Origin of the sequence: Bacillus cereus (genome assembly GCF_002567495.1) — a bacterium.
GTDB lineage: Bacteria > Bacillota > Bacilli > Bacillales > Bacillaceae_G > Bacillus_A > Bacillus_A cereus_AQ.
In genome coordinates this window covers 1-57,671 of record NZ_NVAP01000044.1, presented here as the reverse complement: position 1 = coordinate 57,671, position 57,671 = coordinate 1, and the positions used below count along the sequence as shown (strand labels likewise).

Below are 57,671 nucleotides of genomic sequence, written 5' to 3'. Positions count from 1 at the left end.
GAACGTTTCAACTTACCAAACAAACGAATTCGTAGTTATTCAAAAGGAATGAAAGCACTGCTTGCCATCATTTTAGCTGTTTCTGCAAAAGCTGAATATATCATTTTAGATGAACCGACAAACGGTCTGGATCCTATCGTTAAAAGACAAATCCTCCAATTTCTCGTTGGAGAAGTTGCAGAAAAAGAAATTACCATTTTCATCTCTACCCATCATTTAGATGAAGTTGAACAAATTGCAGATACAATCATTATATTAAAAGGCCATACTATATCTTCTATTACATCACTAGACGATGCAAAATCACAATTCGCTAAAATCCAAGTTGCTTATGAACGATCATTACCTCAAAAACTAGAAAACTTAAGCAATATTAAAATATTAAACCAGACGGGAAAAGTATATACGATTTTAATAGAAGGAAATGTAGCTGTAACGCTTGAGAAGTTTTATAAAGAGCAACCTATACTCATTGAAGAATTAACAATGTCACTTGAAGATGTCTTCGTTACGACACTGGAGGAGGATGGGTATGTTTCATAAAGCGTTGTGGATGTGGAATTGGAATCGTGGGAAATATGCTGTATTAATAATGTTTTTAGTAAGTATATATATTTTCCCTTATAAATACTATAAGGCATCCCAAACTCAGATGAATTTTTTCTATAAATATAACCCGACAGGAGAGTTTTATTACGACTATTACTTCTCAGATTACAATTCCATTATTATTCTCTCAATCATTGCACTAGCTTGCTTAATGATTGGATGGGAACGTAGCAATTTGAAGTTGAGTGATTCTTTAATGGTAATGCCTTTTAGACGTAGCACCATCTTTTTTTCGAAATGGTTATTTGGCATTATTCACATTGTTGCATGTCTTTTACTATGCTGGGCTCTAATGTACCTTGTATATAGAACGACAATTCACTTTGAATTTCAATCATTCAACTTTTTCCATAGATATTTTTTCTATGCAATAATTACTTATATTGCACTCTATACTACAGCTTTGTGTATCGGAACTTTTACAGGAAGTATCATTTCTCAAGGTACCTTCTGTACTTTATATTTAATTAAAGGGTTTGGAATTCTTTCTTTGCTCTTCTCTTTTTATAATGCACATTTAAACATGGATACAGAACATTCTTCAAATAAATATGAAGCAATCTTTCATTTAAACCAGCAAACAGAAATTCTTGCTCCCATAAAAAATTTTCATATTCGATATAATTATGATATGAGGAACCAACCAACTAAAAAGGAAGGACCTGTATTCTATGACTATAGTTCTCCTAAAATATTACTAGTACCCATTCTATATACAATATGTTCCTTAATATTGGGGGGGATTTTATATAAGCATTCACCTAATGAAAATAATAAAAAAGTATTTTCATTTCAAAAGAAACAAAAACTATGGATTGTTGGGACAACTTTCTATTTTGCTTTAATAGGTGGGAGCATGTTACACTATTCTGATTTAATATTCAGCTATTATTTTGGGCTAATTTTATTTGGAACCCTCAGCTATTTTTCACTTTCACGCCTTACAAATTATAAAGTTCTATAAAGGAGAGATCCTATGTTTCAAAAAGCATTATGGTTACACAGCTATAAACAAGGAAAATATTTCATTTGGCTTTTTTGGATTACTAGCTTCTATACACTATCTTATAAATATTATGTAGATGCCGCAAAATCCTTTCATTTTTCACAAACTATCACAGAAAAAGTTAATTATCATTATCAATATTTCCTTAGTCCTGAAGACCATTTATTTATACAGGGAATTGTAATCATTGCGTTAGCATGTGTGCTGATTGGTTGGGAACGCCATAATAAAATCATGGACTCTTTATGGTCGCTTCCTTTTAAGCGAAGATATATATATCTTACAAAATGGTTACTAGGGGTACTTAATATTATTGCTGTCTATGCAATAAATTGGGGACTTTTCGCAATTTTAAAAAAGACGACCTTTCATAATAAATACCAGTTATTCTCACCATTTCATTCTTATTTTCTTTATACAGCCATTGTATTAATTGCTATTTATACTTTGACACTATTTATGGGAACAATAACTGCTAATATACTTTCTCAAAGTATATTCACTGGTATTATGCTTATTTTACCATTCGGATTGGCATTACTTTGGGCTGGTTTTATTTCAGTCCACCTGTACGGAACTCACGAGAAAACTTACAAAATTGAAAATCAATATGTATCAGTTTCATCGCATATAAATATACTTTCACCTATTGAGGACTTAGAAGTTAGATTTGATTACGATCCAGAATCAGCTTACACAGATCAAAACGGTAAACGAATAAACGAACCTAATTTTTCGAAAATACCCTCTGCTTGGAACTTATTAAGTCCAATTATGTATATACTTATCTTATTACCTTTAGGTACCTATTTATATACACAATCGCCTAATGAACAAAACGGTAAATTGCTTTTATTCTCAAAACTCCACAAGCCTTTTATAGCATGTACTGTATTTTGTTTCGCCCTATTTGGAGGTCGAATAATAGGAGGAACACAATCAATTATTGGTTATTATATTGGCTTTGGTGTAATTGGTCTAATTTGCTATATCGTGTTATCACGCTTATTAAAGAAAAAGATTTATTGGAGATTAAAATAACAAAATGTAATTTTTTAATAAATAACCTCCTTCAAAAGGAGGTTATTTCACATTCTCTCTCCTATCCCCATACACCATCTCTTCTTTCATCCCAAATCCATCACCGTTTTGCACAATTTGCTCTGTCGGTGCAACGACACTTTCAGCAATTTTCCATTCTCCACGCTCTTTCACGAATACTTGTAAAAAATAGTTCATACCATCTAATTGATATGCATTTTCTTTTTTCACATTATAGTGAATCGCAATGTAGTACACTTGAATGTTTTCTTTTCCTGCTTTTGATACGTATTGCGATACTCTCGGTATATAGAGGGCCGCTTTCTGAAAAGGTAGTTGTTTCGCTTTAACAAGGGATGAACTTGTTACGTTACGTAATGTGTCCTGATTACGAATATTATCACTATGGTGAAATAATATTGCGTTTTGCATAGAACGAACCCATAATTTCGAATATAAGACTGTATTATCGTTTTCAATGTACTTCACTTCTTTTCGCACCACTTGGATAGGCGTATCTGCGTACGTAAATGCTTGAAAACAGAAAAAACTACCAAATAAAATAGTAAGTGCAGCAATATATTTCATAATCTTTCCTCCGATCTTTTAATTAAAGTATCGGAGTTTCAAAATATTTTTATTCAAAAGAAAAAGGATAGGAAAGCTATCGCTTCCTATCCTCATTTATTATAATACGCGGCCAAATAGTTCTAAGACCATTTCTATTTCTTGGTCGCTCCAACCTTTAAATCTCTCTTTATAATATTCTTTACGCACAGCTTCAAGTTTTTCAGTTACTTCTCTTCCGTGCTCTGTAATTTCTAAGTACACGATACGACGATCTGAATTAGAACGTTTTCTTTCTACTAACCCTTTTCGTACGAGACGATCTGTAACAGCTGTAATATGACTGGAGGTTACGTTTACTTCACTCGCAATTTGCGAAGCCATCTGTGGACTGTTTAAAAATAACGCACGTAATACAGAAAATTCATTATATGGCATATGTTCTGCAAAACGTGTATTAATATCATTTTGTAATAAACGTATCATTTTTCGAAATGATGCAGATAAATCTAAAATCAGCGTTTCTCTTTTTTCGTTCAATAGCCTCGTCCCTTTTTTATCATATTTACACATATTATAATCTATAAATACCTATGTTGTATATGCTTTCTTTCCTCAACATTCTCATTTATGTAACTTTTTTCATATAAATTTCTTTTTTGTTCACACATATACATATAAAAAGGATGGTGATGGAAAATGCAGAATGGAATGAATCCTTATTTACACAACGTACGCACAGCTAATACTGGTAAAGAAGCTACTATTACTGTACAAGGCGAAGGTGTTGTCAAAGCAAAACCAAACGTTGTTATATTAACACTTGGCATTCGAACAGATGATAAAAATGTAAAACAGGCTCAAGAAGAAAATGCAGTACAATCCAAACAATTGCTGGATGCACTTAAACAGATTGGGATTGCCGATAAAGATATAGAAACGATTTCTTATACAATTACTCCGCAATACGAATATGTAAATGATAAAGCATTGCTACAAGGATACCGTGTGGAGCATTTGTATGAAATTACCGTTTTAAATGTACAAAAAGCTGGGGAAGTATATGATATAGCCGTTTCAAATGGCGCAAATGTAGCAAAAGGTTTACGTTTTCGAGTATCTCATCCAAATAAATATTATGAGCAAGCTCTCATTCAAGCTCTGCACCAAGCAGTAGAAAAAGCTCGTGCTATTGCGAGTACATATAATTTAAATATTAATCCTGTTCCCCTCTCATTCGTTGAAGAATCTGCCCAATTACCACGGGAAGTTACGTCTTATGCTACTTTACATGCGCAAGCAGCCCCACCCATTCAATCGGGTGAATTAGAAATCATTTCATCTATACGGGCTATTTTTACGTATTTATAACGAATTCTCTTTACAAGTAAACGTTATCATTTTACTTGTTGTAAAAACATGATGTTCTGATATAATAAAGGACGGTGAGCTCTTACAAAAGAGATATCACGGGTGGGAGAGGGATATGAAAAAGAAGGTTTAACATGAAAGGAATACTTGAAAGAACATTTAAATTAGGTTTACACGAAACATCACCAAAACAAGAAGTTTTAGCTGGAGTTACGTCATTTTTCACAATCGTATATATTATGATTGTAAATGCGTCAATCTTATCAGATGCTGGCATTCCTCTTGAAGCTGGAATTTTAGCAACTGTTTTCAGTTCATTTGTCGGATGTCTGCTCATGGCATTTTGGGCAAATGCACCTGCTATTCTTGTCCCTGGTATGGGTGTAAATGCATTCTTCACGTACACAGCTGTGCATACGCTTGGACTAACTTGGCAAGAAGCTTTAGCCGCTGTCTTTATCTCTGGTATTATTTTTGCAATTGCCGCTTTTACACCAATCGCTCGCGTGCTATCAGTATCAATTCCAAAGTCATTAAAGGAAGCTATTACTGTCGGCATTGGATTATTTTTAGCGTTTATCGGATTGCAAAAAGGTGGTTTAGTCGTTTCGAACCCCAATACTGCTGTTGCAATGGGGAAATTAAGTAATCCTGTCGTTCTCGCGACATTACTTACTCTTATCATTGCACTTGTATTATTTATTCGTAACGTACGTGGAAACTTTTTATGGACGATTGCAATAGGAACTGGTATCTCATGGCTATTTGGTCTTGTTGATACGAGTCAAGTGGGAAATAGTTCATTCTCATTCGCTAATTACGGCGATGTATTTGGAGCTATGTCATTTGGAAAACTTTCTTCCTTACCGTTTTTGATTGCCACATTTTCTTTAAGCATGGTGCTTATTTTTGAGAACATGGGACTTCTGCACGGTTTATTAGAAGATGATCGTAAATTCCCACGTGCTTACCAAGCCAATGCAATTTCAGCAATGACATGTGGTCTATTTGGCACAAGCCCTACTGTTTCAACAGTAGAAAGTGCCGCAGGTATTACTGCAGGTGGTAAGACAGGTCTGACGTCTATCGTTACTGGGATGTTATTCTTTGCATCACTGTTTGCTCTTCCGTTTGTCAAATTAATTCCTGATAGTGCCATTGCACCAATCTTAATTATTATTGGCGGTCTGATGATTACAAGCATTCAACAAATTCCTCTGAACGACTTTTCAGAAGGATTTCCAGCATTCTTAATTATCGTTATGATCCCGCTCACATATAGTATCGCTGATGGCATTGCGTTCGGATTTATTGCTTACCCAATCTTAAAAGTTGCTCTTGGAAAGCGTAAAGAAGTCGCACCGTCTATGTATATCATTACATGCTTATTCTTAGCCATGTTTGTATTACATGCTATTGGTTAAGTAAAAAAACACCGAGNNCTCGGTGTTTTTTTACTTAAACCATCCTTTTTTATAAAACCAGGCCATCATTCCGCCGCCAATTAATGCCATTAGAAGGAGACAAATAAAATAACTATATTGCCCACCAAGCTCTGGCATATGCGTAAAGTTCATTCCATATACTCCCGCAATAAATGTTAATGGCATGAAAATAGTCGAGAATACAGTTAATGTTTTCATAATGTTATTCATATGATGTGAATTTAATGAAAAATAGCTATCCCGGATATCTGCCGTTAACTCACGACTTGCCTCAATCATTTCCGTAAGTTTAAGTAAATGATCATGTATATCTTTAAAATAAATCTCATGATCACTTATACCGTAAAAACGAGTGGAATTCAATATACGATACAATAAATCACGCATCGGAATGATTGTACGTCTTAACTTAGATAAATCTGCCCTAATATCGAATACTTCTTCTAGTACCGCTCCCGCTGTCTCACCTGTTAAATTATCATCAATTGCATTTAAATGATCTTCAATGTAATATACAGGTGCGAAATAATCATCTACAATTTGATCAGTAATCGTATGTGCTACATGTAAAGGCCCCTTCTTAATCCACTTCTTCTCACCAATCGTTTTCCATACTCTTTCAATTGCATTATTATGAGAAAAATGGAAAGAAACAATATAGCGATCACTAACAAACAAATCAATTTCATGTGGTTCTAGTCCATCTTCTCCAAACGCATGAAGAACTAAAAAATTATATCCATCATAAAAATCAACTTTTGGCCTCTGTACATATTCTAGACAGTCTTCAATTGCAAGGGGATGGAACTTAAAATGATCTTGCAAAATATATGTATACTCTTCTTTCGTTGGCTTATATAAATCTAGCCAATACCATACAATATGGTCTTTCGTTGTTTCTTCTAGCGAAACATCATATAACACTTCATCTGTTTTTGTTACTGCACAAATTCTAATCATAATTTCACCCATTATTATTATAAACAAAAAATAGTAAAAAAAGCCAAGGAGAAATCTCCTCAGCCTTTTTTTATTACTTCGTTACGATACCGTGTACTAAAGTTGGTGCATCTACGTGTTCTTTAGAGATCTTCATGTTCTCATAAATTTTCGCTTTTACATCTTCAACATTTTCGCGGTTTGCGTAAATTGTAACAAGGGATTCACCTTGCTTCACGCTATCCCCTACTTTTTTGCGAAGCATTAGACCAACTGCTAAATCAATTTCAGACTCTTTCGTTGCACGTCCTGCCCCTAAAAGCATAGCTGCTGTTCCGATTTCGTCTGCAACGATTTCTGATACATATCCGTCTTCTTTCGCTTCTACTTCAATTTTAAATTGTGCTTGTGGCAATTTAGAAGGATCATCAACAACAGATGCGTCGCCGCCTTGCGCTGATAAGAACGTTTTAAATGATTCTAGCGCTTTACCATTGTTCATTACTTCAATTAATTTCTCACGTGCATCTTCTAAAGATGAAGCTTGTCCAGCAAGGTACACCATTTGACTTCCAAGTGTTAAACATAACTCTTCTAAATCTTTCGGCCCTTTACCTTGTAATGTATCAATTGCTTCTTGTACTTCTAATGCGTTACCGATAGCTTCACCGAGCGGTTGACTCATATCAGAAATAACTGCCATCGTATTACGACCAACGTTATTACCGATACGTACCATTGCTTCTGCTAAACGTTTTGCATCTTCATCCGTTTTCATAAATGCACCTGCTCCAGTTTTTACATCAAGAACAATTGCATCTGCACCAGCAGCAATTTTTTTACTCATAATCGAACTTGCAATAAGCGGAATTGAGTTTACTGTTGCTGTTACATCACGAAGTGCATATAACTTTTTATCAGCAGGTGTTAAGTTACCACTTTGGCCGATAACAGCGATTTTGTTTTCATTTACAAGACGCATGAATTCATCGTTTTCAATTTCCACATGGAATCCTGGAACTGCTTCTAATTTATCAATTGTACCACCAGTATGTCCTAAACCGCGTCCAGACATTTTCGCTACTGGTACACCTAAAGCAGCTACTAATGGACCTAATACAAGTGTCGTTGTATCACCAACACCACCTGTTGAATGCTTATCTACTTTTACACCTTCAATAGCTGATAAGTCGATTGTATCACCGCTATTTACCATTGCCATCGTTAAATCAGCACGCTCTTGATCGTTCATATCTTGGAAGAAAATTGCCATTGCAAGTGAACTTACTTGATAATCAGGAATATCACCATTTGTATATCCTTCAACAATAAAGTTAATTTCTTCTGTCGTTAATGCATGTCCGTCACGTTTTTTTGCAATTAGGTCCACCATTCTCATTGTGAAGTCACCCCTTCATTTGTTGTACGATTGCTTTTACTAATGCTAAGAAGTTAGCTTTAACACGTTCTGTCGTTTCAATTACTTCATCATGGTGAAGTGGCTGATCTAAAATACCAGCTGCCATATTTGAAATACAAGAAATACCTAATACTTTCATACCAGCATGACGCGCTACAATTACTTCAGGTACTGTTGACATACCAACTGCATCTCCGCCAAGTGTACGAAGCATACGAATTTCAGCAGGTGTTTCATATACAGGACCTGTCATTCCAACGTATACACCTTCTTGTACTTTAATATTTAAGTCTGCTGCAACCTGTTTCGCCATTTCACGAAGTTCTACTGTATATGATGTAGACATATCAGGGAAACGTACGCCCATTTCAGAATCATTTGGTCCGATTAATGGATTCGTACCCATGAAGTTGATGTGGTCTGAAATTAACATAAGGTCGCCTGGCTCGAATGATGTATTTACACCACCAGCTGCGTTTGTTACAACAACAGTTTCTACACCTAGTTCTTTCATAACACGAACTGGGAATGTTACCTTTTGCATGTCGTATCCTTCATAGAAGTGGAAACGTCCTTGCATTGCTACTACTGTTACACCTTGAAGTGTACCGAATACTAGTTGACCTGCATGACCTTCTACAGTTGATACTGGGAACTCAGGGATTTCACTGTAAGGTACTGTTACTGCGTTCTCAATTTCATCTGCTAATACACCTAGTCCAGATCCAAGGATTAGTCCTACTTGTGGTGTCTCTTGAAATTTCTCTTTTAAGTATGAAGCTGATTTTGTAATAAGTTCACGATTCATTTGTTTATCCCCCTATTTCTTTAGCTCGTTTAAGAAGCTTGTTCCGTATTCTGGCATTTTCACACCGAAGTTTTCTGCTACAGTTGCACCAATATCAGCAAATGTTTGACGAAGTGCTAATTCTTGTCCGCCTTCTTTCATGCTTGGGCTATATGCTAATAACGGTACGTATTCACGTGTATGGTCAGTACCAGGGTGAATTGGATCATTACCATGGTCTGCTGTAATTAATAATAAATCATCTTCTTTTAGTTTTTCGAATACTTCCGGAAGACGCGCATCATATTCTTGCAGAGCTTCTCCATATCCTTGTGGATCACGGCGGTGACCAAATAATGCATCAAAGTCAACTAAGTTTAAGAAGCTAAGACCTGTAAAGTCCATATTTAATGTATCTACAAGTTTGTCCATTCCATCCATATTAGACTTCGTACGAAGTGATTCAGTTACCCCTTCACCATCATATATGTCAGAGATTTTACCGATAGCAATAACATCATAGTCACTATCTTTTAATTCATTCATTACTGTACGACCGAATGGTTTTAGCGCATAGTCATGACGGTTTGGTGTACGTGTAAAGTTTCCAGGTTCACCAACGAATGGACGAGCGATAACACGACCTACCATGTACTTCTCATCTAATGTTAATTCACGTGCAATTTTACAAATTTTATATAACTCTTCAAGTGGTACTACTTCTTCGTGTGCTGCAATTTGCAGTACGCTATCAGCAGAAGTGTAAACGATTAAAGAACCTGTTTCCATTTGTTCTTGACCAAGCTCATCAAGAATCTCAGTTCCAGAAGCTGGCTTATTACCGATAATTTTACGGCCTGTTTTTTCTTCTAACTCATCAAGTAATTCTTTCGGGAATCCTTCTGGGAACACTTGGAACGGTGTATCAATGTAAAGACCCATAATTTCCCAGTGCCCTGTCATTGTATCTTTACCAGTAGATTTTTCTTGCATCTTTGTATAATATCCAAGAGGCTTCTCTACTTTAGAGATCCCTTTCATTTCACGAATGTTACCAAGACCTAATTTCACCATGTTTGGCATTTGTAATCCATTCATATGTTCAGCAATGTGACCAATTGTGTCAGAACCTAAATCACCAAATTGCTCAGCATCCGGTGCTTCACCGATTCCTACAGAGTCCATTACGACTAGGAATATACGTTTATATTTATTCATAACTGCGACCTCCTATAAGTTCAGTTCTACTTCTTGTAGTATGTTCAAAACGCTATAAAGTGAAACTGTTATCCATAAGAATTCTCATTGTCAAACAGTACTTCTTTAAATCATTCTCTAACCTATTTCGTTTACTTAAAACGATTCAAAAACATTTCTAGTTTTTTCTAAGTCAGATGTCAGACATCTGATACTGATATCATAACATGTTTACGCTTTCTTTTTAATACATTTTCGTAGAATTTCTTATTTTCTTCACACTTCTATTGTAATCCATTATGCAACGAAGTGCTAATTATTTTATGATTTATTTCTTCATAACAAAAATAAAAAGCAGCTCTAAAGAGCTACTTTTTATTTTACTTCTACCGTTTCTTCTTTATGTTCATGCAATTCGCCTTTTCTTACATGCACTTTCACTTTGTAAGCACCGTTCTCTTTGAAAGTATGTTTCGTTTCATACTCTCCTTTATTCCCTTCTTTCGCTGGAATAAATTCGTGTTTTTCAACACCATCTTTCCAAATCTCTAGTTGTACTTCAGCACCAGTTAATGCTTCTTCTTTTTGCTTTAAATGAACTTTCATTGTAGATTCAGCATTTGCCTTTATGTCTCCAGCCATAAGATGGATCATTGTGTCACTTTTATGATCTCCATGTCCTGCACTGTGGTCGCTATTTTCTTTTTTCGCATCTTCTACTTTCGCATTCCCTACAACAACTTTGTGTGCTGGCATAACGTGCATATCGCGTGCATTTGTATGAGGAATAATATGATATACTCCATCAGTTTCAAATGTTTTCTCTACAGCATAAACACCTTTACCCTTATGCTTACCATCTAACATTTCATGTTTCTCGTCGCCATCTTTCCAAATTTCAAACTTTACGTCATCAGCATCCGTTACTCTTTCTTTTCCTTGTGTAACAAGTGCTTGTACTTCTGTTTTTTCACCAGGTTTAATTTCTTTCGGATTCGTTTGAAGCGCTACGTTTATACTTTCAAGTTTCTTTTCTTTTTTCGGTTCTTCTTTGTTTGTATTACAGCCAGCCAATGCTAACATCGCGATAAATAATGTCATAATAAGTTTTTTCATCATCATTTCCTCCTTTATACCTTATTTAGTATAGAGGAAATGCATTGTAATATTCCAGTCTTCTGCTGAAAACAATGTACGAAATGTTTGTGAAGTTTCTGTGAAACGGTCTATCCTTCTGAATCTATGAAAAAAGAGCATAGTAACTATGCTCTCGGATGAAACTGTTTATATACATCTTTTAATCTAGCTTTTGAAACATGCGTATAAATTTGCGTCGTCGAAATATCTGCATGTCCAAGCATTTCTTGTACAGCACGTAAATCTGCTCCATTTTCTAATAAATGCGTAGCAAACGAGTGACGTAACGTATGAGGTGTAAGCTCTTTTTCAATATTTGCTTCTTTCGCTAATCGTTTTAATATTTTCCAAAATCCTTGTCTTGATAATCGATTACCATGATGGTTTAAAAAGAGTGCATCTACTACTTTTTTCCCCATCAATTCTCTTCTTCCTTTTTCAATATACTTTTGAATCGCTTCCGTTGCTAAACTTCCTAGTGGAATAATTCTTTCTTTATTCCCTTTCCCTATGCAACGAACAAATCCCATCGTTAAATGTACATCTTCTAAATTGAGTGCAATCAATTCTGAAACACGAAGTCCTGTTGCATACAGTAACTCTAGCATCGCCTTATCACGAATCCCAAAAGCACTTGTCATTTTTGGTGTTTGAAGTAACGCCTCTACTTCATCAACTGATAATACTTTTGGTAATTTCCGTTCCCCTTGCGGCGTTTCAATATGTACGGATGGATCGTGTTCTACCGCTCGTTCACGAAGTAAAAATTGGTGGAACGAACGAATTGATGCAATATGACGCGCCAATGTTTTCGAAGATTTTCCGTTTTCTTTTAAATACTGCAAAAAGTTAACAATGTGTAAACGGGTCACTTCATGAAAAGTTTTTGCCTGTTCCACATTTTGCAAATACTTTACGTAGCTTTTTAAATCCCGTTCATAAGATACTACTGTATTTTTTGCTAATCCTTTTTCGACAACCATATAATGAATAAAATCTTTTAATTGATCTTCCACTCTGCACTACTCCCCATTTTCATAGAAAAACATCATTCTATTTACGAAAGCATCCTTTGCCGGTTCTTCATTCCCTGATACTTTTTCTACAGTCTCTTCTTTAGGCTTTTCATAACGATGATAGCTTTCATATTCTTCATTTATCCATAGTATAGCGAAATAAAACAAAATCGTACAACTTGTAAATAATAAAAATACTTTCATTCCATCAAAAGTTAATTTTAAAGCTCGGCGCATTGTAAATTCCTCCAAAATATAAGTTATTACAACATATGCCAAGCTTTCACCAATTTATACCTTATTCAAATAAAAAACCTCTTCCTAGATAAATAGGAAAAGGTTATTTTTCATCCGTTTCATTTTCTTGACAATTTTTACAAATTCCATGGAATGTTAAACGATGATCTTTCACCTTAAAGCTCCAGTCTCGTTCTACTTTCCTTTCCACTTCACCAAGTAAATCTTCTTGTATTTCTTGTACAGCACCACATTGTGTACAAATCAAATGATGGTGAAAACGCTGCGCACCTTCTTGGCGTAAGTCATAGCGTGAAACACCGTCTCCGAAGTTAATCTTATCGACAACTTTTAACTCAGATAATAGTTCTAAAGTTCGATAGACGGTTGCTAATCCGATCTCTGGCGACTTTTCTTTTACAAGGAGGTAAACATCTTCTGCGCTTAAATGATCTTCTTCATTTTCTAGCAGCACACGAACTGTTGCTTCACGTTGCGGTGTTAATTTATAGCTCGCTGCATGTAATTGCTTCTTAATTCGTTCAATTCTTTCTTCCATTCGGTACTACTCCCTCCTCGCCACTCTTACACCATTATATCAGAAGAAGGGCTTCTGTCAAAAGAAAAAACAATAAAAACAAATTGATAATTATTCTCAAAAAGTATTTATTTTTTATTAATAGCCTCAACGACTTCTTTCATTAAAACTGGTGATGCATAAACCTCCACACTAGAAGCGAACGCTAAAACCACCCCAATTACAAGAAAGAAGCATGTATAACGGATTAATAATGGTAATAGTGGCTCGGTTATTTTTCTAATAAATTGATGCCTAATCATCCGTAAAGAAAAACTTGCAGCAATGGTTGTCATAATGAGAAAGACTGGAATGATAATTAAATTTTGTGGCAAAACAGATACAAATGCTAATAATAGTCCATTCCATCCATGCTGACTTACTAAAAAACCAACTGTAAATCCAACAACAACTCCTTTTACAAATAATAAAATAAAAATAAGTGGTAATCCAATAATTGAAATCCCTAAAATCCAAATAAATCCGATGTATTTTAATTGCGAAAAGTAACTTTCTCGAAACATTTCGCCTGCAATGGCAAATTCTCCTTTAGAGACTTGTCCAAAAAAACGTTGTAAATAAAATGATAAATCTTGTTTTTGATTGATTTGTAAACTATTCACAAGAATGGCTCCAAATATTACTCCCATCAATAATAAAACAGCGTTAAATATATATAATGAAGAGTTTTCCTGTATGTGAGACATTACACGGTCTTGCCAATTTTTTCGCCACATTTTTCTTCCCTCCGTTCGCACTCTTATTAAAAATGTATGAAAGAAAGAAAAAAGTATGACGAATTAACATTGAAATTCCGCTCTACTTTGCTAAACTAAAAAGTAGAGAATAGGAGGGATTTCTCTTGAAACCATTATTATTAGATTTTCCAACATTATTTCAAACTGAACGCTTGCAAGTTCGCAAACCATTTCCAGGTGATGGTGCAGAAGTATACGAAGCAATCCAAGCTTCTCTAGAAGACTTAGTACCGTGGATACCAATTAACGCTGAAACAGAAGAGAGTGCTGAAGAAATTGTTCGTAACGCTCATGGACAGTTTTTACTTCGTGAAACACTTGATTTTCACTTATACGATAAAGTATCTGGTACATTTATCGGAGCGATTACGCTCAAGCCTGAAAACTGGGATATTCCAAAGTTTTCACTTCACTTCTGGTTGCATAGCGCTTATACAAAACAAGGCTATATGACTGAAGCTGTTAAAGGTGCTATCCAATTCGCCTTTGATAAACTAGGCGCTAGAAGAATTGAAATTCGTACTGATGCAACAAATATAAATGCATGTAGCTTAGCAGAACGTTTAGAATTCATTCTAGAAGGTACAATGGAAAATGATTTCCTAGCACCAGATGGTAGCTTACGTGATGCACGTGTATATGCAAAAATCAATTAAAAAACACTCGCCTTTGGCGAGTGTTTATTTTTGTAGTTGTAAATATTGAACTGCAAACATCGTCTTCGCATCATGAATACGAAGATCCTTCATAAGAGTAATCGCGTCTTCTAATGATACTTCCATTAATTCCACAAACTCATCTTCATCTAAATCCGCTTTATTTTCTTTTTTTGTCAAACCTGTCGCTTTATATACATATAAAATTTCATCTGCGAATCCTGGAGATGTATAGAAAGAAGTAATGAGCTCCATATTTTCACACACATACCCTGTTTCCTCTTCTAATTCACGAACTGCTGTCACCTCAGGTTTTTCACCAGGTTCTAACTTGCCCGCTGGAATTTCTATAATCGCCTTTTCAAGCGCTTTACGATACTGCTCAACAAGCACAATTTTCCCCTCATCAGTAATAGCAATAATCGCAACTGCACCAGGGTGATTTACAATTTCACGTTTACTCATTTCTCCATTTGGTAATACTACATCATCAACACGAACTTTTATAACTCTACCATCAAAAATCGGCTCAGTTTTTACTGTTCTCTCTGTAAGATTACTCATACTACTTCATCTCCCTGTTCTATTTCCTATTCTTTCTTCATACATTTTACCACATTGAAAGGAGCGTGATAGAAATGAAAGTTTATATTTTACCAAATCGCATCACGTTAGTCGGAAAAGCATGGCAAATTCGCCATAAGCTAAAACAATATAGTAAGGAATATACAACCGTACAAGAGTGGATTACAGCAAATAAAGTGAAACGTTAATCCGTTAAGCTCATACTAATCAGGATTTTACGGGCAGTTAATGCAAAGCAAAAAGTAAACGTTTGTCAACCTCTTTTTCCTTTCGTACAATAAAGATAAGGAGGTTGACCTATGAAAAAACGTCAATTAGGAAACTCAGATTTATTTGTTACAGAAATGGGCCTTGGCTGTATGTCTCTCGGTACATCTGAAACAGAGGCTATGCGTATTGTCGATGAAGCAATCGATTTAGGAATTAATTTTTTTGATACAGCAGATTTATATGATTACGGATTAAATGAAGAATTTGTTGGAAAAGCCTTGAAGGGGAAACGAGACAAACTTGTTCTTACAACGAAGGTTGGAAATCGTTGGACAGAAGAAAAAAATGGCTGGTCTTGGGATCCTTCTAAAGCTTATATAAAGACTGAAGTAAAAGAAAGTTTACGTAGACTTCAAACTGATTATATTGATCTTTACCAACTTCATGGCGGAACGATTGAAGATTCAATAGATGAAACAATTGAAGCTTTTGAAGAATTGAAAAAAGAAGGTATTATCCGCCATTACGGTATTTCTTCTATACGTCCAAATGTCGTTCGTGAGTATGCAAAACGCTCAAACATCGTTAGTGTACTAATGGAATATAGCCTTTTAAATCGTCGTCCAGAAGAATGGTTCCCGCTTCTGAATGAACACCAAATTAGCGTCATTGCTCGCGGACCACTTGCAAAAGGAATTTTAACTGACAACAATGTAAGAAAAATAGAAAGAGTAAAGGAAAAGGATTATCTCTCTTATTCTTACGATGAATTACATACAACTCTAGCGAGTGTAAAAGAAACGATTGGAGAAAGCTCTTTAACAGGAACAGCTATTCAATATTGCTTATATAATAAGACTGTTGCAGCTGTTATACCTGGTGCAAGTTCTCTTCAACAATTGCAGGAAAATATACGAGCTAGCCAACAGTTACCTTTAACTAAAGAAGAATATGTACAACTTCAAAAAATTGTTAAATATGACACATATGCTTTGCATCGTTAAAAATATCGAATTACCGATAAACATAAGACTGCCTCCTTTATTAGGAGACAGTCTTTTTTACAACGTATCATATTTATCAGGATTCGTTCCTACATGTAACTCACGATTCAACGTGTTAATTTGATTTATCTCTTCTTCAGTTAGTGAGAAATCAAAAATAGCAAAGTTTTCTTTAATACGAGATGGTGTAACAGATTTAGGAATTGTAACAATCCCGCTTTGAATATCCCATTTTAATATAACTTGCGCAGGTGTTTTTTCATATTTGTTAGCAATTCCTTGAATGATTGGGTTCTCGAATACTTCGCCGCCCCTCATTAACGGACTCCACGCTTCCATTTGAATTTGCTCACCTTGACAATAATTACGCAATTCAAATTGCGTTAACATCGGATGAAGTTCTACTTGGTTTACCATCGGCTTCACTTTGCAATTTGGTAATAACAGTTCTAAATGATGTTTATGAAAATTAGAAACACCAATCGCACGCACTTTACCTTCTTCATATAATTTTTCTAAAGCTCGGTACGTATCAACATACTTCCCTCTTACCGGCCAATGTATTAAATATAAATCTACATAGTCCATTTGTAATTTCTTTAAGCTTTTTTCAAACGCCTCAAGTGTCTCCTCGTATCCTTGATCGTCATTCCAAACTTTTGTTGTAATAAATAGGTCTTCTCTTGGAATTCCTGATTCACGAACCGCTTCTCCGACACCGCTTTCATTTTCATACACAGCTGCTGTATCAATCGAACGGTATCCAACTTCTAGTGCTGTTTTTACTGCTTGTTTTACTTCGTCACCTTCTTTTGCTTTATAAACGCCTAGACCAATCATCGGCATTTTCACGCCATTATGAAGTGTAGTTGTTGGAATATGCACAGTCGTCTCCCTTTCATTGTTACATTTTTATAAACCATAACTTTATTTCAACAAGATTCATTCAAAAAGTCAAAACATACGTACAGTTTATATAACACATTTATATAGCTAAAAAAATAACGTGAACTCATTCATTCACGTTATTTTCTCTCCATTCTTTCACTTTTTCATCCACACTACGCACAAACTCATTTTTGCCTTCCGTATATAATGTGCCATCATATGTATACTTTTCGGCTAATTCTTTCTTTAAGGTTGCATATGCCTCTGCTTCTTCACAATGAGCCATCATATAATCACGAAACGCTAAATGCCTTACTATCTCTGGATTTCCTTTTTCAAACACGTGTAAATGATACGAACGTTTTTCCTCCGTTCCATGAATAAAAAATCGGCGTCCTGAAATACCATTTTCCCCTTTTACGATGTAACCAAGCTCTATAAATCGTTCATTCCACCTATCTATCCTTTTGATACTTTCTACTTCCATGATCATATCAATAATAGGTTTAGCTGCCAGTCCTGGCACTGACGTACTTCCAATATGATGAATTTTCACCGTTTCTGGCATCGCTGTTTTTAATCTTTCAGCCTCCATTTGAAATTTTTCACTCCAATGATTTTCATGCGGAACAACTACAATTTTTCTCATACTAACTCCCCTTTTCTTACAAGCTCGTCAAAAAAATGATCAGTGAAGTTTCACTGATCATTTTTTTATTATTTAAAGTCTTTCCAAGTAAGGTTACTTTCACTTAACAGTTCTTCAAATGATTTATTCTTTTCACGTTCTTTTTGTTCTTGACGCTTTCTTTCTAATTCCGCTGCCTCTTTTTTCTCTTCTCTCACTTGCAACTCTTTCTTCTTACTCTTTAATTGTTGCATGAGTGAATCATTTAATTGATCGCCTAATGTAAGTGTTTCTTTCTTCGGTTGATCCACTTGCGATTGTCTTTGTTTCTTTTTCTTCATGCTACTCACCTTTTACTTTTTTCTCCATTATAGTAGATACACCATGAAATCGACAATAAAAAAGGGTCTTTACTCTATTATTCACTTTTTGTAAATATGTTAATTTTTCGAAAAGACTAAATTTTTATGTAGCTATAATCCTATGAATCTATTAAAATTATGTCGTATGATGTCAGATTATAAAAAAAGGAGACATGAATTATGTGGAAAAAAATCATTCCTACTGTTGCTGTTTTAAGCACCATTACTTTTTCAAGCGTATTTGCCGCTCCCCCATCTCAGAATCCAACTGAACAAAACCGCTACATAGATGTACAAATGCTTGGTATTAATGATTTCCATGGACAACTAGATACTGTTAAAAAAATCAATAATAAAGAAGCTGGTGGCGCTGATTACTTAGCTACTTATTTAAAGGAACGCAAAAAACAAAACCCTAATACACTTCTTGTACATGCTGGCGATATTGTCGGAGCTAGTCCACCAGTTTCAGCATTGTTACAAGATGAACCGACGATTGAATTTTTAAATGACTTAAAATTTGATGTTGGTACAATTGGAAACCATGAATTTGATGAAGGCATTGATGAAATGAAACGCCTCATTTACGGTGGATATCATGAAAAAACAGGGAATTTCACAGGTGCTAACTTCCCCTATGTAGCTGCTAACTTCTATAACAAATCAACTGGCCGCTTATTCTTACCACCATTTACTGTAAAAATGGTAGATGGTGTTCCTGTAGGATTCATTGGCGTTGTTACAACTGATACACCAAATGTCGTTATGCCTACGATGCTTAAAAATGTACAAATTACTGATGAAGTAGAAGCAATTAATAAATCAACACAACAATTAAAACGTCTCGGCGTTAAATCTATCGTCGTTCTTGCTCATGTCGGTGGAACAACCGATGAGTCTGGGGTAACAAATGGTGACCTTACTCGAATTGCAAATGAAACGGACCCAGAAGTTGATGTTATTTTCGGTGGACATAGTCATACGTATGTAAACGGTACAGTAAATAATAAACTAATTGTCCAAGCAAATTCCTACGGAACTGCTTTCTCAGACGTGGATGTAACAATTGATCGTAAAACAAAAGATATTGTAAAGAAAAAAGCTGAAGTTGTTACAACATATCATGAAGGTGTAGAACCTGATAAACAAGTAAAACAAAAGTTAGATCAATATAAAGAAAGAATCGCCCCTCTTGTAAATGAAGTTGTCGGAAAATCTACAGCACCTATCGACCGTAAACAAAATGATGCTGGTGAATCTACTCTTGGAAATGTAATTGCCGACGCACAGCGCCAAACGATGCAAGCTCAAATCGCCATCATGAACCCTGGCGGCATTCGTAATGACTTAGATGCTGGTGATATTACGTGGGGTGAATTATACGGCATTCAACCTTTTGGAAATCAATTAATTAAAGTAGATTTAACAGGTCAAGATATTCGCGATATTTTAAATCAACAATGGCAAAAAGGAACGACAAGAATGCTTCAAATTTCAGGTATTCAATATACTTGGGATGCAAATAAACCAAACGGTGAGAAGGTTACAAACATACGTTTAACGAGTGGCGAAGAGTTATCTCCATCTAAAACGTATAGCGTAGTTGCAAATGCTTTCTTAGCTTCCGGCGGTGACGGATTCGTATCATTTAAAAATGGTAAAAATGCAGAAACTGGTCCAAATGACTTTGAAGCACTAGTCGATTACGTAAAACAATTAAAAGAACCAATTCAACCAGTTATTGATGGAAGAATTCAAAAAGTAAATTAAGTGGTTCTCTAATAAGAGATCCCTTTTCCCGCCATAAAGAATTGGCACTGATTCTTTATTTTATACGTAATATACATCATAAAAAGGATACTCGTTCTTCCACTGAACATAGTATCCTTTTCTTTAGTTATCAAAATGTGATGTTTTGTTAAATTCATATTGCTGTAAAAATTGTTGCAACGCCTCTTCAACAAGTTTAGATTTTTGAACTCCTTTTGATTCTGATATAAGGTCCAATCTTGCTAATATTTCTGTATTAATAGAAAAAGTTCGTCTCTTTTTCTCTGTACTTTTACTCGTAATGGGTGCAATTACTTCTTCTCTTTTTCTTAATAATTCATAAATGCTTTGTAATTGCTCGTAAATTAATAATTGATAATCTGTTTTCTCATATTGAAGGGCGGTCGCTTCTTGGAGTTGTAAGTGACGTGGTTCCTCTCCCTCTCCTACAAAAATACGCTTCTTCTGTTCTCCATCGTATTCATATCCAATTAATCTTAATTTCTTCGATAATGTATACGGGCTTATTTCAAGACGTTTTGCTATAATAGCGATGGATTCACGCCTATTTAAACAATCTATAATTTCTCCAATCGTCACAAGTTCCCCCTCCTCCCATGTTGAAATGACACTAGGGTGGTATGTTACAATGATTTTCTAACAGTATATGCAAAACAAATAGCCTGTGCGATTCATACGATTTTAGAAAAGGAGGTTTTCAATATGCTTTTTCGTAGCTATACCCCACAGTTCTATACTGAAAATAAACAAGTCCTTCCTAATAGTATCGCTACGATGGAAAGCGTTATGATTAATAATCGAAAACAGTCCCTCCTTATGCGTGGACAAAACATAGAACAGCCTATTTTATTATGCTGTCACGGCGGTCCTGGCATGGCACAAATCGGATTTATTCGCCATTTTCAAAAAGAATTAGAGAAGCACTTTATCGTTATTAATTGGGATCAACGCGGGGCTGGTAAATCCTTTTCACTGAAAGATTTCGGAGCAAATTTCACAATCGAACAATTCGTTTCCGATGCAAAAGAAGTGATTGAATATGTACTTAAAAGGTTCAACAAACAAAAACTATTCCTCGCTGGTCATTCTTGGGGAAGTATTATTGGACTTAACATAGCACACCAATATCCAAAGTATATCGAGGCTTATATTGGTATTGGGCAAATTGTACATATGAAACAAAATGAAGAATTACTATATCAACATTTAATTCGTTCTGCCAAAAAACATGATCATAAAAAAGCTTTAGCTTCCCTTTTAAAATTAGGAAAACCACCATTTTTAGATACGAAACGTCTCATTATCCAAAGAAAGTGGCTTGGCACATTCGGAGGCGCAATCCAAAACGGATCTTCCTTTTCTTTCATACGAAAAGGTTTCTTTTCTCCTGAGTATACGCTATTAGATTGGTTTAAGTTTCTCGCAGGAAACTTAAAATCTGGCGTCTTATGGGAAGAAATGCTGACGACTGATTTCTTTTCTTCTATTTCAAGTTTATCTATTCCTATTTACTTTTGTTCTGGTCGCTATGACTATCAAACCCCTTATGCACTCGTTCAGCAATATTGTGATGTTATTGAAGCACCCATAAAAAAGATGATTTGGTTCCCAAATTCAGCACATTCTCCTGATTTAGAAGAACCAGAACTCTTTTCCAACTCTTTACAATCAATTAAACAAGAGCTAGTTTTTCAACATTAGCAATAAAAGGCTCTTTTACATTTCATAGAAAACAATTTATAATAATATGTCGCAAGTATGTATAAAGTGAAACTTTAATCAGTGGGGGGCTTACTGCCCGTTAATGCGGGATAAATATAGCAAACAGTTTCATATTTACTTGCCTTAACAGAATAAAAATTAGGGAGATTACATTTATTATGAATGCTGTACTCATCGCAGTAGCAGTTATGCTATTGCTCAGTTTATTACGTGTCCAGGTCATTGTCGCCATCATTGTTGGAGCTTTAACAGGCGGGCTAATCGGCGGACTCGGTATTTCAGAAACGATTAACACTTTTACAACTGGTCTTGGAAACAGTGCTCCTATCGCTTTAAGCTATGCAATGCTTGGTGGTTTCGCTATTTCTCTTTCCAAAACAGGACTTCCTGATGCCATGATTCACACCGCGTTAAAATGGATTGGCAATGAACAAGACACGAAAAAACAAGTTTATTCTAAAATACTTATTTTATTCATCATTTTAACAATGGCTTGTTTCTCTCAAAATATTATCCCTGTTCATATCGCTTTCATCCCAATCTTAATTCCAGCACTTTTAAAAGTATTAAATGAGCTGAAAGTGGATCGCAGACTTGTTACATGTATTATTACATTTGGATTAATTACACCTTATATGTGGATTCCAGCAGGATTCGGAAAGATATTCCATGACGTGTTACAAACAAATGCCGCACAAAGTGGTCTTACATTTGATGTTACACTTGTTCCAAAAGCAATGACCATTCCCTCAATTGGTATGATTATCGGATTATGTGTAGCGGTATTTATTACGTATCGAAAACCCCGTACTTATGAAACTGAACAAATTCATACTACCGAAAATGAAATCGTTCCCTATACAAAACGTAGCATTACTTTTGGCTTATTATCTATCGCTGCTACATTAACTGTTCAATTAGCAACAGAATCAATGATTTTCGGTGCTTTAGCGGGGATTATCGTCTTATCAGTTAGTGGTAGTCTACCTCTTAAAGAAGCAGATTCAATTTTAACTAGCGGAATGCGTATGATGTCCTTTATCGGATTTGTTATGATTTCTGCCGCTGGATTCGGTGCAGTTCTTCGTAAAACAGGACATGTTGAATCGCTTGTGCAAACGAGTGCACATATAATTGGAAACAATAAACCACTCGCTGCATTTCTTATGCTTGTTATTGGACTTCTCGTTACGATGGGAATTGGTTCATCCTTTTCAACCATCCCTATCTTAACAACAATTTTTGTACCTCTTTGCATTCAGCTTGGATTTAGTCCAATGGCCACAATTGCAATTATCGGTACAGCTGGAGCGCTGGGCGATGCAGGATCTCCAGCATCAGATAGTACACTTGGACCAACATCCGGTTTAAATGCTGATGGTCAACACCATCATATATGGGATACATGTGTACCAACTTTTCTGCATTATAATATACCGTTGCTTATATTCGGCTTTATTGCCGCCATTACATTATAAAAGGTGCGTATACAACGCACCTTTTACTTTTTTATTTTTCTTTTTAATTGTTGAAAAGCTATTTTCCCACTATCTTCGACACAGCTTTCAACTTCCGGTAGTGATGGACCTACCCATTCACTCTCTATACTCCCGTTTAGTCCGATAATTTTTAATTTGTCTGGTATATGGATATTTAAAATTTTTGCCGCTCGAATTAACTCAAACGTACTCTTATCACTTGAAGTTACAATTCCATCTATATACGGATAAGTTTGCAATAATGTAATAAACTGTTTATTCGTATACCCTTGTACACATGCTTCCCGATAAGAGATTCCTTCATCCCAAACAGCGTCTAAAAATCCAGATATATGCTCGTCCATTTCTTCACTTTCTTCTCCCACACCGAAATATGCAAGAAAGTGACATCCTTTCTCTTTCAATAAAGAAACAGCTCTCTGTCCACTTTCATAATAATTTGCATGGGATTTTTGCTCATCAATCACAACAAACGGAAATGGAATTTCTCCTATACTTTTAAAAACTGCTCTTGTCAAAATAACACCTGCAATGTTATTTTGCTTCAGCATATGTATGTATCTATCTTTATTCTCTACATTACAAATAATTATTTGATAGCCTTCTTTATATGCTATTTCCTCAATACAATGTAGCAAGGCGATGTTTGATGGGTTACATAAATTATCTACAAGTAATGCAATTATCGTTGAATTCTCTTTAAATAGTGGCTTCGCTGCACTGTTTGGCCTATAACGTAATTCTTCAATTGCTTCCTTTACTTGTTTTACTGTGTCCTCATGAACGTATCCTTTTTCATTAATAACTCGTGAAACGGTTGCGACTGAAACACCTGCCAATTTTGCAACATCACGTATAGTTGCCACATCGTCACCCCTTAATATGGTAATAGATTACAATTTTACGGTAACCTAAATTACACTATCCGTCAAGAATAATAACTCATATTTCTGAAAATTGTTACATCATTTCACTAAACGATACTCCAACTGAATTTCATGTAAAATTGGGATATTATCATATCCAATACGCGGAATTTCTTTCTTTATTTTTCGTGCTTCTTCTACTGCATTCACATATAAATTTGTCATCACAAAATTACGTTTTTGATAAAAACGTAACGCATTCATATTATCATTCGTTGTAATAAGCCACACCTCTTGGCACTGTTCCTCTTTTGCAACTTGCAATACGTACTCCACAAGCTTCGTACCTATTCCCTTTCTTTCTTCAAAACTATCTAACGATACAATTTCACACGTATTTCCGGATACTTCATATGTTATGATTCCGATTATTCTGTCATCTAGGAGCGCAACAAAACCTGGTAACTCTTCTAATTGATGCCCCTTGCCACGTGAAACCATCAATGAACTCCCCCAATTCTCACGCATGAACATTCGAATTGTTTCTTTCATCGTTGGCGTAATTTTTTGTATATGCACCATTTCCTATTTCTCCCCTTTTATATCATTGTGATACAATATAAGTGTATCACATGTAACGGTATTTGGAGGATGAGGTAAAGTATGAAACGTTTTTTTGCAGCATTGTTTACTGTACTAGGCGCGATAACAGCCCTTGGGATTTTCTTTACAAATAAAGTGATGTATTTAAAGAAAAAAACAGAGGAAGAAGTACTCGAAAGAGAAACGAAAAAACATTTTCGTATAGAAGATTTTGATGCGCTTCATAAAGAAGAAATTCATATCCCTTCACAATTCGGATATGATCTTCACGGATATTACATTCCCGCTGGTCATTCCAATAAGTTTATGGTTTTTTGCCACGGTGTAACAGTAAATAAAATAAACTCTGTAAAATATGCAAACTTATTTTTAAACAGAGGATATAACGTCCTTATTTACGATCATCGTCGCCATGGTAAAACTGGCGGAAAAACAACAAGCTATGGATACTATGAAAAACATGATTTAAAATCTGTAGTTGATTGGCTAAAAAGTCGTTTTGGCACAAATATAACCCTTGGTATTCATGGTGAATCGATGGGAGCTGCAACACTTCTTCAATACGCAGGATTTGTAGAAGACGGTGCTGATTTTTATATTGCGGATTGTCCTTTCTCTGATTTTTACGGACAATTACAGCACCGTTTAAAGGTTGAATTCCATTTACCAAAATGGCCTTTATTACCTTTAGCAAATGCTTTTTTAAAAGTTCGTGACGGTTATACAATTCGTGAAGTTTCACCTATTGATTGTATAAAAAACATTAACAATCCCGTCCTCTTTATTCACAGTAAAGACGATGATTATATTTTAGCTGATATGACTAAAGCTCTATATGAAGCAAAAGAAAATAATAAACAACTTTATATCGCAGAAAACGGTGCACACGCTTGCTCTTATAACGAAAATAAAGAAGAGTACGAAGCAGCCGTCGATCAATTTTTAAACACATATGTGAAAGAAACAAAAAACAGGCTTGCATAAGCCTGTTTTTTTATTGCGCTAAAACGTCTGTAACTTGTTCCATATTTTCAGAAATCCATTGCATTGCATCATCTAACGTTGGAAATTCTGTCGTTTGAAATGTTACTTCATCTTGAAGTAACCAAACATCCTTTGCCTCTTGCCCTACACCTGCAATGGACCAATGTAACAAACTATATGGATGATTATCATTCAAAAATGATGCCCACGTGCGCTCATTTGCAATGTTTCGTAATGTATGTAATTGTTTATCCATCTCTCGTCACCTTACTCTAGTCAGTTATAAAAAACATTATAACACTCTCTTCTCTTTCGAACAAAGTGCTCTTTTTGTCCCGCTATTTGCGGGCAGTAAGACTTCCACCTCAAAATTCAGCTGAGGCAAAGAAGTTAGGAGGGAGATTAACTGTCCGTTAACACCCGATTGGTTCAACTAATAATCAGTGGAATGAACCCCCACTGATTAAAGTTTCACTTTATATTGCCAAGCACTTCCCTTGATTATATGATGAAATTAAGCGTTTGGGAAGGAGGGATAACGTTGGCGAAAGTACAAATTAAAGTAAATGACAATGGCTCTTTTCGCGTTACAGGGGACGTGGAATTAGTCGATTCACAAGGGAATGTATTCCCAGCAAAACCGGCATTCTCTTTATGCCGTTGTGGTTTATCAAAAAACATGCCTTATTGCGATGCTTCGCATAAAGGTAAATTCGATTCTGTTGTTAGAGCACCAGAGGCAGAATAAAATCACATGTGACATGCACATTTTTTTGTGCATGTTTTTTCTTTTTAGCAACTCCTTTATATCCCTTTTCCTTACAGCATTTCTCATACTTTTGTCTCCATTCCAACATGCATATATTTTCATACAATTCTTCACATTCAAATATTTTTTACTAGCCTTTTATTTTTTTTGTGCTATAATTTGAGCAAACAACATCCTTCGGGGTCGGGTGAAATTCCCAACCGGCGGTGATGAAGTGAAAACTTCTAAGTCCGTGACCCGTTTTCAACTCGAAAACGGTGGATCTAGTGAAACTCTAGGGCCGACAGTATAGTCTGGATGGGAGAAGGATATGTTTCTAGTTTTTTATATAGTGAATACACTTTTATTTCAGTATGCATATTTTTAAAGATTCATTTTGATTCTTTATATATGTTTAGTTTTCTATACTCATTTTTTTACACTGAAATAAAAAGAGACAACTAGCGTTTGAAAAATTCGATATTTTGCTAGGTTTTTTCCTTATGCAGAAATATCAATTATCGTTAGGTTTCTTTCCTATGCTTTCGTATTCGAACTATATGTCTAGAAATCACATCTCCCAAACCCCAAGGATATTAAATCCTTGGGGTTTTTTGATTTTTTTAGGAGAGGTGAAGAGAATGACAGATCAAGAATATATGAAGATTGCCCTGCAGTTAGCTGAAGGGACATCAGGACAAACAAGTCCAAATCCTATGGTTGGTGCTGTTGTTGTAAAAGATGGAAACATCGTTGGTATGGGGGCTCATTTACAAGCTGGTGAAGAACACGCAGAAGTTCATGCCCTTCAAATGGCTGGTCAGAACGCCAAAGACGCTACCGTTTATGTAACACTGGAACCGTGTAGCCACTTTGGAAAAACACCACCTTGCTGTGAATTGCTCATCGAAAAAGGAGTTAAGCGTGTTGTAATTGCTACTCTCGATTGTAATCCGCTCGTTTCTGGTAACGGAAAAAGAAGATTAGAGGAAGCTAGAATTGAAGTAACTACCGGTGTTCTTGAAGCGGAAGCAGTTTTATTAAATCGCTACTTTTTTCACTACATGAAAACGAAACGCCCTTTTGTAACAATAAAAACAGCGATGAGCTTAGATGGAAAAACAGCAACTGTAACTGGTGAAAGTAAGTGGATTACAGGTGAAGAAGCACGTGCTGATGTTCACCAATATCGCCATACACATGATGCAATTCTTGTTGGAGTAAATACAGTTATAGCTGATAATCCACATCTAACAACAAGAATTCCAAATGGCGGAAAACATCCTATTCGCATTGTTCTAGATACCCATTTACGAACGCCACCATCTTCTCATGTCATAACAGATGGTTTTGCACCGACATGGATTATTGTCGGGAAAGATGTACAGAAAGAAAAGATATCTTCTTATGAATCTAAAAATATAGCTATATTCCAAATGGGAACGAAGTATATAGAAATCGAGAACCTTCTTTCCTTTCTTGGAGAGAAACAAATTCTTTCTCTATTCGTTGAAGGTGGCCAATCGATTCATGCAAGTTTCTTACAAACAAACAATTTCAATGAAATTGTAACTTATATAAGCCCGAAATTAATTGGCGGGAAAGATGCTCCTACTTTATTTGGAGGAAATGGTTTTTCAAAATTACAAGATGCGCTTTCCTTGAAAATTCAAGAGATGAAACAAATTGGTGATGATATAAAAATCGTTGCGAATGCCCAAAACGAGGTGACGGAATGTTTACAGGAATTGTAGAAGAATTAGGAACGATAGCAAACATGCAACAAAGCGGAGAAGCAATGAAGTTAACGATACATGCAAATGAAATTTTATCAGATGTTCATTTAGGCGATAGTATCGCGGTTAACGGTATTTGCTTAACTGTAACGAGCTTTACACCTACTTCATTTACAGTTGATGCAATGCCCGAAACGATGCAATCAACATCACTTCGTCTGCTCAAATCACACTCTAAAGTAAATTTAGAGCGAGCAATGGCTGCAAACGGACGATTCGGTGGACATTTCGTTTCAGGACATATTGATGGCATTGGAACGATATTAACCAAAAAACAACACTATAATGCCGTCTATTACAAAATAGCTATTTCTGATGAACTGCTGCGCTATTGTTTGCATAAAGGATCCATTGCTGTTGATGGAACGAGTTTAACGATATTTGATATAGACGAATCTTCCATAACGATTTCACTCATCCCGCATACAGTAAGCGAATCTGTCATTGGAGAAAAGAATGCCGGAGATATCGTAAACATTGAGTGTGACATGATTGGTAAATATATCGAACGCTTTATTACTAAACCTGCAAAACGAACAGGTTCAATGACCGAAAGCTTTTTACAAGAAAACGGATTTCTATAAGGGGGAAGCATAATGTTTCATCGTATTGAAGAAGCACTAGAAGATTTAAAACAAGGAAAAGTCGTTATCGTATGTGATGATGAAAACCGAGAAAACGAAGGCGATTTTATTGCTTTAGCAGAGTACATTACGCCAGAAACAATTAATTTCATGATTACACACGGCCGTGGTCTCGTTTGTGTACCGATTACAGAAGGGTACGCAGAACGTCTACAATTAGAACCAATGGTATCTCATAATACAGACTCGCATCATACTGCGTTTACAGTGAGCATTGATCATGTTTCTACAACAACAGGGATTAGCGCTCACGAACGTGCAACTACGATACAAGAATTGTTAAACCCTGCATCAAAAGGCGCTGATTTCAATCGACCTGGACATATCTTTCCATTAATCGCGAAAGAAGGCGGTGTCCTGCGCCGTGCAGGTCATACAGAAGCTGCTGTTGATTTAGCAAAGCTTTGCGGGGCAGAACCAGCTGGAGTCATTTGCGAGATTATAAATGAGGACGGTACGATGGCACGCGTACCTGATTTACTACAGTGTGCAAAACAATTTGATATAAAAATGATTACAATAGAAGATTTAATTGCTTATCGCCGTCATCACGAAACACTTGTGACGAGGGAAGTGGAGATTACATTACCTACAGATTTCGGTACTTTCCGCGCAATTGGCTATTCTAACTCATTAGACACAAAAGAGCATATTGCACTCGTAAAAGGTGATATTTCAACAGGTGAACCGGTACTTGTGCGTGTTCATTCTGAATGCTTAACTGGAGATGTATTCGGTTCATGCCGCTGTGATTGTGGACCACAACTTCATGCTGCACTTGCTCAAATTGAGCGTGAAGGAAAAGGTGTTCTTCTCTATATGAGACAAGAAGGACGAGGCATTGGGCTTCTTAATAAGCTTCGCGCTTATAAGTTACAAGAAGAAGGCTTCGATACTGTAGAAGCAAACGAAAAACTTGGGTTCCCTGCTGATCTTCGTGATTACGGTATCGGCGCTCAAATATTAAAAGATTTAGGTTTACAACATTTACGATTATTAACGAATAATCCAAGAAAAATTGCTGGCTTACAAGGTTACGATTTAAAAGTTACTGAGCGCGTACCGTTGCAAATGCCAACAAAAGAAGAAAATAAAACGTATTTACAAACGAAAGTAAATAAATTAGGACATTTATTAAACTTATAATTAAAGGAGAGATTTATTATGGTATTCGAAGGTCACTTAGTTGGTACAGGATTAAAAGTTGGAGTTGTTGTTGGACGTTTTAATGAATTTATTACAAGTAAATTACTAGGCGGAGCTTTAGACGGATTAAAGCGTCACGGTGTAGAAGAAAACGATATTGATGTTGCTTGGGTTCCTGGCGCATTTGAAATTCCTTTAATCGCTAAAAAGATGGCGAATAGCGGAAAGTATGATGCTGTTATTACATTAGGTACTGTAATCCGAGGTGCTACAACGCACTACGATTACGTTTGTAATGAAGTAGCAAAAGGTGTTGCGTCTTTATCACTACAAATGGACATCCCAGTTATTTTCGGCGTATTAACGACAGAAACAATTGAACAAGCGATTGAACGCGCAGGTACGAAAGCTGGTAATAAAGGATATGAATCAGCTGTTGCTGCAATTGAAATGGCTCACTTATCAAAACAATGGGCATAAAAAAAGAGGCTGCGGCCTCTTTTTATTTTTTCACCGTTTTTTGTACATCTTTTATTAATTCTTGCATCGTTTTTCCTTCTGTTTTTATATGAAGAGCTTGTGCTGTTCTCCATACATTCTCTCTTTTTTTCGCTTCTTCTATAATAGTAATTTCTTTTCTAACTTCCTTTAGATCTTTTCCTTCCGTTTTCAATCCAAAATGTTCAGCTTTCGTTCGAAAGTGTTGTTCAATTCTTTGTTGCATCTCTTTTTGTTCAGGGTTTTCAGCAGCCTTAACTGGATCAGAACTTATTGCTTTTATTAAAATTAAACAAGTCATAATCGCTAATATGTATTTGTACATGTAAAATCCTCCAACCCAATATAAATTACATATTTACTATGTACAAATAGGGCTTGGAAAATTCGTCCACAAAAATTATTTTTTCGCTCAAAACCCAATAGTATCAAGCGTTCACAACTATTTATTACATTTTATTTACAAAAAAGCAAACCCTTTTACAAGTTTGCTTTTTCATCTATCTTATAATGCACACTCTTCAATCTCAAATCCTAAATCTGCTATCATACCCCAGTCCGCAGTCGGCTCTTGTCCAGCTGTCGTTAAGTAGTCCCCGACAAAAATAGAATTTGCTGCAAATAAACCGATTGGCTGTACAGAACGTAAATTGATTTCACGTCCTCCTGAAATACGAATTTCTTTTGTTGGGTTTACAAAACGCATCATCGCCAGCACTTTTAAACATTCTACTGGCGTTAACTCTTTTTGCCCTTCAAGAGGTGTTCCCTTTACAGCAACAAGGAAATTACACGGGATAGAATCTGCATCTATACGTTGTAATTCAAATGCAATTTCTGCACGCTCTTCAATTGTTTCTCCCATTCCAAAAATTGCACCAGAGCATGGTGAAATACCAGCTTGTTTCGCTTTTTGAACTGTATCAACGCGATCATCATACGTATGAGTTGAGCAAATGCTATCATAATTGTTTTCATGTGTATTTAAGTTATGGTTATAACGATGCACGCCCGCTTCCGCTAACCGTCCTGCTTGATCTTCATTTAAGAAACCTAAACAACAACAAATCTTCAAATCTGTCGTTTCACGAATTTCCTTAACTGCTCCAATTACGTGATTTACCTCTTTATCCGTCGGACGACGACCAGACGCTACAATACAATATGTTCCCGCTTTACGGCGGATTGCTTCATGTGCCCCTTCTACAATCTTCTCCTGCGTTAACCATGCATATTTATCAATCGGTGCCTCTGAAATAATAGACTGTGAGCAATACCCACAATCTTCAGGACATAATCCAGATTTCGTATTAATAATCATATTCAATTTTACTTTCTTACCAAAGTGATGATGGCGAATGATGTAAGCTGCATTCATAATTTCTAAAACTTCTGTATCATCAGCTTCTAATATCGCTATTGCATCTTCTTTCGTAATCATCTTCTCTTCCACTACGTCGTATGCAAGCTTTTTCCAATCCCTTTTTGTTTGTACTTGTTTCATTTCATCTCTTCCCCTCTTTTGTTATATGCATAAATAAAGCATGATACGTTGCCATTATCCCTTCGTTTCCCGTGAAGTCTCTTTCGTATATGCGTAGCATCGCACGAAAGAGTGAGGGACTTTGACAATATGATCCTTCATTGCTATTAGTCGCTCCTACTTTTCGAATAGAATGCAGAAACTCCTTAACTTCTGTAAAACTCTCTATGTAACATGTTTCAGAAACATGCACATCCCCTGTTTCTATCTTGCATATATGAAGCAACTGATCTTTCGAATAAAAACGTTGACCAATCGATGTTTCATTTTTTATATTTTTTTCTTCTTTCGCACGTTGGAACGAAGCATGCAATTCTTGAAATGTTTCATGTCCAAACGTTGAAAAGAGTAATATCCCATCTATAGACAAATGATGAAATAAATTTCTTAACACTTGTTGTAAATTATTTAACCATTGAAATGTAGCATTTGAAATAATGACATCATATGATTCTTCTAATCGTAATTGCTCAATATCTTCACAGTGAAACGTTACATTTTTTACATTTTTTCTAGTTTGCGCAATCGCAATCATACTTTCAGCAAAATCAACTGCTGTAATATGGGCTTTCGGAAATAAATTTGATAATTGCTCTGTTACATACCCCGTCCCGCATCCCAATTCTAAAATACGTATTGATGCTGTTTCACTATATCGTTTCTTTAAGATTGAAAGTAACGAATGTGCCATCTTTTTTTGTACATTTGCATATTGATCGTAAGATACGGCTGCCCCATTAAACCGTTTTTGTAGTAACGTTTTGTTGATCATGTCGTATCCCCTCTACAAATTGAATTATCTCATTTGCGCAATATTCGAAATTCGTTACACACAATGCATGCCCAGCTTCACTTACTACTTTCAGCTCGCTGTTGCTATTCTCCGTCATACTACGTACTGCAGACAATGGGCATATTACATCCTGTTCTCCGTGAATAAGTAGTATAGGTACTTTAACTTCTTTCAGTTCTTCTCTCATATCTGTTTCTATTAAATAATCCAAACCTAATTGTAAAGACTGAATTGAATCACCTTTAAAACGTTCTACAATGTCTTCAAAATTTTTATTCTCTTTCAGTTCATCTTTCGTAAACATATTTTCATAAAACCGCTTGAGCGTATCTTCTTTCCTTCTTGCCAAATTCCTTTTCAGCCGTTCTACATGCAAAGCATTCCATCCATTACTATAGTCGTTCGTATTTGTAAATTTAGCAGTACCACCAATTAATACGATGCCTTTCGCCTTCATCTTTTTATAAGCTTGTACTGCCGCTAACGCTCCTAGTGACCATCCAACTAAAATTACATTGTCATTATGCGCTACGTCTATAATTCGATCCGCAAATTCACTGCGTTCTTTCACATTACGCCAATCTATGCATTGAACAGAATATCCTTGAAAATACGGAAGTACTAAATCCCAAATGTTTTCTTCCATTCCCCATCCAGGGATGAAAACAATTTTTAGCTCGTTCATACGAAAAGCTCCTCTTCTTTCGCAATGTGGATAATTCGGTCAATAGCCCATTTTAAATCAGCTATTGTATGTTGTGATGTAACTGCAAAGCGAATTCGAGAACTATTAACCGGTACAGTTGGTGGACGAATTGCAATGGCTGCAATTCCTGCCGCTTGTAACCTTTTGCTAAACCGTAAAGCATGTTCATTTGAACCGACTACAATCGGTACAATATGAGTTGAACTATTCCCAATATCAAAACCGGCATTTCGTAATTTGGTCCTGAAGTATTTTCCATTTGCTATAAGGTTCTCTCTTCTTTCGTTATCTTCTTTTACAATTTCAATTGCTTTTCGCACCGCTCCTAACGTACCTGGTGGTAAAGCTGTAGTAAAAATAAAGCTTCTCATCATATTTTGTAAATACTCTATATAAATTGCATCACCTGTCAAATACGCACCATAACACCCTAAAGCCTTGCTAAACGTCCCCATATGTATATCAATTTTTTGAGCAAGATCTTTTTCTATATGAGATAATCCCGCTCCGCCGATTCCATATATTCCACTCGCATGTGCTTCATCAACTATAATGATTGCCCCGTATTTCTCTTTGAGCTGCACTAAATCTTTCAAATACGCAGTATCACCATCCATACTAAAAACGGTATCTGTTACGATTAATTTTCTCTTTTCAGGAGATGCCGTTTTCAACAACGTCTCCAGATGATCCAAATCATTATGCCGATACCTTTTATGCTCTGCCCCACTTAGTATGATTCCATCAACAATACTTGCGTGATTTAACTTATCACTAAAAACAATATCGTGCCGAGAGGCTAAAGAAGATATTGCACCTATATTTGCCGTATACCCACTATTTACAATTAAAGCTCTTTCAGTGCCTTTCCAGTCACATATGCTTCTCTCAACCTCTTCATATAATGGATGATTTCCTACAACAAGGCGGGAGGCAGTCGCTCCAGTTCCATATCTTTTTGTACAGGTAATAGCAGCTTCTTTTAACCTTTCATCTCCAGCTAACCCTAAATAATTATTTGACGCTAAATTTAACATCCTTTTCTTATCTCGAATAAGCCATGTCTCTTCTGCCTGCTCTGTTACAGATAAATTTCGATACTGCCCTTGCTCATGTAATTGTTGTAATTTAGATTGAAGGTGCGCGTGCCACGTTTGATTCATTTTGGATAAACTCCTCTAATTTTGAAATCATCATATGTTCTTTTACAGATTCCAATACTTCTTCTTTCGTAAAATCACCTTCAAAGAACGGTAATAATCCTAACACTGGTACCCCGCTCAGCTCTTCAATCATCTCTTTATTTTCTTGCACTCTTTCCATTTCACATTCTTTGCAACCTGATAAAATGACACCCGCTATGGTTAAGTCATGCGCCTTTGCGTAAGCAATCGTTAACACTGTATGATTTACTGTTCCTAATGTAGGACGAGCTACTACAATAAGAGGCAACTGTAATTCTTTTGCAAAATCAATTACTAAAGCATCTTCTGTATATGGGACAGCAAGCCCACCTGCTCCTTCTACAAATAAGCTATTAAACTCTTTTAATAGTTCATTATAGTAATCAGTAATTTCTTTTAACTTTACTACTCTTCCAGCTCTTTTCATGGCAAGTCTCGGAGCAAGTGGTTCTTCAATAGAATAAGGGCAAATTTCATTTTCTTTTGTCGGTACACCTGATAATGCTTTTAACCTTGCCGCATCCCCCTCAGGGTTTGATGCAACATGGCCACTTTGCAACGGTTTATATACCCCTACGTTATATCCTAATTCTCTAAATACACCTGCTACAGCACCTGCAACTACTGTTTTTCCAACTTCAGTATCAGTTGCTGTTATGAAAAAACCACTCATTATTCTCCCTCCGTAACATCCGAGATTGCTTTATATAAAATACGTAACATATCATCAATCTCATCAATTGTAGAAGCAAGTGGCGGCATAAATACAATCGTGTTACCTAACGGTCGTAAAATCATACCCAGCTCTCTTGAGCGTTTACATACTTGAACACCGACTCTTTCTGTCCACTCAAACGCTTCTTTCGTTTCTTTATTCTTCACAAGCTCAATACCAACCATTAATCCGCACTGACGAATATCACCTACATGTTTATACGCAAAGAGCTTTTCTAATTGCGCTGCCACATAATCCGTTTTACGTGCCACTTCTTCTATTAAATTTGTTTTTTCATATAGTTCTAGATTCGCGATTGCTACAGCACACCCTAACGGATTGCCTGTGTAGCTATGTCCATGGAAAAATGTTTTTTGTTCTTCATATTCTCCTAAGAAGGCATTATATATTTCATCTGTCGTTACCGTAACTGCAATTGGTAAATATCCACCTGTTAAACCTTTCCCAGCAGTTAAAATGTCTGGCGTCACATTTTCATGTTCACACGCAAACATTTTCCCCGTACGTCCAAATCCAGTCGCTACCTCATCTGTAATAAATAATACATTGTACTTTGTACATAAATCGCGCAGTCCTTTTAAATATCCTTTTGGCATTGTAATCATCCCGCCAGCACCTTGCATTAACGGCTCCACAATGATGGCAGCTACTTCTCCATGCTTTTCTTTCAACAATTCTTCCATTTCTTCTAAATGGCTTTTTACAATTTCCTCCTTATTATTTCCGTAAGGAGAACGATATGTATATGGATACGGCATTTTAATCGCATCAAATAAGAGCGAACTATACACTTGGTGAAACAAGTCTATTGCTCCTACCGAAACAGCTCCAATTGTATCACCGTGATATGCTTCTTTTAATGTAACGAATCTTTGTTTCTTTGGTTTCCCTTTATGCTGCCAATATTGAAAAGCCATCTTAATTGCAATTTCAACAGCAGTAGAACCTGAATCAGAATAGAATACCTTCTTCAATCCTTCTGGTACAACATCAATAATTTTTTCTGCTAATAAAATAGATGGAACGTTAGCAAGTCCCAACATAGTAGAATGAGCAATTTTATTTAACTGCTCACGAATCGCTTCATCTAATTCTGGTACTTGATGTCCGTGAACATTTAACCATATAGATGAAACACCATCCCAATATTCATTACCATTTACATCGTATAGCTTTCTTCCCTCCCCACGTTCAATAATGACAGGATCTTCTTCTAAATAATCTTTCATTTGTGTAAATGGGTGCCATACGTAAGCTTTATTTTTCTCCGCTAATTCTTCATATGTATAAGATGATTTTTCAGTCGTTTTACTATTTATAGTCACAATTGCCACCCCTAATGTTAACTAGTTTATAAATATAGTTAACATTAAATTCAAATGACTGTCAATTATTTTAAAATCAAATAGTTCTTAAAAAAGAACAACTTATCATACGATAAGTTGTTCTACTTTCCATGCTGTATCTTTCCAATTTCTAAAATAATTTCTTCATCTTTTTTTCCCTCTGTATCAATTCCAAGTTGCTTAGCGTGCTCAATTAATAAATCATGACGCTTCTCAAATCTAGCGGCATTTACTTCTTTCGCAACCACTTCTTTTGTTTTCCCATCAGTAGAAACCCCTAGCTTCTCTACTGCTTTTTCCATTGATTTCTTCTCTTCTATTTCTTTTACTTTCTTTACTTCTGACTGCCTTGTTTGACTTTGTTTTGACTGCTCTGATTCAGCCGCAAAAGCTGTGTAAATTCCAGCACTTCCGCCAACGACTAGTAAGGTGGTAAAAAGAATTATTTTTTTCTTCACTCTTTCCTCCCCTTTCAAATTCATTATAACGTACAAAATTAGAGCTTTAAAACAATTCTCCTTTATTTCCCTAAAAAAACATTTAATATTTTTATTGACATGTAAGATGAAAATATGATAAAAATTTAACTAACATCATATGAATCGGCGTTGATAGGATTTAGTAGTATTTCGATTTCTGATTTCAGAGAGCTGGTGGTCGGTGCGAACCAGTACAGAGCGAATTATGAATTACCCCCTGGAGCTTCTTTTGCGAAACGTGAGGAGTAGTGAAAGACGGTTATAGACCGTTATGTCTAAAGAGTGGTGAAACGACACTGTTTCACAATTTAGGGTGGTACCGCGAACTTTTCGTCCCTGCATATATTGCAGGGGCGTTTTTTATTTTATAAGCGCATATCATATGACCCTTTATTTTGTGATACATTCATTTCACAAGCTAGGGTGGTACCGCGATTTCTTCGTCCCTGCATAATTATATGCAGGGACGTTTTTTTATCCAATCATTTCCGTATCATATAGAAAGACTAACAATTACCGGTAATTTGTCACAAAATTCTAAATTTTAGAAGGAAATATACAATATTGGCGAATTTTATATAAAAAAGAGCTATTTTTATTACTTAGGAGGGGAAAACAATGGTTTCAAAAATTGAGTCTGTTCTTTTAACAATTTTTATCTTTTTCTGTATTGGTTTTAGTGTTATTCAATTAGAAGTTTCACCACACATCCCAATTTTATTTGGTATCGTTCTTTTATTAGCATTTGGATTTATGAAAAAAATCTCTTGGTCTACTATGGAAAAAGGGATGATCAGTAGTATTTCAGCTGGTATTCCATCTATATTTATTTTCTTACTTGTAGGCGTATTAATTAGTGTTTGGATCGCAGCTGGAACTATTCCAACTTTAATGGTATACGGCTTCCAGCTTGTATCTCCGAAAATTTTCGTTCCAACTGTTTTTGTTGTTTGTGCAATTGTCGGGACGAGTATCGGTAGTGCTTTTACAACAGCTGCAACTGTAGGACTTGCCTTTATGGGAATGGGTACTGCCCTTGGATACGATCCAGCTCTTATTGCTGGTGCAATTATTTCTGGTGCATTCTTTGGGGATAAAATGTCTCCTTTATCTGATACAACAAACTTAGCGCCTGCTGTAACGGGTGTAGATTTATTTGAACATATTCGTAACATGCTTTGGACAACAGTACCAGCTTTCATTATTGCTTTTATCGCATTTTTCATTTTAGGAAGCGGATCTGGTGGAAACGTTGATTTCTCAGCATTTATTAACACACTAGAAAAAAATGCAACGATTTCTATCGTTACACTGATTCCTATTTTATTACTGTTCCTATTCGCATTTAAAAAGGTACCCGCAGTTCCAACATTACTTGCAGGAATTGTGGTAGGGATTATTATTCTCTTTATTTTTAAACCTAGCACTTCTTTAACTGATTTAATGAAAATTATGCAAGACGGATACGTTTCTAAAACTGGTATCAAAGACATTGACAGCTTATTATCTCGCGGTGGCCTGCAAAGTATGATGATGTCGATTGCCCTTATTTTCCTAGCTCTTTGTATGGGAGGATTATTACAAGGAATGGGTATTATAGCGCAGCTGATGAATATCATCTCTAGCTTCGTAAAAACTAGTACACGCTTAATTATTTCTACTGCTTCAACTGCAATTGGTGTAAACTTCTTACTTGGTGAACAATACTTATCCATCGTTTTAACAGGACAAGCATTTGCTAATAAATACGATGAAGTCGGTTTAGAACGTCGTAATTTATCACGAGTATTAGAAGATGCTGGTACAGTTATTAACCCGCTCGTACCATGGGGTGTAAGTGGCGTATTCTTATCGAACGTCCTTGGCGTTCCGACATTTGATTACGTTCCATTCGCAATCTTCTGTTTAGCTTGCCCGGTCGTAACCATTATCGTCGGCTTTACTGGATTCGGTCTTTCATGGAAAAAAGAAAAAGCAGTACCAGTTTCATAATATAACAAAAAGGATTACCAAATCGGTAATCCTTTTTATATTTCTCGACTATTTATTCGCTTTCTTTCTTCTAAATAACATAAGTAATCCCGCTCCAACAAACGCAAGACCGGCTCCAATTGTAGAAGCAATACTTGCACCTGTTTTCGGTAAATCACGTTCTTCTTTTTCAGCTTCTTTATTTTCACTTACAGTCGGTGTTTCTTTTGTATTTTGATCATCTGTTGTAGTTTGTCCAGATCCAGTATTATTTCCATCTTGTTTTGGTTCATTACCCTTATTACCTTCTTCTATTGGTGGTGTTGGGTTTTCTCCATTACCTGTTGGCGGTGTCGTTGGGTTTTCCCCATCACCTTTCGGTGGCGTCGTTGGGTTTTCCCCATCACCTTTTGGTGGTGTCGTTGGATTTTCCCCATCACCTTTTGGTGGTGTCGTTGGATTTTCTCCACCAGTTTCTTTATCATCATTCTTCTTCGTTATATCAATTGCATATTTAGCAAATTCATTTTCAGATGGTCCAACATATGAAATCTTCCCATCTTTCTTTATGTATTTTTGTGCATTTGGTGAAGAATCAAATGTTGTAGTTAATTTATCTGCAACAATCGGTTTAAACGCCCAATTTTGATCAGCTGTTGGATTAATAACTGGCGTTTCTTGCATATACTTTACAATGATTTGACGTGTTTCATCTTGCGATTGATATACAACTTCCCCTTTACTTACACCTGGGAACGTTTGGCTACTTCCGCGATAGTTATTTGTAGCAACGATGAACTCTTGATTGTCAGCTACTGGCTTACCTTCATATGTCATATTTACAATACGATTCGCATTTGCATTTACAACTTTTCCATCTTTATCGTATTTCGCCAGTTGTGTTACATCAATTTCGTATTTTAAGCCATCTAAAATATCAAAGTTATATGTAGGATAGCCTATATTTACTAACGGTTGTTCTTCTGTTTTCTTTGGATCGATTTGATTAAACTGACCTGCAGACATTTCAAGCCATTCTTTCACTTGTGCCCCGTTTACTTTTACAGCATATAACGTATTTGGATATACGTATAAATCTGCAACGTTTTTAATCGCTAACGTTCCAGCTGGAATATCAGTATAATATGTAGCACCGTTTCGACCACCTGCTTTAAATGGTGCACCTGCAGATAAAACTGGAATTCCTTTATATTTGCTATACTGTCCATTTTCAGCAAATAGCTTTTCTACATACCATTTTTGTGCATTTGTCACAAGTTGTACAGAAGGATCATCTTGTACTAATGAAAAATAACTATTAATTGGTGCTTTCGTTTTACCTACAGCTGTATTTACATAATTGATTGTCGCTTGATGATCATCTTTAATTTCATTAACTAGTTTTTGATCAGATTCTACTAATGGATTACCTTTACTATCAGCAATCGGGCGAAGTTGCGGCTTAGACTGATCTTTTTGCACTTCCCATTTTCCGTTTACCTTTTTCAATTGCATATCAATAATACCTAAGTTACTACCAAAAACACCAGGCATTACAACTGGAACACCATTAAATACATCCTTCACTTCAGTATGTGAATGTCCCATTAATACTGCATCTACGCCAGGAACTTCTGTCGCTAAATAAAACGATGAATTTTCCATTCCTTCGTTGTATCCACTCTTATCAACACCTGAATGCGCTAGTGCAACGATAATATCCGCACCTTGCGCCTTCATTTCCGGAACTAATTTTTTCGCTGTTTGCACAATATCTTTTGCTTTTACTTCTCCTTCTAAATTCGCTTTATCCCAATTCATAATTTGTGGTGGAACAAATCCCATTACACCAATTTTCACTATTTGTTTTTGGCCTGATTCATCCTCTACTTCTTTTTCAAGAATATGATATTTATCAAAGTAATGTTCATCGTTCGTATCATCATTATCGTGGTCATCTATGTAGACATTCGAGTTAATAACCGGAATTTTTGTTTTACTAGTCACTTCCTTTAAATAATCTAAACCGTAGTTAAATTCATGATTCCCAAGAGAGATGACGTCATACTTCATTAAATTCATTACACGATATAATGGATGGACATAGTTAGGATCATCTTTATCTTTTATTTTATTCGCTACGTAATCCCCAAGCGGTGTCCCTTGTAATGCATCTCCATCATCAAATAGGACAGAGTTTTTCACTTCTTCACGTGCTTTATTAACGAGTGTTGCAGTTTGCACAAGACCTACTTTATTATCTGTTTTCGTTTGATAATAATCGTAATTCATTAAGTTAACGTGAATATCCGATGTTTCTAGAATTCGTAACTTAACCGTACTCTCCCCAGTGTTCTCATCCGCATGAGCTGTTGTTGGCATTACTTGCGGTGCTATAACACCAATCGCAAGAGTTGCTCCAGCTAGCATTTTTTTTGACTTTTTCACAAAAAATCCCCCTTATACAATTACCAGAAATAATGAAATGAATCCCTATCTGTCTCTAACCACATACCTTTTTTCTTCTATTAGAGACACAATTTTCATTTCACCCTGCGCTAACGAGTAGTCCCCTTAAACGCCCGATTGATGAAGATTAACAATTAATAGGAAATAAAGCTCCCACTAATTAAAGTTTTACCTATCTGACATTATCATATATAAAGTTCTTTCCTATCGTCAATATTTTTTGACAAACTTCAACAAATTTTCTGTAAAGTTATTATAAACTTTTCATAAACATATAATATGCCCTTACATTGCTAATACTGCTGAATATGATACAATTACCAATTACAAGGAGGATGAATTTATGAAAAAAGTCATCTTAACAATTGTTTGTCTCCTCCTTCTGATCATTTCTTATTCTTATTTTGAAAAGAACGATGAGACAAAACAAAATGAATCTGAAGAAAAAACAGAAAAAACATCTGCCCCAAGTTGGATTGATAAGCAAACAAACGAATCCTTTTATCATCTTGTATTAGGTGATTCACTCGCTAAAGGATATGGATCGACACAAGGTGGATTTGCTGAATTAGCTTCTAAGCAAATAGAATCACAAATTCATAAACCAATTACAGTAGAAAACCTTGGGGTAAACGGTCTTACAACAGATCGTCTCGCTAAAAAAGTTCAATCAGAAGATGTAAAGCAAAAAATTAGAGCAGCAAATATCATTACAATTAATATTGGAGGAAATAATTTATTTCGTTTAAATCGTGATGTTGGTGTTATAGATGGTATTAAAATGTTAAATAAAGAAAAGGCCCATTTTGAAGCGGATATAAAAAATATTGTAAAGACAGTTCGAGATCAAAATCCGGACGCTTTACTCATTCTCTCAGAACTCTATAACCCGTTACAGCTCGATGATTCCATCGCAAGTTATGCAGATATGTTTTTAGATGGCTGGAATGAATCCGTATATTCTATTTCAAAAGCAAATCAACCATCTATCGTTTTACCAATTCGTAAATTAATATCGAATGATAAAAAAGAGTTATTATTTGACCAAGTACACCCAAATGATAACGGCTATGCGATTATTGCCAATACATTTACAAAGCAAGTGTTATCCTACAAATATTAAAGCGACCATGAAACAATTCTATTTTTATAACATGTCTTTTTTGTTACAATGATAGTGGAAGGGGGCCTTTATATGGAATCACGCGAGTGGGAACGTATTGTTGATCATCTTCTTTCGCTAGTGCCTCTTTTTTATCGCAAATTTATGCTTCCTGGAGAATTTTCTTCTCAAAGACATATGCCGCCATCACATACACAAGTATTACTGCTTTTGCATGAAAATGGCACATTAGCAGTTTCCGAAATCGGCAAGCGGCTAGCGATTTCACGGCCTAACATGACACCTCTATTAAACAAACTTATTCAAGAAGAACTAATAGAGCGTCATTATAGCGAAAAAGATCGACGGGTCATTTTAATTTCTCTAACAGCTGAAGGGAAATTATTAGTAAATCAGTATCAGCAATTCATTTTAGACAAACTAAAAGAAAATTTCCAAACATTATCTGAGGAAGAGCGCGAAAAGCTCATTCATTCTCTTCAAACCATTCAAAATTTAATTTTGAAAACAAACGTATAAAGCTGCTTCTAAATAGAAGCAGCTTTATGATTCGTAATAGTTACCATAGTATACATTGGAATATGGCCATGTTGTTAAATATGGTTTTTTTTCCTGTGTAGGCTGTTGTTGTGGTATTTGTGATAATTGCTGTAATTGTTGTTGCCGATATAATTCGTATTGTCTATTCATATCATATTCAGGATAAGAATTTACATATGGATATACTTGAGGTACGTAATAATAATAATAATACATTATTCTCTCCTCCTTTTTCTTAAACATATTCAAAGGAGGAAATGAATGTGCCATTGTTTATAATTGTACAAGTGGCTCTCTCGCTTTTTTCTTTCTGTTCTTCAAACGTAACTTACGGTTCTTTTCATATAAATAATGCACAACGAAATATGAAATGAGACCAAATACAACTCCTAAAATCGTCATTCCAATTAATACATACACTTCACTTTGTAATAAACTCTTTAATATCGTAAAAATGTGACTTGAAAACAAGTCCGATATCGTAAATGGTTCATGATGAATTTTATGTACATGAAATGGATAAATCATTTTGCCTAGCGAATAGGCAAGCGGAAATAAAACTACTGGGAGAAACGATATTTTCCCAATAATATTGCCAATAACTGCAGCAGGAAAAGACCCCTTTGCTAATCGAACAATCGGATAAAATATTACATATACGAGCGAAGCCGTATAAATGACTAACATTTCTAAACCAAATCCTATAGCAAACCCTAATGCTACTTTCTTTGCACCTTCTGGCGATCGAAGCAACTTATAATATTGATACTTTAATATTCTCCACATCCGCTGGAAAAACGAATATGTTTTCTTAGTTGTTTTCACCCTCATCATCTCTTTAACTATATTTTTATATCTAGTATGCCCTTACACGATTTGAAAAACAAATTTAGTTTTCTCTTTATATTATAAATGATATAAAAATGATTAACCAAATATACATCCGACATTTTAATATAAAAAAACCTCCCTTTTAGGAAGGCTCTTCTACATTTTTAAATAAGCTCACTAATAACGCTTTTTGAGCATGCAATCGATTACCAGCTTGCTCAAAGACGATAGACTGTGGTCCATCTATAATTTCTCCTGTTACTTCTTCTTCACGATGAGCAGGCAAACAGTGTAAGAAACGATACGTTTGCTTCGCATGCATAACAAGTTCTTTATTGATTTGGTAAGGTTGAAATAAAGTATGTTTCTCTTCTTCTCCCCCTTGCCCCATACTCATCCAAACGTCAGTATAAATAAAATCTGCTTCATTCACCGCTAATTCAGGATCATGCAAAATTTCAATTTCTGCTCCTGTTTCATGAGCAATCGCTAAAGCTTTATTTATAATTTCCTCATTTGGTTCATACCCGACCGGCGTTGCCACAGTCATATTCATTCCGACTTTCGCACTTGCTAGCAACAATGAATGACACACATTATTCCCGTCACCTACGTAAGCCAATTTAATTCCTTTAAATGCATTTACTTCTTCATATATCGTCATTAAATCTGCCAATGCTTGACAAGGATGATGATCATCCGTTAATCCATTAATAACAGGAATACTCGATTCCTTCGCAAGCTCTTCTACATCCGCGTGTGAGAATGTACGAATCATAATTCCATCAATATAATGAGATAATACTTTCGCAGTATCTGAAACGGTCTCCCCTCTTCCGATTTGCATCTCTTTCCCACTTAAAAACATACCATGTCCTCCAAGCTGTACCATGCCCGCCTCAAAGGAAACGCGAGTACGAGTTGAATGCTTATCAAAAATAAGCCCTAATATTTTCCCCTGCAATAAAGGCTCCTGCTTATTCTTTTTTAAATATATAGCGAACTCAATTAATGAAATAATTTCTTCTTGCGTCAGTTCTTCTAACGTTAAAAGATCTTTCGTATTTAATTTCGGTACTTGTACAGTTGACATGAAATTTCCCCCTTATATGGTTGATACGTTTTTTGTACAAACTACTTTTTTTATCATATATACTGCCTGTTCTAACTCTTCATTCGTTACAATAAGTGGTGGTAATAGTCTCATCACATTGGGACCCGCTTGTAATACTAGAAGTCCTTCGTTTTCTAGTTGTTCTATAAAACTTGAAACTTCATGATTACACTCAACTCCAATCATAAGCCCCTTACCACGTATATTTTGAATACATTCGACATGTTGTAATTCCTCTTGCAATTTTGCTAATACGTATTCACCTTTTTCCTGTACTTCTTTTAAAAACGATGGTTTCTTACTTACTTGCAATACTTCTTTCGCTGCAGCCATCGCAATATAATTCCCGCCAAAAGTTGAACCGTGTGATCCTGCCGTAAACGAAGTTCCGAGCTCTTTCCGGCCAATCATGGCTCCGACAGGAATACCATTTCCAAGTGCCTTTGCAACGGTAACGATATCAGGCTCTATCCCCATTTGTTCATAAGCGAATAATGTTCCTGTTCTTCCAATCCCAGTTTGTACTTCATCTATAATAAATAGGGACCCGTGCTTCTTACATAATGTTTCAATCTCTTTCAAAAAAGATAGATTAGCAGGTACTACTCCTCCCTCACCTTGAACAACTTCTACCATTATCGCCGCAACTTCTTCATTCATTACCTCTTTCAACGCCTTAATATCGTTAAAAGGTATATGTAAAAAGGATGGAAGTAATGGACCAAATCCTTCTTTCACTTTATTTTGCCCTGTTGCACTCATCGTTCCAAATGTTCTACCGTGAAAAGACCGCTCACATGTTACAATAAGAGATTTCCTAGTATGCCTACGTGCTAACTTCAAAGCTGCTTCATTCGCCTCTGCTCCGCTATTACAAAAAAACACATAATCTAATGGTGTCCCTTCTGTTAATAGTGATGCGACTTCTTCTTGCGAAGAGTGAGTAAATAAGTTAGATATATGCCATATTTCCCCAACCTGCTTTTCTAATGCCTTTACAACGGTAGGGTGACAATGCCCTAAATTACATACGCCAATTCCCGACGTAAAATCTAGATATTGCTTACCGTTTTTATCAATGACTTTCGTACCATTCCCCTTAACAAACTCAGCATCTCTTCTTCCATACGTTTGAAAAAGATGACTTGTCATACGATACTCACGCCTTTCGTTACCGTCGTTCCGATACACTCTCTTGTATCTCCCGTAAAATTTTTTGTACCATTCACAATACTTACCTTTTGCACTCCTATTTTTAATGACGTAAGTGCCGACTGTACTTTCGGAATCATCCCACCTGTAATAACTCCTTTTTCTATAAAAGTAGCAATCTCAAATTCATCCGTTTTCTTTACTAAATTCCCCTCATGTAATATCCCATCTACATCCGTAATAAAAATGAGCTCTTTTGCCCCTAACGCGGCCGCAATCCCAGCTGCAGCATTGTCCGCATTTATGTTATAAAGTTCATTACCCTTTACCCCGATTGGAGCAATAACAGGAATATAATTCATATTCATTAGCCCTTTTAGTAAGGTCGTTTCGACATAACTTACTTCTCCCACATATCCTATCTCCTCGCTGACAGGTTGAACTTGAAGTAACTTACCGTCACATCCTGAAAGCCCAACTGCAAATAAATGATGCTTTTGCAAATTCATTACAAGTTTTTTGTTCGTACTTCCGCACAGCACCATTTGAACAACATCCATAACTTCTTTTGGTGTTACCCGTAATCCATCTTTCTTTTCTACCTCAATATTAGAGGCTCCTAACTTAGCATCGATCTCTGGACCACCGCCATGGACAATAACTACCTTATACTTCTGCTGTAATTTCTTTATACAATCAAAAAACACATCATTTAATTGAGCCAACATGCTACCGCCGCATTTCACTACAATATATTCGCTCATCTTCCCTCTCCTTATGTACGATAACAAGCGTTTATTTTCACATATTCATAGCTTAAGTCACAACCCCAAGCTAATCCTGTCTCTTCACCTAAATGTAAATACACATTAATGACTATTTCATCTTCTTGTAATCTCTCTTTCATTTCTTCTTCAGAAAATGTTTGAGGCTCACTATTTTTTAATACCGAGATAGATTGAAGAGTAATGTCAATTGTATTCGGATTAATAACTACTTCACTTTGTCCAATACTGCTAATAATTCGCCCCCAGTTTGGGTCTTCACCATGTATTGCTGTTTTCACAAGACTCGAACCGACTATTTGCTTTGCAATTTTTTTTGCCTCTTCATTCGTTTGAGCTCCTAGCACATTTACTTCTATTAACTTCGTAGCGCCTTCACCATCTTGCGCAATTTTTTTTGCTAAATCTTCACATACTTGCTGTAAAGCACATACAAAAGTTGCCCAATCTGTATGTTCCATATTTATCGGTCTTGTTTCTGATAATCCACTTGCCATAACGATGACCATATCATTTGTAGAAGTATCTCCATCTACCGTAATTTGATTAAATGTATGATTCGTAATTTGGGATAATGCCGTTTGCAATTCTTCATGTTCTATATTGGCATCTGTTGTAATAAAACTAAGCATCGTTGCCATATTCGGATGGATCATCCCTGAACCTTTAGCAACACCAGCGACAGTCACTCTTTTCCCATCAATAATCATCTCATAGCAAGTTTCTTTCGTTTTAAGATCCGTCGTTAAAATTGCTTCAGAAAAAGAATATGCTTCATTTACTTCCTTCGTCGGTATGAGAGTTGCAACTCCCTTTCGGATTATATCCATCGGTAAAGGAACACCAATTACACCTGTTGAGGCTACTGCAACGTAGTTTTCTTTTATCTTAAAATGTTCTGCCACTAATGTTCGCATCTCGTAAGCATCTTGCAATCCTTTCATTCCTGTACAAGCATTTGCATTTCCGCTATTAACGATAATTGCTTGTAATTTCCCTTCTGCCGCGATACTATCTCTCGTTACTTGCAGGGGTGCTGCTTGTATTTGATTTGTTGTATAAACAGCAGCACATGATGCTGGTACGTCACAAACGATGGCACCTAAATCCTTTTTCTCCTTTTTCAAACCATTTGCAGTGCCAATCGCTGAAAAACCTTTCGGCGTTACAATTGAACCATTTTCTAATTCTGTAATAGACGCTACTTTAATCATCATGTCCCCCTTATGGATAAAGCGGCATATGTTGTAAACCTGTTGTCTCTTCCAATCCCGCTAATACATTTGCATTTTGAATCGCTTGCCCAGCCGCGCCTTTCATCATATTGTCAATAACAGAAACGACCGTAACTTTTTCTGTTCTTTCATCGTAAGCTATACCAATATCACAATAATTTGAGCCCCTCACTTCTTTCGGACTTGGAAACTGTCCTTGAGAGCGAATTCGAACGAATACTGAGTGTGCATACGTTTCTTCATACAAATTTTGAAGTTGCTGTATTCCCATTCTCTGTTTCACTTTCGCATAAAGCGTAATCATAATTCCTCGTGATATCGGTATTAAATGTGTACTAAATGTAATTGGCTTCATTTCACTATTCCACTCTGCAAGCATTTGCTCAATCTCAGGAACGTGCTGATGTTCATTCACTTTATAAATGTGCAAGTTATCATATAGCTCAGGAAAGTGAGTTATTGTTGTTGGCGTTTTACCTGCTCCAGATACCCCTGATTTCGCATCCACAATAATTGAATCTTCTTCAATCATGCCGCTACGTACTAACGGCGCTATCGCTAGCAATGCGGCTGTAGCAAAACATCCTGGGTTTGCAATTAAATTTGCCTTTTGAATCTCAGTTCTTTTCCATTCACTTAGCCCATACACTGCTTTCCTTAGAATTTCTTCTTTCGCTGCCGGCCTTTTATACCACAGTTCATATGATGAAGGATCTATCATACGAAAGTCTCCAGATAGATCAATTACTTTTAAACCTTCTGCTAATAACTTGGGAGTTAACTCTGCTGATACTCCTGCTGGGGTTGCCAAAAATACGATTTCTGCTTCTTTCCCTATTGTCTCCACATCAATTTCTTGTAACGTATGAACAAGAACATCTCGAAGATGCTGATATACATTTGTTATACACTCGCCAACTTGCGAAAAAGAATGGAGAGATGCTATCGAAAAATATGGATGTTGTTCTAATAAACGAATTAACTCAATGCCTCCATATCCAGTTGCTCCAATAATTGCGACTTTCATAAGTTCCTCCTCATATCGATTCTTTAAATTAAGTATGATTATAATATTGTATATTTATAGAGTCAATTAAATATTTATAAATTTTAAAAACTTAAAAAACTTAATTTTACTAGAAAAACAATATGCGACATCGAATTTTTATACAAAAACAATGTATATTAGTATTTTCATTTCACTTCAAGTACAATAAAACAATACATGTATACATACAGGTGGGGAAAAACATGAACGAAAAATTAATTGAGAAAATGATTATAAAAAGTTTTCAGCAATATCAATGCAATCCAGTATCAAAAGAGGATCAAGAAATGCTAGTGAAACATATTCAAACGGTAATTCATTCAAATATTGAAATTGATGTATACGAGGCAGTTGAGGATATCGTTTACGATTATGTGACTGGAAAATAAAAAAATAGGAGATTTCCATATGGAAATCTCCTATTTTTTACTTAATGATTTACCTGCAACACGCTCAAATAAACCTGGGAATAAAGCATAAAGTTTCGGGCCAATTCCCATCCACTTCGGTAAGTTTACTTCACGCTTTTTCGTTTGCATCGATTTTACGATTTGTTCTGCTACGTATGTTGGTTTTAACATGTAACGTCCCATATTTTTTACATATGTACCGGATTGATCAGCTATTTCAAAAAAGTTTGTATCTATCGGACCTGGATTAATTGCTGTAACATAAACATCTGTATTCGCTAATTCCATGCGTAAACTATTCGTAAATCCTAATACAGCATGTTTCGTTGCTGCATAAGCACTCGATTTCGGAGTTGCAATTTTTCCAGCAAGTGAAGCGATATTAATAATATGTCCTTCGTTCTTGTTTACCATATAAGGTAGTACCGCTTTCGTACAAGCTACTAATCCAAATACATTTACTTGGAACATATCTTTTACTTCATCCATTGATGCATCCTCAAACGTTTTAAAAATACCAAATCCCGCATTGTTTACTAATATATCAATACGTCCCAATTCTTGTAATACCTTTGAAAAAACAGACTCTACTTTCGTCTCTTCACTTACATCTAATACATAATAATAGCAAGGCGTATTATAAGTTTCTTTAATTTTGTCTACTAACGCTTGTAGTTTCTCTTCTGTTCGAGCCATTAATACTGGAGTCGCCCCCTGTGCTGCAACTTGCATTGCAACTTGCTCACCAATCCCACTAGAAGCACCTGTAATGACGATTACTTTATTTTGTAAACGTCCTGTCATTGCTGTCACCTACTTTGCATAATAAATCAATTGTTGCGATGATTCATCAATCATCACTTGTCGATTATATGCTAAATAATCCAATTGTCCAACCGTTTCTGAAATAGTAAGTGGTAATTGCTCTTTATATAATACCGGAAATAGTTTTACACACACTTCAAATGCTGTCATTGGTTTTTCCTTTAATAACTCAAGTACTTTAAACGCACGTGTTTCTTGCTTTTGTAATCTCGTTTCAATAAGTTGTTTCACATTTAGGACATCTTCTCCATGCCCTGATAAAATGCGTGAAATATTCATTTCGCTTAAACGCTGTAATGTTTGATTATATTGTAGTAATGGGCGTGCCCGTTCTGTTTGTCCTTCATATGGTGGTTCTAGTATTGGATTCGAAGAAATATGACTAATGAGAGCATCCCCACCAATTAATATTCCATCAGATTCTCTATATAAAGAAATATGAGTAGAAGCATGACCTGGTGTTTCAATTACTGTAAATCCAGGCAAAGAATCAATACGATCTCCTTCTCTCACAGTATGCGTTAACGATCTATTACAAGAATATTTAAGTGTCCTCGTCGTCAATAACGCCTCATCTTTCAAAAATGCTGCTGGAACACCAAACTGTAAGGCCGTCTCTCTAAAAAATTCATGATACCGCTTTAAAAATTCTGGATTTTGCGTAATCCAAGGCTCATTCCAAGGATGTCCAATAATATTCGTCTTCTCAGAAAATATATTTAAAAGCCCACAATGATCTGCATGATGATGCGTAATGACTACTGTTTCAATATCTTCTATCGTATATCCTAATGCACCTAATTGACTTTCTAACGCATTTCTTGCCCCTTCTGTATTCGTTCCTGTATCAATTAATGTTAATGTCTCCCCCTCAACTAAAAACACATTCACAGTCTCAACTGCAAATGGCACAGGAATCTCCATTCGGTGAATCGCCGTCATGCTTAGCCCCCCTGTCTCTTTCCGGTTCAAAAATGAATACTTCTTCAGTTTACAACTTCTATATATATTTGTCATTATTTTCAGATAAAAAGAGGTGTTTCCTATAAAAAAACGAATGTATGTACATTTATAAGAAATTTCTAACCAAATTTAAAGGAGGAACATCATGTCTATTCAAAACATTTCCTTTCTCGGTGCAGGATCTATTGCCGAAGCTATTATTGGTGGCTTACTACATGCAAATGTTGTTAAAGGCGAACAAATTACCGTAAGTAATCGTTCTAACGAGACAAGATTACAAGAGCTACATAAAAAATACGGTGTCAACGGTACTCATAATAAAAAAGAATTACTTACTGATGCCAATATTCTTTTTCTAGCAATGAAACCAAAGGATGTTGCAGAGGCGCTTACCCCTTTTAAAGAATACATAAATAATAACGTGCTTATTATTTCATTACTAGCAGGTGTTTCTACTCACTCAATTAGAAAACTTCTTCAAAAAGACGTTCCGATTATTCGTGCAATGCCAAATACATCCGCAGCTATTTTAAAATCAGCTACTGCTATCTCACCTTCAAAACATGCAACAGCGGAACATATTCGCACTGCAACATCTTTATTTGAAACGATTGGTCTCGTCTCTGTTGTAGAGGAAGAAGATATGCATGCTGTCACTGCATTGTCTGGAAGCGGTCCAGCTTATATTTATTACGTAGTAGAGGCGATGGAAGAAGCCGCAAAAGAAGTTGGTTTAAAAGAAGATATTGCAAAATCACTTATTCTTCAAACGATGATTGGTGCTGCCGAAATGCTAAAAGCAAGTGACAAACACCCTTCTATTTTGCGAAAGGAAATTACCTCTCCTGGCGGAACTACCGAAGCAGGTATTGAAGTATTACAGGAAAATAAATTTCAACAAGCACTTATTTCTTGTATTACACAGGCTACACAACGATCACATAATCTCGGAAAAACATTAGAACAACTAACAAAAGAAAAATAAAGAAATGGAGCTCAATCTTACTTGAGCTCCATTTCTTTATAAACATATATTTTTTAATTATTAATCTTTCCAAAAATCTCTTCTTGCAGGCGACGACCAGTCGGCGTTGCTGCCAGTCCACCTTCTGCTGTTTCACGAAGTGCTACTGGCATCGTTTGTCCAATTCTAAACATTGCCTCAATTACTTCATCACATGGAATTGTACTCGTTACACCAGCTAATGATAAATCTGCTGAAATCATCGCATTTGAAGCGCCCGCTGCGTTACGTTTTACGCAAGGTACCTCTACAAGTCCTGCAACAGGATCACACACTAAACCAAGCATATTCTTTAATGAAATTGCCATCGCTGTAGCTGCTTGATCTGGTGTTCCACCAGCCATCTCAACTGCAGCTGCTGCTGCCATTCCACTTGCTGAACCAACTTCAGCTTGGCATCCTCCTGCCGCACCAGAAATACAAGCATTATTCGCAACAACCATACCGAAAGCTCCTGCTGTAAATAAAAATTCAATCATTTCTTCACGTGTCGGTTGTAATTTTTCTTTTAATGCAAACAATACACCTGGCACTGTTCCAGCAGACCCTGCTGTTGGTGTTGCACAAATAATTCCCATCGCTGCGTTTACTTCATTTGTTGCAACAGCTTTACTTACTGCATCCAAAATCGTATCTCCAGATAAGCCTTTTCCGCTCTTCATATACGCTTGAACTTTTACAGCATCTCCGCCAGTTAAACCAGTTGGTGATTTCACGCCGCGAATACCACGTTCTACTGCTTGTTCCATCACAACTAAGTTCTTTTCCATACCAGCAATTACTTCTTCACGTGAAATACGTCTTGTTTCCATTTCACATTGAATCATAATTTCTGCGATTTTTACATTTTGTTCTTTAGCTTGCGCCACTAGTTCCGCTGCGTTCCGAAACATGGTGTGTCCCCCCTGCAATTAATCCATAATAGTTACTTGACAAATATTTTGTTGCGCTTTTATTTCTTCAATCACTTCATCTGCTAATAATTCATCTGTTTCAATAACCATAAGCGCTCTTCTTCCTTTTTCTTTACGAGAAACACTCATTGTACTAATGTTAATCTCGTGTGTAGCAAGGATTGAAGCCACCGCTGCAATAGCACCAAAGCGATCGTTATTTACAATAAGTAGTGCTGGACTTGTGCCTGATAATTGAAGATCGAATCCGTTTAATTCTACAACTTCAATTTTACCGCCACCAATTGAGCAAGCAACAACTTCAATTTCTTCTTCACCTTTATACAAACGGATTCTCGCTGTATTTGGGTGAGGTGCATTGGCATCTTCTTCAATGAATTCCACTTCAATTTCGCGCTCTTTTGCTATTTCAAGCGCATCAGGAATACGTAAGTCATCTGTTTCAAATCCTAATATTCCACCGATTAGTGCTACATCCGTACCATGCCCTCGATACGTCTTTGCAAATGATCCATATAACGAAATGCTTACTCTTTCTGGTTCATGACGAAACAGCTGGCGAGCAACTTGCCCCATTCTTGCTGCACCTGCTGTATGTGAACTTGATGGTCCAATCATAACTGGACCGATAATATCAAATACTGAGCGATACTTCATCATAACTCCCCCTAAACCTCTATGAAAAAAATTTATTCTACTATTCTATTAAGCTGCTACATCTGTCGCTTTTCCAGTTGTACCACGAATGTTTTCTGTTTTATGAATTGGATAATTTTCGAATAAAAGTAATCCAATATAACCTGAAATAATACCAGTTATAATAATGCATAAGAATCTTAGCATTATTTTCATTAAAAAATGATATAAGATAATCCACAATAAAGTCTGGTAGCAATCCAAAGTTTAACACAGAAGCCATTGCAAGCATAGCATAAACAAGTGATATCTTTCCTATTATAATTCTCGTGTTACTCTCTCATGGTTTAGTCAACTTCACTTGTTAAGATAATGACTAAAATGCATGTCACTTATCATAAATTATAATCTGCCTTCATTATAGCTTGTTTTTTATAAAACGCTTACTTTTATTGAATTTTAAAAGTTCTGAATAAAAGTCCGTTTCTGCTATTTGTATCACTTGTATGTCCTCTGACTTATATAACAGTTTTTCTAAATAATCATTATTTCGTATTTTTATCCTATATACTCAAACCATCCTAATTTTCTGTATCATCCAAGTATAAGTATAAAATAATAACAGTTTTATTTTAAAATTTTTTAGACATAAAAAAGATGATAATCCACTGTTACCATCTTTTACAAATTATTTTTTTCTACTGGGAATGATTTCAAATCCGTCGCTATTTCTGTATTAGAAAATAGCTCTCTTGCCTCTTTCAATAATTCCTTATATGTATCTCCTTGATAACGAGAACTAATGTGAGTTAATATTAATCGCTTCGCATTTGCCTGAAGTGCAATGCTCGCAGCTTGCTTAGATGTGGAATGAAAATAATCATACGCTTGTTGCTCATCTTCTGCCGCGAAAGTCGCTTCATGGACAAGTACATCTGCATCTTGCGCAAGCTCCCTACTCGCTTCGCAATATCGCGTATCACCTAAGATAGTAATAATTCTTCCTTTTTGAGGTGGACCGATAAACTCATTTCCATTTAATATCGTGCCATCCTCTAATTCAACTACTTCTCCATCCTTTAAACGTTTAAAGATTGGACCTGGTTTCACACCCATATCAAGCAACTTATCAACTAAAAGAGCACCTTGTATATCTTTCTCTACAATACGATATCCAAAACATTCTATACCATGTGACAATCGTTTCGTTTCTACATAAAATCCATTATCTTCAAATACAGTACCTTCTTCTGTTATCTCCACAACTTCAAGTGGATATTTCACATGTGTCGTACTTACCGATAATGCTACTTCAATAAACTGTTTAATTCCCTTTGGTCCATACACAGTTAAAGGTGTATTTCCTCCTTGAAATGAACGGCTACCTAATAAACCAGGCAATCCAAAAATATGATCGCCATGTAAATGCGTAATAAATATTTTCTCAATGCGGCGCGGACGTACAGATGTATGTAATATTTGATGTTGTGTCGCCTCGCCACAATCAAATAACCAAGTCTGTCCTCGTTCTTCTAACAATTGCAAAGCAATTGCTGAAACGTTCCTTCCTTTCGAAGGAACACCTGCACCAGTTCCTAAAAATACAAATTCCACTTTCTTTCCTCCAGCTCTAAATATACTCTATCTCTCATCTTACGGAATGTTATTTCAAATGGCAAATTGAATTTACATAACCAATCATCTAGACAACTATATAATACGAACATTATACTTAAAAAATTTAGCAATCGTTCGTGTTTTGTGTTAAAATGATTATACTACATGTTAAGGGAGCGTTTTATTATGAAAGAAGTATTTCGTTTACAAACTGATTTTTCATCTTCATTTGATCGCTGGGTAAGTTCTTTCGTGTCTGATCACCCAGCACAATTAGAATGGACAACTTTAAAGGAATTAATCCATGAATATACCACATCACATACAAATGATACGTTACCAGCATATATTTCTTCAGCTTTAACATATTACGCCCAACGCGTTTCAACTACAAACAGTTCAGAGATTGTTATTTTTGAAAACCCTACAATCTCGTAATCTATAATAAAAAAGCACTGGTTACAGTGCTTTTTTATTTATACTTATTTAACAAATAATCATATTCCGTCCAAAAATCTGTATACATACTTCGATCCAACTCATCTGAAATTATCTTCTCACTTGATTTATTAAATAATCCTTCTGCTTGTAGTGCAAAAGAAACAATTTGTTTTCTATATTCATTTTCATTTACTTCTATATGAAGCCCTTCATAGTATATAGCTTTTTGATCAGTAGAAATAAGTTTGACAAAATCCTTTAAAACCACATTTTCACCTATATGGTTTATAGTCCAATGAATTGAAATTGGGCATCCTAACATGAGCGTAGTGCCACATTCGTGCAAAATAAGCCCCTCTTCATTTTCAATATCACAAATATATTCTTTATCTAAAGTTCGTAACAGAGCTAAGGCTGATTCACTTATTCCCCATTCCTCATCCATACCTGTCTGCGTAATAATCGTTCCAGCCACATTTAAATAAAGTGAAACTTTAATCAGTGGGGGCACCGTCCACACTGATTATTAGTTGAACCAATCGGGCTTTTAAGGGCAGTTTGATCCCTCCCACCTAACGCCTTTGCTCTAGCCGAATTTTGAGGTGGGAGTCTTACTGCCCGTTAATGCGGGATAAATTTCTCCGTGTGAACATAGATCTTCCTGCTCATTAAACAACCACTTTTGATTCTCAATATTTATAATAAAATTTTGTGGTACCATTACAAATTCCCCTCTAATAAAAATATTTATTTTCCACATTATTTATAATCAATATCATGCATTTCATCCCATATATCTATTATAAATCTATTTAATATTTTAAAAACACAGATAAAAAAGATATTGACACTACGATTTTTCAGTGCTAATATTCAACATGTAATTGAATATGGTCTCTGTTAGGTGAGGCTCCTGTATAGAGAAACGCTGCTGCCCAAAAATGTCGAGAGACGCCAATGGGTCAACAGGAAAGGTCGGAATGAAGGCCTTTCTTAACGTAGCTGGTTTCAGTACCTATGCTATACAGTGCTAAAACTCAACGAGGGAG

The 57,671-nt window shown here is 35.8% G+C and carries 64 protein-coding genes, 1 pseudogene, 2 riboswitches and 1 other annotated feature (1 of these 68 running past the window's edge); of the genes and pseudogenes, 23 read left to right on the top strand and 42 right to left on the bottom strand.

Translation table 11 applies throughout. The features are described from left to right. The 3 genes in view from COK05_RS21205 to COK05_RS21195 are tightly spaced (at most 12 nt apart) and all read left to right on the top strand, a layout consistent with a single transcriptional unit that may run on beyond the window. Positions 1 to 543, top strand: partial view of an ABC transporter ATP-binding protein gene (locus COK05_RS21205; protein WP_098614133.1) — the 3' portion only. It extends 339 nt beyond the left edge of the window; only the last 543 of its 882 coding nucleotides appear in the window; the start codon falls outside the window, past its left edge; the stop codon is at positions 541 to 543. Further along, complete coding sequence (locus COK05_RS21200) at positions 533 to 1,573, top strand: acetoin ABC transporter permease (RefSeq protein WP_098614132.1); 1,041 nt, start codon at positions 533 to 535, stop codon at positions 1,571 to 1,573. The genes COK05_RS21205 and COK05_RS21200 overlap by 11 nt, the downstream gene beginning before the upstream one ends. Before the next feature lie 12 nt (positions 1,574 to 1,585). Then, positions 1,586 to 2,656 (top strand): ABC transporter permease subunit, encoded by a 1,071-nt coding sequence (locus tag COK05_RS21195; protein WP_098614131.1) that lies wholly within the window; start codon positions 1,586 to 1,588, stop codon positions 2,654 to 2,656. A gap of 42 nt (positions 2,657 to 2,698) precedes the next feature. Here the strand turns inward: COK05_RS21195 and COK05_RS21190 are convergent, their stop codons facing one another. Beyond that, positions 2,699 to 3,244 (bottom strand): hypothetical protein, encoded by a 546-nt coding sequence (locus COK05_RS21190; RefSeq protein WP_098614130.1) that lies wholly within the window; start codon positions 3,242 to 3,244, stop codon positions 2,699 to 2,701. 99 nt (positions 3,245 to 3,343) lie between these two features. After that, entirely contained in the window at positions 3,344 to 3,763 is a 420-nt protein-coding gene (locus COK05_RS21185; RefSeq protein ID WP_001003307.1) for a MarR family winged helix-turn-helix transcriptional regulator, read from the bottom strand. A gap of 159 nt (positions 3,764 to 3,922) precedes the next feature. Here COK05_RS21185 and COK05_RS21180 point away from each other — a divergent pair, with 159 nt between their 5' ends. After that, positions 3,923 to 4,594: an SIMPL domain-containing protein gene (locus COK05_RS21180; protein ID WP_098614129.1), complete on the top strand. Its 672-nt coding sequence runs from the start codon at positions 3,923 to 3,925 to the stop codon at positions 4,592 to 4,594. 134 nt (positions 4,595 to 4,728) lie between these two features. Beyond that, the gene (locus COK05_RS21175) at positions 4,729 to 6,018 is read left to right on the top strand and encodes an NCS2 family permease (protein ID WP_098614128.1); all 1,290 of its coding nucleotides are present in this window, start codon (positions 4,729 to 4,731) and stop codon (positions 6,016 to 6,018) included. Between the two features lie 30 nt (positions 6,019 to 6,048). On the opposite strand, the gene corA is transcribed toward COK05_RS21175, so the two are convergent. The 9 genes from corA to spoIIM all read right to left on the bottom strand — a co-directional run bounded on the left by corA (position 6,049) and on the right by spoIIM (position 14,056). Then, positions 6,049 to 7,011, bottom strand: coding sequence for a magnesium/cobalt transporter CorA (gene corA, locus COK05_RS21170; RefSeq protein WP_141539196.1), 963 nt, complete (start codon positions 7,009 to 7,011; stop codon positions 6,049 to 6,051). A gap of 61 nt (positions 7,012 to 7,072) precedes the next feature. After that, positions 7,073 to 8,377, bottom strand: coding sequence for a pyrimidine-nucleoside phosphorylase (locus COK05_RS21165; RefSeq protein ID WP_001243080.1), 1,305 nt, complete (start codon positions 8,375 to 8,377; stop codon positions 7,073 to 7,075). A 7-nt stretch (positions 8,378 to 8,384) separates the two neighbouring features. Beyond that, complete coding sequence (locus COK05_RS21160; RefSeq protein ID WP_098614126.1) at positions 8,385 to 9,206, bottom strand: purine-nucleoside phosphorylase; 822 nt, start codon at positions 9,204 to 9,206, stop codon at positions 8,385 to 8,387. A gap of 12 nt (positions 9,207 to 9,218) precedes the next feature. Next, positions 9,219 to 10,403, bottom strand: a complete 1,185-nt coding sequence (deoB, locus tag COK05_RS21155; protein WP_098614125.1) for a phosphopentomutase — start codon at positions 10,401 to 10,403, stop codon at positions 9,219 to 9,221. Between the two features lie 354 nt (positions 10,404 to 10,757). Continuing rightward, positions 10,758 to 11,501 (bottom strand): FixH family protein, encoded by a 744-nt coding sequence (locus COK05_RS21150; protein WP_141539195.1) that lies wholly within the window; start codon positions 11,499 to 11,501, stop codon positions 10,758 to 10,760. 143 nt (positions 11,502 to 11,644) lie between these two features. Further along, complete coding sequence (gene xerD, locus COK05_RS21145) at positions 11,645 to 12,535, bottom strand: site-specific tyrosine recombinase XerD (RefSeq protein ID WP_098614123.1); 891 nt, start codon at positions 12,533 to 12,535, stop codon at positions 11,645 to 11,647. Between the two features lie 6 nt (positions 12,536 to 12,541). Continuing rightward, a complete protein-coding gene (locus tag COK05_RS21140) occupies positions 12,542 to 12,772 on the bottom strand; it encodes a YqzK family protein (protein WP_001250436.1) in 231 nt (76 codons plus the stop codon). A gap of 103 nt (positions 12,773 to 12,875) precedes the next feature. Further along, positions 12,876 to 13,331, bottom strand: coding sequence for a ferric iron uptake transcriptional regulator (gene fur / locus COK05_RS21135; protein WP_000392657.1), 456 nt, complete (start codon positions 13,329 to 13,331; stop codon positions 12,876 to 12,878). Between the two features lie 107 nt (positions 13,332 to 13,438). After that, positions 13,439 to 14,056 (bottom strand): stage II sporulation protein M, encoded by a 618-nt coding sequence (gene spoIIM, locus COK05_RS21130; RefSeq protein WP_255290345.1) that lies wholly within the window; start codon positions 14,054 to 14,056, stop codon positions 13,439 to 13,441. Positions 14,057 to 14,211: 155 nt separating this feature from the next. Here spoIIM and COK05_RS21125 point away from each other — a divergent pair, with 155 nt between their 5' ends. After that, a complete protein-coding gene (locus COK05_RS21125; protein WP_098614121.1) occupies positions 14,212 to 14,763 on the top strand; it encodes a GNAT family N-acetyltransferase in 552 nt (183 codons plus the stop codon). A 24-nt stretch (positions 14,764 to 14,787) separates the two neighbouring features. Here the strand turns inward: COK05_RS21125 and COK05_RS21120 are convergent, their stop codons facing one another. Beyond that, positions 14,788 to 15,327 (bottom strand): NUDIX domain-containing protein, encoded by a 540-nt coding sequence (locus COK05_RS21120; protein WP_098614120.1) that lies wholly within the window; start codon positions 15,325 to 15,327, stop codon positions 14,788 to 14,790. A 74-nt stretch (positions 15,328 to 15,401) separates the two neighbouring features. Here COK05_RS21120 and mciZ point away from each other — a divergent pair, with 74 nt between their 5' ends. After that, positions 15,402 to 15,536 (top strand): Z-ring formation inhibitor MciZ, encoded by a 135-nt coding sequence (gene mciZ, locus COK05_RS21115; RefSeq protein WP_098614119.1) that lies wholly within the window; start codon positions 15,402 to 15,404, stop codon positions 15,534 to 15,536. Between the two features lie 111 nt (positions 15,537 to 15,647). After that, positions 15,648 to 16,562 carry an aldo/keto reductase gene (locus COK05_RS21110; RefSeq protein WP_098614118.1) on the top strand — a complete coding sequence of 305 codons (915 nt, stop codon included), beginning with the start codon at positions 15,648 to 15,650 and terminating at the stop codon, positions 16,560 to 16,562. 57 nt (positions 16,563 to 16,619) lie between these two features. Here COK05_RS21110 and COK05_RS21105 read toward each other — a convergent pair whose 3' ends face one another. From COK05_RS21105 to COK05_RS21095, 3 genes are all read right to left on the bottom strand, one after another. Then, entirely contained in the window at positions 16,620 to 17,447 is an 828-nt protein-coding gene (locus COK05_RS21105) for an aldo/keto reductase (RefSeq protein WP_098614117.1), read from the bottom strand. Between the two features lie 127 nt (positions 17,448 to 17,574). Further along, on the bottom strand, positions 17,575 to 18,099 hold the full coding sequence (locus COK05_RS21100; RefSeq protein ID WP_098614116.1) for a GrpB family protein: 525 nt from the start codon (positions 18,097 to 18,099) through the stop codon (positions 17,575 to 17,577). Between the two features lie 68 nt (positions 18,100 to 18,167). Next, positions 18,168 to 18,419, bottom strand: a complete 252-nt coding sequence (locus tag COK05_RS21095; protein WP_098614115.1) for a YqkE family protein — start codon at positions 18,417 to 18,419, stop codon at positions 18,168 to 18,170. Positions 18,420 to 18,620: 201 nt separating this feature from the next. Between COK05_RS21095 and COK05_RS21090 the strand changes: the two genes are divergently transcribed. Then, a complete protein-coding gene (locus COK05_RS21090; RefSeq protein WP_098614114.1) occupies positions 18,621 to 20,210 on the top strand; it encodes a bifunctional metallophosphatase/5'-nucleotidase in 1,590 nt (529 codons plus the stop codon). A 123-nt stretch (positions 20,211 to 20,333) separates the two neighbouring features. Here the strand turns inward: COK05_RS21090 and COK05_RS21085 are convergent, their stop codons facing one another. Then, positions 20,334 to 20,810, bottom strand: coding sequence for a ribbon-helix-helix domain-containing protein (locus COK05_RS21085; RefSeq protein ID WP_098614113.1), 477 nt, complete (start codon positions 20,808 to 20,810; stop codon positions 20,334 to 20,336). 123 nt (positions 20,811 to 20,933) lie between these two features. On the opposite strand from COK05_RS21085, the gene COK05_RS21080 reads away from it, so the two are divergent. Together COK05_RS21080 and COK05_RS21075 are read left to right on the top strand one after the other, a co-directional pair. Then, on the top strand, positions 20,934 to 21,932 hold the full coding sequence (locus COK05_RS21080; protein WP_098614112.1) for an alpha/beta fold hydrolase: 999 nt from the start codon (positions 20,934 to 20,936) through the stop codon (positions 21,930 to 21,932). A 179-nt stretch (positions 21,933 to 22,111) separates the two neighbouring features. After that, a complete protein-coding gene (locus COK05_RS21075; RefSeq protein WP_098614111.1) occupies positions 22,112 to 23,431 on the top strand; it encodes a Na+/H+ antiporter family protein in 1,320 nt (439 codons plus the stop codon). A gap of 23 nt (positions 23,432 to 23,454) precedes the next feature. On the opposite strand, the gene COK05_RS21070 is transcribed toward COK05_RS21075, so the two are convergent. Together COK05_RS21070 and COK05_RS21065 are read right to left on the bottom strand one after the other, a co-directional pair. Beyond that, on the bottom strand, positions 23,455 to 24,318 hold the full coding sequence (locus COK05_RS21070; protein WP_098614110.1) for a LacI family DNA-binding transcriptional regulator: 864 nt from the start codon (positions 24,316 to 24,318) through the stop codon (positions 23,455 to 23,457). Between the two features lie 99 nt (positions 24,319 to 24,417). After that, on the bottom strand, positions 24,418 to 24,900 hold the full coding sequence (locus COK05_RS21065) for a GNAT family N-acetyltransferase (RefSeq protein ID WP_098614109.1): 483 nt from the start codon (positions 24,898 to 24,900) through the stop codon (positions 24,418 to 24,420). A gap of 81 nt (positions 24,901 to 24,981) precedes the next feature. On the opposite strand from COK05_RS21065, the gene COK05_RS21060 reads away from it, so the two are divergent. Then, positions 24,982 to 25,905 (top strand): alpha/beta hydrolase, encoded by a 924-nt coding sequence (locus COK05_RS21060; RefSeq protein WP_098614108.1) that lies wholly within the window; start codon positions 24,982 to 24,984, stop codon positions 25,903 to 25,905. Positions 25,906 to 25,915: 10 nt separating this feature from the next. On the opposite strand, the gene COK05_RS21055 is transcribed toward COK05_RS21060, so the two are convergent. Beyond that, the gene (locus tag COK05_RS21055) at positions 25,916 to 26,161 is read right to left on the bottom strand and encodes a DUF2552 family protein (RefSeq protein ID WP_000360793.1); all 246 of its coding nucleotides are present in this window, start codon (positions 26,159 to 26,161) and stop codon (positions 25,916 to 25,918) included. A 285-nt stretch (positions 26,162 to 26,446) separates the two neighbouring features. Here COK05_RS21055 and COK05_RS21045 point away from each other — a divergent pair, with 285 nt between their 5' ends. From COK05_RS21045 to ribH, 5 genes are all read left to right on the top strand, one after another. After that, positions 26,447 to 26,653, top strand: a complete 207-nt coding sequence (locus COK05_RS21045; RefSeq protein ID WP_098614107.1) for a CDGSH iron-sulfur domain-containing protein — start codon at positions 26,447 to 26,449, stop codon at positions 26,651 to 26,653. A 190-nt stretch (positions 26,654 to 26,843) separates the two neighbouring features. After that, positions 26,844 to 26,987: riboswitch (FMN riboswitch) on the top strand. Positions 26,988 to 27,294: 307 nt separating this feature from the next. Continuing rightward, positions 27,295 to 28,407 carry a bifunctional diaminohydroxyphosphoribosylaminopyrimidine deaminase/5-amino-6-(5-phosphoribosylamino)uracil reductase RibD gene (gene ribD, locus COK05_RS21040; protein WP_098614106.1) on the top strand — a complete coding sequence of 371 codons (1,113 nt, stop codon included), beginning with the start codon at positions 27,295 to 27,297 and terminating at the stop codon, positions 28,405 to 28,407. Next, positions 28,389 to 29,033: a riboflavin synthase subunit alpha gene (gene ribE / locus COK05_RS21035; RefSeq protein WP_098614105.1), complete on the top strand. Its 645-nt coding sequence runs from the start codon at positions 28,389 to 28,391 to the stop codon at positions 29,031 to 29,033. Before ribD ends, ribE begins: the two co-directional genes overlap by 19 nt. Positions 29,034 to 29,045: 12 nt before the next feature. Beyond that, positions 29,046 to 30,239: a bifunctional 3,4-dihydroxy-2-butanone 4-phosphate synthase/GTP cyclohydrolase II gene (gene ribBA / locus COK05_RS21030; protein ID WP_098614104.1), complete on the top strand. Its 1,194-nt coding sequence runs from the start codon at positions 29,046 to 29,048 to the stop codon at positions 30,237 to 30,239. Between the two features lie 18 nt (positions 30,240 to 30,257). Next, positions 30,258 to 30,719: a 6,7-dimethyl-8-ribityllumazine synthase gene (gene ribH, locus COK05_RS21025; protein WP_002122292.1), complete on the top strand. Its 462-nt coding sequence runs from the start codon at positions 30,258 to 30,260 to the stop codon at positions 30,717 to 30,719. Between the two features lie 22 nt (positions 30,720 to 30,741). Here the strand turns inward: ribH and COK05_RS21020 are convergent, their stop codons facing one another. The 8 genes from COK05_RS21020 to COK05_RS20985 form a co-directional block, all read right to left on the bottom strand. Beyond that, positions 30,742 to 31,062, bottom strand: a complete 321-nt coding sequence (locus tag COK05_RS21020) for a hypothetical protein (protein ID WP_098614103.1) — start codon at positions 31,060 to 31,062, stop codon at positions 30,742 to 30,744. Between the two features lie 180 nt (positions 31,063 to 31,242). Next, positions 31,243 to 32,241, bottom strand: a complete 999-nt coding sequence (gene bioB / locus COK05_RS21015) for a biotin synthase (RefSeq protein ID WP_000815858.1) — start codon at positions 32,239 to 32,241, stop codon at positions 31,243 to 31,245. 1 nt (position 32,242) lies between these two features. Next, positions 32,243 to 33,052, bottom strand: a complete 810-nt coding sequence (gene bioC / locus COK05_RS21010; protein WP_098614102.1) for a malonyl-ACP O-methyltransferase BioC — start codon at positions 33,050 to 33,052, stop codon at positions 32,243 to 32,245. Beyond that, complete coding sequence (locus COK05_RS21005) at positions 33,018 to 33,758, bottom strand: alpha/beta fold hydrolase (protein WP_098614101.1); 741 nt, start codon at positions 33,756 to 33,758, stop codon at positions 33,018 to 33,020. Before COK05_RS21005 ends, bioC begins: the two co-directional genes overlap by 35 nt. After that, entirely contained in the window at positions 33,755 to 34,942 is a 1,188-nt protein-coding gene (gene bioF, locus COK05_RS21000; protein ID WP_098614100.1) for an 8-amino-7-oxononanoate synthase, read from the bottom strand. The genes COK05_RS21005 and bioF overlap by 4 nt, the downstream gene beginning before the upstream one ends. Next, on the bottom strand, positions 34,908 to 35,636 hold the full coding sequence (bioD, locus tag COK05_RS20995) for a dethiobiotin synthase (RefSeq protein ID WP_098614099.1): 729 nt from the start codon (positions 35,634 to 35,636) through the stop codon (positions 34,908 to 34,910). The genes bioF and bioD overlap by 35 nt, the downstream gene beginning before the upstream one ends. Beyond that, positions 35,636 to 37,024: an adenosylmethionine--8-amino-7-oxononanoate transaminase gene (bioA, locus tag COK05_RS20990; protein ID WP_098614098.1), complete on the bottom strand. Its 1,389-nt coding sequence runs from the start codon at positions 37,022 to 37,024 to the stop codon at positions 35,636 to 35,638. The genes bioD and bioA overlap by 1 nt, the downstream gene beginning before the upstream one ends. Positions 37,025 to 37,146: 122 nt before the next feature. Next, a complete protein-coding gene (locus COK05_RS20985) occupies positions 37,147 to 37,503 on the bottom strand; it encodes a hypothetical protein (protein WP_141539194.1) in 357 nt (118 codons plus the stop codon). Positions 37,504 to 37,644: 141 nt separating this feature from the next. Further along, positions 37,645 to 37,865, top strand: a binding site (T-box leader). A gap of 277 nt (positions 37,866 to 38,142) precedes the next feature. Here COK05_RS20985 and nhaC point away from each other — a divergent pair. After that, on the top strand, positions 38,143 to 39,516 hold the full coding sequence (gene nhaC, locus COK05_RS20975; RefSeq protein ID WP_098614095.1) for a Na+/H+ antiporter NhaC: 1,374 nt from the start codon (positions 38,143 to 38,145) through the stop codon (positions 39,514 to 39,516). 48 nt (positions 39,517 to 39,564) lie between these two features. Here nhaC and cpdB read toward each other — a convergent pair whose 3' ends face one another. Next, complete coding sequence (cpdB, locus tag COK05_RS20970) at positions 39,565 to 41,943, bottom strand: bifunctional 2',3'-cyclic-nucleotide 2'-phosphodiesterase/3'-nucleotidase (RefSeq protein ID WP_098614094.1); 2,379 nt, start codon at positions 41,941 to 41,943, stop codon at positions 39,565 to 39,567. 364 nt (positions 41,944 to 42,307) lie between these two features. Here cpdB and COK05_RS20965 point away from each other — a divergent pair, with 364 nt between their 5' ends. Next, a complete protein-coding gene (locus tag COK05_RS20965) occupies positions 42,308 to 43,087 on the top strand; it encodes a GDSL-type esterase/lipase family protein (RefSeq protein ID WP_098614093.1) in 780 nt (259 codons plus the stop codon). Between the two features lie 72 nt (positions 43,088 to 43,159). Beyond that, positions 43,160 to 43,606: a MarR family winged helix-turn-helix transcriptional regulator gene (locus COK05_RS20960; RefSeq protein WP_000445819.1), complete on the top strand. Its 447-nt coding sequence runs from the start codon at positions 43,160 to 43,162 to the stop codon at positions 43,604 to 43,606. 24 nt (positions 43,607 to 43,630) lie between these two features. Here COK05_RS20960 and COK05_RS20955 read toward each other — a convergent pair whose 3' ends face one another. From COK05_RS20955 to argC, 7 genes are all read right to left on the bottom strand, one after another. Further along, positions 43,631 to 43,843, bottom strand: a complete 213-nt coding sequence (locus tag COK05_RS20955; protein WP_098614092.1) for a hypothetical protein — start codon at positions 43,841 to 43,843, stop codon at positions 43,631 to 43,633. 57 nt (positions 43,844 to 43,900) lie between these two features. After that, positions 43,901 to 44,461, bottom strand: a complete 561-nt coding sequence (locus COK05_RS20950; protein ID WP_098614091.1) for a DUF2062 domain-containing protein — start codon at positions 44,459 to 44,461, stop codon at positions 43,901 to 43,903. A gap of 139 nt (positions 44,462 to 44,600) precedes the next feature. Beyond that, complete coding sequence (gene argF / locus COK05_RS20945; RefSeq protein ID WP_098614090.1) at positions 44,601 to 45,551, bottom strand: ornithine carbamoyltransferase; 951 nt, start codon at positions 45,549 to 45,551, stop codon at positions 44,601 to 44,603. 12 nt (positions 45,552 to 45,563) lie between these two features. Continuing rightward, positions 45,564 to 46,724, bottom strand: a complete 1,161-nt coding sequence (locus COK05_RS20940; RefSeq protein WP_098614089.1) for an acetylornithine transaminase — start codon at positions 46,722 to 46,724, stop codon at positions 45,564 to 45,566. After that, positions 46,721 to 47,488, bottom strand: a complete 768-nt coding sequence (argB, locus tag COK05_RS20935) for an acetylglutamate kinase (protein WP_098614088.1) — start codon at positions 47,486 to 47,488, stop codon at positions 46,721 to 46,723. The genes COK05_RS20940 and argB overlap by 4 nt, the downstream gene beginning before the upstream one ends. Positions 47,489 to 47,499: 11 nt before the next feature. After that, positions 47,500 to 48,723, bottom strand: coding sequence for a bifunctional glutamate N-acetyltransferase/amino-acid acetyltransferase ArgJ (argJ, locus tag COK05_RS20930; protein WP_141539193.1), 1,224 nt, complete (start codon positions 48,721 to 48,723; stop codon positions 47,500 to 47,502). 10 nt (positions 48,724 to 48,733) lie between these two features. Then, positions 48,734 to 49,771: an N-acetyl-gamma-glutamyl-phosphate reductase gene (gene argC / locus COK05_RS20925; RefSeq protein WP_098614086.1), complete on the bottom strand. Its 1,038-nt coding sequence runs from the start codon at positions 49,769 to 49,771 to the stop codon at positions 48,734 to 48,736. Positions 49,772 to 49,995: 224 nt separating this feature from the next. Between argC and COK05_RS20920 the strand changes: the two genes are divergently transcribed. After that, on the top strand, positions 49,996 to 50,181 hold the full coding sequence (locus COK05_RS20920; protein ID WP_098614085.1) for a YqzH family protein: 186 nt from the start codon (positions 49,996 to 49,998) through the stop codon (positions 50,179 to 50,181). Between the two features lie 30 nt (positions 50,182 to 50,211). On the opposite strand, the gene COK05_RS20915 is transcribed toward COK05_RS20920, so the two are convergent. Beyond that, positions 50,212 to 51,006: an SDR family oxidoreductase gene (locus COK05_RS20915; RefSeq protein ID WP_098614084.1), complete on the bottom strand. Its 795-nt coding sequence runs from the start codon at positions 51,004 to 51,006 to the stop codon at positions 50,212 to 50,214. A gap of 9 nt (positions 51,007 to 51,015) precedes the next feature. Further along, positions 51,016 to 51,969: an MBL fold metallo-hydrolase gene (locus COK05_RS20910; RefSeq protein WP_098614083.1), complete on the bottom strand. Its 954-nt coding sequence runs from the start codon at positions 51,967 to 51,969 to the stop codon at positions 51,016 to 51,018. Between the two features lie 166 nt (positions 51,970 to 52,135). On the opposite strand from COK05_RS20910, the gene proI reads away from it, so the two are divergent. Then, positions 52,136 to 52,975 (top strand): pyrroline-5-carboxylate reductase ProI, encoded by an 840-nt coding sequence (gene proI, locus COK05_RS20905; RefSeq protein ID WP_098614082.1) that lies wholly within the window; start codon positions 52,136 to 52,138, stop codon positions 52,973 to 52,975. A 53-nt stretch (positions 52,976 to 53,028) separates the two neighbouring features. Here proI and sdaAA read toward each other — a convergent pair whose 3' ends face one another. The 4 genes from sdaAA to rnz all read right to left on the bottom strand — a co-directional run bounded on the left by sdaAA (position 53,029) and on the right by rnz (position 56,178). Continuing rightward, on the bottom strand, positions 53,029 to 53,907 hold the full coding sequence (gene sdaAA / locus COK05_RS20900) for an L-serine ammonia-lyase, iron-sulfur-dependent, subunit alpha (protein ID WP_098614081.1): 879 nt from the start codon (positions 53,905 to 53,907) through the stop codon (positions 53,029 to 53,031). 18 nt (positions 53,908 to 53,925) lie between these two features. Next, entirely contained in the window at positions 53,926 to 54,585 is a 660-nt protein-coding gene (gene sdaAB, locus COK05_RS20895; protein WP_098614080.1) for an L-serine ammonia-lyase, iron-sulfur-dependent subunit beta, read from the bottom strand. A 48-nt stretch (positions 54,586 to 54,633) separates the two neighbouring features. Beyond that, positions 54,634 to 54,771: a hypothetical protein gene (locus COK05_RS32225; protein ID WP_427271715.1), complete on the bottom strand. Its 138-nt coding sequence runs from the start codon at positions 54,769 to 54,771 to the stop codon at positions 54,634 to 54,636. A gap of 474 nt (positions 54,772 to 55,245) precedes the next feature. Next, a complete protein-coding gene (gene rnz, locus COK05_RS20885; RefSeq protein WP_098614078.1) occupies positions 55,246 to 56,178 on the bottom strand; it encodes a ribonuclease Z in 933 nt (310 codons plus the stop codon). Positions 56,179 to 56,367: 189 nt separating this feature from the next. Between rnz and COK05_RS20880 the strand changes: the two genes are divergently transcribed. Continuing rightward, complete coding sequence (locus tag COK05_RS20880) at positions 56,368 to 56,619, top strand: DUF3932 family protein (RefSeq protein ID WP_000665709.1); 252 nt, start codon at positions 56,368 to 56,370, stop codon at positions 56,617 to 56,619. A 34-nt stretch (positions 56,620 to 56,653) separates the two neighbouring features. Here COK05_RS20880 and COK05_RS20875 read toward each other — a convergent pair. Beyond that, a pseudogene (locus COK05_RS20875) lies at positions 56,654 to 57,343 on the bottom strand (hypothetical protein). 168 nt (positions 57,344 to 57,511) lie between these two features. Continuing rightward, a riboswitch (M-box (ykoK) riboswitch) is annotated at positions 57,512 to 57,671 on the top strand. This riboswitch is flagged as partial in the annotation.

Coding starts and splice junctions, on each gene's coding strand:
- COK05_RS21180 (WP_098614129.1), top strand. CDS start 3,923: ATGCAGAATGGAATGAATCCTTATTTACACAACGTACGCACAGCTAAT.
- COK05_RS21110 (WP_098614118.1), top strand. CDS start 15,648: ATGAAAAAACGTCAATTAGGAAACTCAGATTTATTTGTTACAGAAATG.
- argJ (WP_141539193.1), bottom strand. CDS start 48,723: ATGATTAAAGTAGCGTCTATTACAGAATTAGAAAATGGTTCAATTGTA.
- proI (WP_098614082.1), top strand. CDS start 52,136: ATGTCTATTCAAAACATTTCCTTTCTCGGTGCAGGATCTATTGCCGAA.
- COK05_RS21060 (WP_098614108.1), top strand. CDS start 24,982: ATGAAACGTTTTTTTGCAGCATTGTTTACTGTACTAGGCGCGATAACA.
- COK05_RS21190 (WP_098614130.1), bottom strand. CDS start 3,244: ATGAAATATATTGCTGCACTTACTATTTTATTTGGTAGTTTTTTCTGT.
- COK05_RS21090 (WP_098614114.1), top strand. CDS start 18,621: ATGTGGAAAAAAATCATTCCTACTGTTGCTGTTTTAAGCACCATTACT.
- COK05_RS20940 (WP_098614089.1), bottom strand. CDS start 46,724: ATGACAAGTCATCTTTTTCAAACGTATGGAAGAAGAGATGCTGAGTTT.
- COK05_RS21055 (WP_000360793.1), bottom strand. CDS start 26,161: ATGGATAAACAATTACATACATTACGAAACATTGCAAATGAGCGCACG.
- argC (WP_098614086.1), bottom strand. CDS start 49,771: ATGAAAGTCGCAATTATTGGAGCAACTGGATATGGAGGCATTGAGTTA.
- COK05_RS21095 (WP_098614115.1), bottom strand. CDS start 18,419: ATGAAGAAAAAGAAACAAAGACAATCGCAAGTGGATCAACCGAAGAAA.
- COK05_RS21150 (WP_141539195.1), bottom strand. CDS start 11,501: ATGATGAAAAAACTTATTATGACATTATTTATCGCGATGTTAGCATTG.
- fur (WP_000392657.1), bottom strand. CDS start 13,331: ATGGAAGAAAGAATTGAACGAATTAAGAAGCAATTACATGCAGCGAGC.
- sdaAB (WP_098614080.1), bottom strand. CDS start 54,585: ATGAAGTATCGCTCAGTATTTGATATTATCGGTCCAGTTATGATTGGA.
- COK05_RS21160 (WP_098614126.1), bottom strand. CDS start 9,206: ATGAATCGTGAACTTATTACAAAATCAGCTTCATACTTAAAAGAGAAA.
- COK05_RS21200 (WP_098614132.1), top strand. CDS start 533: ATGTTTCATAAAGCGTTGTGGATGTGGAATTGGAATCGTGGGAAATAT.
- sdaAA (WP_098614081.1), bottom strand. CDS start 53,907: ATGTTTCGGAACGCAGCGGAACTAGTGGCGCAAGCTAAAGAACAAAAT.
- bioB (WP_000815858.1), bottom strand. CDS start 32,241: ATGAAACAAGTACAAACAAAAAGGGATTGGAAAAAGCTTGCATACGAC.
- COK05_RS21005 (WP_098614101.1), bottom strand. CDS start 33,758: ATGAACGAGCTAAAAATTGTTTTCATCCCTGGATGGGGAATGGAAGAA.
- argB (WP_098614088.1), bottom strand. CDS start 47,488: ATGAGCGAATATATTGTAGTGAAATGCGGCGGTAGCATGTTGGCTCAA.
- argF (WP_098614090.1), bottom strand. CDS start 45,551: ATGTCAACTGTACAAGTACCGAAATTAAATACGAAAGATCTTTTAACG.
- deoB (WP_098614125.1), bottom strand. CDS start 10,403: ATGAATAAATATAAACGTATATTCCTAGTCGTAATGGACTCTGTAGGA.
- COK05_RS20965 (WP_098614093.1), top strand. CDS start 42,308: ATGAAAAAAGTCATCTTAACAATTGTTTGTCTCCTCCTTCTGATCATT.
- COK05_RS21075 (WP_098614111.1), top strand. CDS start 22,112: ATGAATGCTGTACTCATCGCAGTAGCAGTTATGCTATTGCTCAGTTTA.
- ribH (WP_002122292.1), top strand. CDS start 30,258: ATGGTATTCGAAGGTCACTTAGTTGGTACAGGATTAAAAGTTGGAGTT.
- COK05_RS21080 (WP_098614112.1), top strand. CDS start 20,934: ATGCTTTTTCGTAGCTATACCCCACAGTTCTATACTGAAAATAAACAA.
- COK05_RS21165 (WP_001243080.1), bottom strand. CDS start 8,377: ATGAGAATGGTGGACCTAATTGCAAAAAAACGTGACGGACATGCATTA.
- COK05_RS20955 (WP_098614092.1), bottom strand. CDS start 43,843: ATGTATTATTATTATTATTACGTACCTCAAGTATATCCATATGTAAAT.
- COK05_RS32225 (WP_427271715.1), bottom strand. CDS start 54,771: ATGCTAAGATTCTTATGCATTATTATAACTGGTATTATTTCAGGTTAT.
- nhaC (WP_098614095.1), top strand. CDS start 38,143: ATGGTTTCAAAAATTGAGTCTGTTCTTTTAACAATTTTTATCTTTTTC.
- COK05_RS21100 (WP_098614116.1), bottom strand. CDS start 18,099: ATGAGAAAAATTGTAGTTGTTCCGCATGAAAATCATTGGAGTGAAAAA.
- ribBA (WP_098614104.1), top strand. CDS start 29,046: ATGTTTCATCGTATTGAAGAAGCACTAGAAGATTTAAAACAAGGAAAA.
- spoIIM (WP_255290345.1), bottom strand. CDS start 14,056: ATGTCTCACATACAGGAAAACTCTTCATTATATATATTTAACGCTGTT.
- bioC (WP_098614102.1), bottom strand. CDS start 33,052: ATGATCAACAAAACGTTACTACAAAAACGGTTTAATGGGGCAGCCGTA.
- COK05_RS20910 (WP_098614083.1), bottom strand. CDS start 51,969: ATGACGGCGATTCACCGAATGGAGATTCCTGTGCCATTTGCAGTTGAG.
- COK05_RS21175 (WP_098614128.1), top strand. CDS start 4,729: ATGAAAGGAATACTTGAAAGAACATTTAAATTAGGTTTACACGAAACA.
- bioF (WP_098614100.1), bottom strand. CDS start 34,942: ATGAATCAAACGTGGCACGCGCACCTTCAATCTAAATTACAACAATTA.
- COK05_RS21065 (WP_098614109.1), bottom strand. CDS start 24,900: ATGGTGCATATACAAAAAATTACGCCAACGATGAAAGAAACAATTCGA.
- COK05_RS20920 (WP_098614085.1), top strand. CDS start 49,996: ATGAACGAAAAATTAATTGAGAAAATGATTATAAAAAGTTTTCAGCAA.
- ribE (WP_098614105.1), top strand. CDS start 28,389: ATGTTTACAGGAATTGTAGAAGAATTAGGAACGATAGCAAACATGCAA.
- COK05_RS21140 (WP_001250436.1), bottom strand. CDS start 12,772: ATGCGCCGAGCTTTAAAATTAACTTTTGATGGAATGAAAGTATTTTTA.
- COK05_RS20915 (WP_098614084.1), bottom strand. CDS start 51,006: ATGACAGGACGTTTACAAAATAAAGTAATCGTCATTACAGGTGCTTCT.
- bioD (WP_098614099.1), bottom strand. CDS start 35,636: ATGAGTGGTTTTTTCATAACAGCAACTGATACTGAAGTTGGAAAAACA.
- ribD (WP_098614106.1), top strand. CDS start 27,295: ATGACAGATCAAGAATATATGAAGATTGCCCTGCAGTTAGCTGAAGGG.
- COK05_RS21120 (WP_098614120.1), bottom strand. CDS start 15,327: ATGAGTAATCTTACAGAGAGAACAGTAAAAACTGAGCCGATTTTTGAT.
- mciZ (WP_098614119.1), top strand. CDS start 15,402: ATGAAAGTTTATATTTTACCAAATCGCATCACGTTAGTCGGAAAAGCA.
- COK05_RS21020 (WP_098614103.1), bottom strand. CDS start 31,062: ATGTACAAATACATATTAGCGATTATGACTTGTTTAATTTTAATAAAA.
- COK05_RS20880 (WP_000665709.1), top strand. CDS start 56,368: ATGAAAGAAGTATTTCGTTTACAAACTGATTTTTCATCTTCATTTGAT.
- corA (WP_141539196.1), bottom strand. CDS start 7,011: ATGGGTGAAATTATGATTAGAATTTGTGCAGTAACAAAAACAGATGAA.
- COK05_RS21195 (WP_098614131.1), top strand. CDS start 1,586: ATGTTTCAAAAAGCATTATGGTTACACAGCTATAAACAAGGAAAATAT.
- COK05_RS20950 (WP_098614091.1), bottom strand. CDS start 44,461: ATGATGAGGGTGAAAACAACTAAGAAAACATATTCGTTTTTCCAGCGG.
- COK05_RS20960 (WP_000445819.1), top strand. CDS start 43,160: ATGGAATCACGCGAGTGGGAACGTATTGTTGATCATCTTCTTTCGCTA.